This is a genomic window from uncultured Brevundimonas sp. (genome assembly GCF_963977465.1).
In the GTDB taxonomy this organism is placed as follows: domain Bacteria; phylum Pseudomonadota; class Alphaproteobacteria; order Caulobacterales; family Caulobacteraceae; genus Brevundimonas.
Genome location: NZ_CAXBOQ010000004.1, coordinates 223,582 through 280,222, shown reverse-complemented (window position 1 = coordinate 280,222; position 56,641 = coordinate 223,582). Strand labels below are relative to the sequence as shown.

The window sequence follows — 56,641 nt, the reverse complement described above, 5'->3', positions numbered from 1 at the left end:
TGCGACCGTCACGCGGCTTGACCCTTTAATGTGTGATCATCATTGTGCGCCGCGATGCTCCGGGGCAAGGCTGCGGCTGGATTTCAGGCGCGATTCTCCCCGTATCCGCCCGCTTTGAAGAGTTCTCCCTTGGACGCAGTCACCGCCGCCGCTCCCCGCTCGAAGGGTGACGTTGAGCTTCTGGTTCGACTGGCGGCCCCCGACATGGCCGCGGTTGACGCCCTGATCATCGAACGGATGCAGAGCCAGGTGCCGGTCATTCCGCTGCTGGCCGACCATCTGGTGGCGGCCGGGGGCAAGCGGCTGCGGCCGATGCTGACCGTGGCGGCGGCGCGGGCGGCCGGGGCGGTCGACGATATCGCAGCCCCGCGCAAGCTGGCGGCGGCGGTCGAGTTCATTCACACGGCCACCCTGTTGCACGACGATGTCGTCGACGCCTCGGACATGCGGCGCGGCAAGGTGGCGGCGCATCTGATCTGGGGCGCGCCGTCCAGCGTGCTGGTCGGGGACTTCCTGTTCGCCCGGGCCTTCGAGCTGATGGTCGAGACCGGGCAGATGCGGGCGCTCGGCATATTGGCAAAGGCGTCGAGCGTGATCTCAGAGGGCGAGGTGCTGCAGCTGACGCGGGCGCACGACCTGAACCTGGACCACGACACCTATCTGCAGATCATCTCGGCCAAGACCGCCGAACTGTTCGCTGCCGCCGCCGAGGCCGGGGCGGTCGGTTGCGGGGCCGGGGAGGCCGAGATCGCGGCGCTGCGGGCCTATGGGCTGAACCTGGGCCTGGCCTTCCAGCTGGCCGATGACGCGCTGGACTATGGCGGTACGTCGGAAGCGCTGGGCAAGAACGCGGGTGACGATTTCCGCGAGGGCAAGGTGACGTTGCCGCTGCTGCTGGCGGCGGCGCGGACCAAGGGCACCGAGGACGCGTTCTGGGACCGGACCATAAATAAGGGCGAGCGGACCGAGGCCGATTTTGCCCGGGCGCAGGCGCTGGTGGTCGGCTCGGGCGCGATCGGGGCGACGCTGGACCTGGCCGGGGACTATGCCGATCTGGCCCGGTCGGCGCTGGACGTGCTGCCGGCCAGTGACTGGCGCGAGGCGCTGGAGCAGCTGGCCGATTTCGCGGTGTCGCGGGCGGCGTGAAGCCGGGCGGTCAGCAGGGGATGGCCTCGATCTGACCTTCCGCGGCGAAATCCAGTAGTGGCCGGTCACGGGTCATCAGTCTGCATCCGATGGCGCGCGCTGTCGCGGCGATGATCCGGTCCGCCGGGTCGCGCAACGGTGGGCCGGGCAGCTGGGACGACGCGATCAGGATGTCCGGGCTCAATGAAGCGAGGTCGACGCCGAGGTCCAGGACCCGTTCAAACCATTTCAGGGGCGGCAGGCTGAGGGCAAGGCGTCCTTTGGACACCAGAAGGCCGATCTCCCAGGCGGTGATTGGCGAAACGAGGACCTGTGTTCCGATCGCCTGTGCTTCCTGAAGTGCCGCCTCCGCCTCCGGCCTGAATTTCGAGCCTGCCTGGAGCCAGATGACCGCACAGGTATCCAGCAGGATCGGTCTGGCGGTCACCGATCGGCATCCCAGATCTCGCCGGTCGGGGCCGTGATGTCCACGCCCTCGGGAATGGTCACCGTCCCGCCGAGCTCTGCGCGAATACGATCCAGAAAGCCGAGGCTGCGCGCGGGGCGCGGCTCGGCATTGGCGGCCGCCGGGGCGGTATCGGACTTGCGGAACACCAGCCGGCGGGAGCCCATGTCGACGCGCTCGGTCACATAGCCGGCGGCCAGCCAGGCCTTGGTCATCACATTGTTGGACGCGTTGTTGCTCCACCAGGCGCGGAGTCCGCTCGCCTTCTCCGGCAGGGGGAAGCCGAGAACGCGCTCGATCTCGCGGAAGCTCATCGAGACCTCCTCGCCGCGCTGCGCGGCAAGAAACTGGGTCAGGGGTTCATATTTGGACATGCCCGTCTCCTTGAAGGCGGGGCAATTAAAAACACACTGTGTGTGTTTCGTCCAGTGTGTGTGTTTATCTCAGGCTGGCGCAGAACCGCTGGATGCGGCGGCAGCCTTCTTCCAGCACCGCTTCGCTGGTGGCGTAGCTGATGCGGAAATAGGGCGACAGGCCGAAGGCCGAGCCCTGGACCACGGCCACGCCCTCGCCGTTCAGCAGTTCGGTGGTGAAGGTGTCGTCGCTGTCGATGACCACGCCGCCCTCGGTGGTCTTGCCGATCAGGCCTTCGATTGAGGGATAGACGTAGAAGGCCCCCTCGGGCGTGGGGCAGCGGATGCCGGTGGCCTGGTTCAGCATGGACACCACGAGATCGCGACGCTTTTCGAAGGCGCGGCCGCGTTCGGCGATGAAGTCCTGCGGTCCGTTGAGGGCCTCGACGGCGGCCCACTGGCTGATCGAGGAGGGGTTGGAGGTGGTCTGGCCGGCGACCTTGCGCATCAGGTCGATCAGGGCCTTGGGCCCACCGGCATAGCCGATGCGCCAGCCGGTCATGGCATAGGCCTTGGACACGCCGTTGACGGTCAGGGTGCGCTCGTAGAGGTCCGGCGCGACCTGGGCGAAGGTGGTGTATTCGAAATCGCCGTAGATCAGGTGTTCGTACATGTCGTCGGTCATCACCCAGACCTGGGGGTGACGGCGCAGGGCCTCGGCCAGGGCTTCCAGCTCGGCCCGGGTATAGGCGGCCCCGGTCGGGTTGGAGGGGGAGTTGAGGATCAGCCATCTGGTCTTCGGCGTGATGGCCGCTTCCAGCACGGCGGGCCGCAGCTTGAAGCCGTCGGCCTCGGCCCCGACGATCTCGACCGGCTCGCCCCCGGCCAGCAAGACCATGTCGGGATAGCTGACCCAGTAGGGGGCGGGGACGATGACCTCGTCACCGGCTGACAGGGTGGCCATCAGGGCGTTGAACAGCACGGCCTTGCCGCCCGGGGCCACGTGGATCTGGGCCGGGCTGTAGGTCAGGTCGTTTTCACGGGCGAATTTGGCCACGATGGCGGCCTTCAGCTCGGGCAGGCCGTCGACGTCGGTGTATTTGGTCTCGCCGCGCTGGATGGCGGCGATGGCGGCGGCCTTGACGTTGTCGGGGGTGTCGAAGTCCGGCTCACCGGCGCCGAGGCCGATCACGTCGCGGCCTTCGCGCTTGAGCTCGCGGGCCCGGGCGGTGACGGCAAGCGTGGCCGAGGGCTTGACGCGGGACAGGGCGGTGGACTGCAGGCTGGACATGGAGACTCCCGGGGGGACAGCGGCGCAATCCTTACGCAGATGCGAAAGGCGGATCAAATGCCGATGCCGCATCGCGGGCCGGTATTAGTCTGGCGGGCGTGACAGACCGTCGTCGTCGAGGGCATCGCGCAGGGCGGACAGGCGGGAACGGCTGACGGGCAGGGGCGGCCCTTCCAGCATCTGCACCCGCCAGCGGTCGCCGTCACGGTCGAGACGCCGGACCTGGGCGAGGTTGACGATCACCGAGCGATGAATCCGCTGGAAGCCGGGTGGCAGCTGGTCCGCGAGCCGCTCAAGCCGGGCCGTGTGCAGCAGTTGACGGCCCCCGACCAGCCGCAGTTCGACATAGTCGCCGGCCCCGACCACGGCGAGGATGTCGGGGATCGGCACCAGCTCCACGCCGCGCGCTGAGGCCACGGTCAGGCGGTTTGGCCGGTCGGCGGCGCGGGTCAGGGCAGCCTCGCGTCCGCGATCCTCACGGCTGAGGCGGACCACCTCGACCATCAGCAACGGCAGGACGAGGCTGGCCGCGAGCAGGAAATAGGACAGGTCGACCAGCCAATCCGGGAAGGCCAGGGCGAGCGTCATGAAGAGCGCGAGCCAGGCCAGGATCGGGCGCGCTCCGGGCTGACGTTGCCAGACTCCCATGCCAGCCGCGATGATCGCCAGGATGACCCCCGAAAGCAGAGCCCAGCCGGTCTTGCCGTCAAAACCGGGCAGCACGGTCGTCGCCGCGGCCGCGATCACGGCCAGGGCGATCATCGGGCGGCGCGCCCCCGGCATGAACCGGCCGGCGACGAAGCTCACCAGCAGGACGGCAAAGGCAGCGGCCAGCAACCAGATCGCGCCCAGTCGCCAGACATGCAGCGGATAGGCATAGCCGAACAGGGGGCGCAGGCTCTCCGCCACCGCCTGCAGGGCGGCGACCGCAGCGATGGCGGCGAGGATAAGGCTCGAGACGGTCCGGCGCATCGCGTGGATGACGCCGAAGCCGAAGGCCGCGGCCAACAGGGCCCCGGCCGCGACGAGCGTGATCGCCAGCAGCGGGGTGCGGGCGGGCAGGGGGTAGGGGGCGACGACCACGCCCCCCATCGGCTGATCCAGCCGCAGGCCGCCGTGGAAGGACGACAGATGCACGACGAGCGCGTTCTCGCCCGCGCGCCACGCGGTTTCCCCGATCGGCAGGGCGGCCTCATAGCGGCCGGGGACCTCAGCCTGCGCCGTTGCGGCGGGGCGACCGTTTGCGCCGAGGCTGCGGCCGTTCAGCCAGGCTTCGGACGAGGCGATGCCGATGACATGCAGCGCGCGCGGGCGATTGTCGTCCGGCGCGGGCACGGTGGTCCGGAGCCACAGGTCGCGCCCCTGCGGATCGATCACGCCTGTCAGTGGACGGCAGTCACTGAGGATTGGACCATCCGGCCCTGCCGTGCCGCGACAGGTCTGCCACGCGGGTTCGGCGGCCCGGGCGAGGGAGGCCAGGCCCATCAGCAGGCCGACGATGATCAGGATGCGCCACATACTGTCACCCTAGGGCACCGTTGACCGGGACGCGCGGCTGTTCACCGAGCGCGGGGTGCCGTTGACCGAAACAGGGCGGACAGGCGGCGTCAGCCCGGGTCGGATGAGCCGCATGACATACGCATCCCTCAGCCGCCGCGCCCTTCTGGCCGCCACCGGTCTCGCCATCCCGTCGTTCGCCCTCGCCCAGGCGCAGGCCGGACCCATCCGCTTCAAGGGCTGGCGCGATCAGGAGACCGACGCCGAGCAGGGCTTCTTCGAGGTGCCCGAGGACCGTCGTGATCCGGGTTCGCGGCGCATTCGTCTGAGCTATGTGCGGTTCCCGTCGACGGCGGCCCGGCCCGGTCCGCCGATCGTCTATCTGGCCGGTGGGCCGGGCGGGACGGCGACCGGGACGGCGACGGGTCCGCGCTTTCCGATCTTTGAGGCCCTGCGTGCGGTCGCCGATGTGATCGCCTTCGACCAGCGCGGCACCGGCCTGTCCAACCACATCCCGCCGCGTCCGGCCTCGACCGCGCCGCTGCCGGTGCTGACGCGGGCGGGGATCACGGCCCGTGTCCGCGACGAATTCCAGAAGGCCTGGGTCGACTGGACCGCGGCGGGTGTGGCCATGCGCGGCTACAACGCCGCCGAAAGCGCCGACGATATCGACGACCTGCGCCGCCATCTGGGCGTGGAGACGATCGACCTGTGGGGGATCAGCTATGGATCCCATCTGGCGCTGTCGGTGCTGAAGCGGCACGGCGACCGGGTCGGCCGGGTGGCGCTGGCCAGTCTGGAGGGACAGGACCAGACGGTGAAACGGCCGGCGCGACTGGACGCCTATCTGGATCGGGTCGATGGTCTGCTGGACGCCGATCCGGCGGCGCGCGCGGCCGTGCCCAACCTGCCGGCGTTGATGCGGCGGGTCCACGCCCGGCTCGAAGCGGAGCCCGCGCCCCTGACCCTGCCGGTGCAGGGGCAGTCGCTGGATCTGCAGATCGGCGGTTTCGCCATCCAGATGCTGGCGGGCGGACTGATCGCCAATCCGCCGACCCTGGCCATGTTGCCGGGTCTTTATCTCGCCCTCGAGGCCGGGCAGGTGGCAATGCTCGCGCCGTTCCTCGCCCGGATGGGTGGTGTGATCGAGATTTCGGGCATGCCCGAGGCGATGGATCTGGCGTCGGGCATATCGCCCGCGCGGCTGAGACTGGTCGAGCAGGAAGCGCAGACGGCCGTGCTCGGCGATGCGCTCAACTTCCCCATGCCGCATCTGCTGGGTGCGGTACCGGATGTGGACCTCGGCGAGGCGTTTCGAGCGCCGATGTCGATCGACACGCCCGCCCTGCTGGTCCAGGGCACGCTCGACGGGCGCACGCCGCTGGAAGAACAGGCCGAGGTGGCGGATCAGTTCCGGCACAAATCCACGGTGGTGGTCGAGAATGCCGGCCACAATGTCTTTGAGGCGCATCCGGAGGTGCAGGATCTGCTGGTCCGGTTCTTCCGGGGCGAGGCGGTGGCGGATACCCGGCTCAGCCTGCCGCCGCCGGTGTTTCGCGTGGCGTGATCGGGGCAGGGTGGGCAGAGCCTCGTTGGCGCGATTCGTCGGGATGCGGTCCACGCTCGCCCAAACCGGTGCCGGGTGTTAATCCGAATCCATGTCCCGCGTCCTCGACTTCATCCTCAACATGGAAGGCCGTCGTTGGCGGGCGTTGCTGGCGACTGTGGCGCTGTTCGCGGCGGTGGCGGCGCTGTTTGCCTTCGGCAAGTCGCAGCTCGGACTGGCGGCGGAGGACCGGCTGGAGCTGTGGCTGAACGGGTTCAGCGACAGTCCGTGGGGCCTGCCGGCGACGGTGGTGGTGTTCGTGGTCGCCGCCTTTGTCGGGGTGCCGCAATTCCTGCTGATCGCGGCCTGCGTGGTGGCGTTCGGACCGTGGTCGGGATTCGCCTACAGCTGGATCGCGACGGTGGTCTCGGCGGCGGTGACCTATTGGCTGGGACGCGGTCCGACGGCGCGGGCGGTCGAGCGGTTCGGCGGACGCACGGCCGGGCGGATGAAGCGGTTCGTCGGCCAGAACGCCTTCTATGCCAGCTTCATGATCCGCAATGTACCGTCGGCCCCGTTCATCGTCGTCAATATGGCGTTCGGCGCAGCCCGGGCGTCATTCGGCGGCTTTCTGGCGGGGTGCGCCCTGGGGGTTCTGCCCAAGACGGCGCTGGTGGCGTTCTTTGGCGGGTCGTTCATGAGCGCGGTCAGCGGCGACGGCATCTGGACCACGGCGATTCTGGCCGGTGTGGCGGTGGTGTGGCTGGCGATAATGCTGGGTGTGCGCGAACTGGTGAAGCGTCGGCAGGATCGAACCGCCCAATAGGAACCAGTTTTGTTACGGATAGCGGGGACCCCTATGTGCGTTGTTCCATCGAACCCGACCGGAGGCCGCCATGCTGAAACTGTATTATTCGCCCGGGGCCTGCGCCCTGGCCTCGCACGTCGCGCTGGAGGAATCCGGTGCGACCTATGAGGTGGTCCGGATCGACCTGAGCAAGGGCGAGCAGAAGACGCCGGAATATCTGGCGATCAATCCGGCCGGTGTGACCCCGGCGCTGGAGACCGAGCGCGGGGTGATCACCCAGAACGCTGCTATCCTGGCCTTCATCGCCCAGACGCGCCCGCAGCAGAACCTGGCCCCGGTCGGCGACCCGTACCGGATGGCGCGCTTCAATGCGTTCAACGGCTGGCTGGGATCGTCTCTGCACCCGGCCCTGGGCAGGCTGCTGTTCAGCCGTCCCGCGCTGGAGGGCGACGCCCGGGCCGAGGCGGTCAAGGTCGTGCTGACCCGGTTGCAGCTGGTCGAGGACGGCCTGCTGGAAGGCACCTGGGTGATGGGCGATGCCTATACGCTGTCCGACGGCTATCTGATGGTGTTCGAACGCTGGGCGCGTCTGAACGATCTGCTGGATCCGACCCGGTTTCCCCGGCTGAACAGCCATCTTGACCGGACCCAGGAACGGGCCGCCGTTCAGCGGGTGCTGGCGGCCGAGGGTTTGGAGGCCGTCTGAGCCGCGAAGATGCCGGTTTCGTCATCGCCTGCCCAGTGAGTCATTGTCATCGGGGCTTGTAATCCCCCCGTCATGCGGGCAAACGAGCCCCTAGTCGGCTCGGCGAAGACAGTCAAAAACGTTGTGCGTATGGGGATGCGTGCGGCGGGGCGTCGTTGTAGCGGACTGACACGACGATCGCCCTTCAGGCCTGAACCAAACGGTATCCCGCGCCCATGTTCTCACCATTTTTCGGCATGATGTCGAACGACATCGCCATCGACCTCGGCACCGCCAACACCCTTATCTACATGAAAGGCAAGGGAATTGTGCTGAATGAGCCGTCCGTCGTGGCGCTCAGAAACGTCGGTGGCCGCAAGATCGTTCATGCCGTCGGCATCGAGGCCAAGCAGATGCTGGGCCGCACGCCCGGCCACATGGAAGCTATCCGTCCGATGCGCGACGGGGTCATCGCCGACTTCGAAGTCGCCGAGGAAATGATCAAGCATTTCATCCGCAAGGTGCATAACCGCAAGGGTTTCGTGAACCCCAAGGTCATCGTCTGCGTGCCGTCGGGCGCGACCGCCGTCGAGCGCCGCGCCATCAATGATTCCTGCCTCAACGCCTCGGCCCGCCGCGTCGGCCTGATCGACGAGCCAATGGCCGCGGCCATTGGGGCCGGCCTGCCGATCCACGAGCCGACCGGTTCGATGGTCGTCGACATCGGCGGCGGCACCACCGAGGTGGCCGTGCTGTCGCTGTCGGGCATCGTCTATTCGCGTTCGGTGCGGGTCGGGGGCGACAAGATGGACGAGGCGATCATCTCGTACATGCGCCGCAACCATAACCTGCTGATCGGCGAGACCACCGCCGAGCGGATCAAGAAGGACATCGGCACCGCCCGGATCCCGGCCGACGGCGAAGGCCTGTCGATCGAGGTCAAGGGCCGCGACCTGATGCAGGGCGTGCCGCGCGAGGTTCGCATCAGCGAGCGCCAGGCCGCCGAGGCCCTGGCCGAGCCGGTCACCCAGATCATCGAGGCCGTGAAGGTGGCGCTGGAAGCCACCCCGCCGGAACTGGCCGCCGACATCGCCGACAAGGGCATCATGCTGACCGGTGGCGGCGCGCTGCTGCGCGGTCTGGACGCCGAGATCCGCGACCACACCGGCCTGCCGGTATCGGTGGCCGACGATCCCCTGTCCTGCGTGGCCATCGGCTGCGGCCGGGTGCTGGAGCATCCGCGCTGGATGAAGGGCGTCCTCGATTCGGCGCTCTGATCGGGCGCTCTGATCAGGGCGGTCTCACGGTCGTCTCAAATCGCTGTCATCGCGAACGTCACGCCGGTTCCCATCCGGTCGGTATTTTGCGATAGCCTGTGTGGATCAACGGGACTGTCCCGCTGATTCTTGCTCTTTGCTGGAAGGCGCGCCGTGGCGTTTCGCGACGGACCGTTTGAAAATCTCAAGGTGCCGCTGGTCTGGACCGCGGCAGTCGTTGTCGTGGCCGGAATCGTAGCGTCGATCCTGCTGCTGTTGAACGACCATCGGGCGACGGACGGCCAGGCCGGATACGGGGCCGTGCGCTCGACCGCTGACGCCGTGGCCGGACCGGTCGGCGGGGTGTTCGCCGCCCCGGTGCGCTGGGCCGGGGCCGCCAGCGACTATGTCGGCGGCTATTTCTTCGCCGTGTCGGAAAACCGCAAACTCAAGGAACAGCTGGCCGATTTCCAGCAGCAGCGCGACCAGGTGATCGCGCTGAAGAACGTCAATGCGCGCTATGAGGCGATGCTGGGCGTTCGCACCGAACCGCCGGTACCGATGGCCACGGCCCGGTCAATCTCGGAGTCGCGCGGACCGTTCAACCGGGCCCGACTGCTCGACGTCGGCACCAGCAAGGGCGTCCGGGTCGGCAATCCGGTCATCAACGAACATGGGCTGGTCGGCCGGATCATCGGCACCTCGGCCGGGGTCAGCCGGATGCTGCACCTGACCGACGTGGCCAGCCAGACGCCGGTGCTGATCGCCCGCAGCGACGCCCGCGCGATTCTGAAGGGCGACGGCAGCGGCAATCCGCGACTGGAGTTCGTCCGCGGCGTCGGCTCGATCGAGGTCGGTGACCGGGTGCTGAGCTCGGGTGACGGCGGGGGATTCCCGCGCGGCCTGCCGGTCGGGGTGGCGGCCAAGGGCATCGACGGGTCGTGGCGGGTCAAGCTGTTCAGCGACCGGGGCGCGATCGACTATGTCCGGGTGATGCTGTTTCAGGACTTCGGCCAGCTGCTGGAGTCCGATGATCTGAACGCCCCGCCGTTGGCCGGGCTGGGCGCGGCCCCACCGCCGTCCGCCGCCCAGGCCGCTGCCATCAGCGATGCAGCCGCCCGCCGGGCCGCGATCTCGGCGGAAGCGACGGCGCGTAACCGGGGGGGCGCTCCGGCGCGTCCGACGCCGACGCCCGCCGCGACCACGCCGACGCCGGCGGCCGCGGCATCGCGACCGACCACGACCGCCGCCACGACACCGGCGCGGCAGCCGACAACAACGCCGGCTTCGTCTTCGACTCCGGCACAGGCGCGTCCGCGGCCGCCGGGACCGCGCCCCTATCAGCCGGTGACGCAGCCACCGGCGACACCACCGGCGCCGTCACCGGCCCCATCCCCCGAACCGGGAGCGGACGGGTGAGACGGGCGATGGCGGTCCGGGTCGTCGGCCCCCTGCAATGGATCGTGTATCCGACCCTGATCACGATCGCGGCCACGATCGTTCTGGCCACACCGGCGAAATTGTTCGGCTTGACCCTGCCCGAGCCAATCCTGCCGATGGTGCTGGCCTTTTCCTGGCCGCTGATCCGGCCGTCGGTCATGGGGCCGGTGGTTTTGCTGGGGCTGGGCCTGGCGCTCGATATCTTCTGGAGCGGGCCGCTGGGCATGTGGGGGCTGGCGTTGTCGGCGGTTTATGGCGTGGTCCTGATGTCGCGCAGCTTCCTGCTGGGTCAGGAGACGAGGGTTCTGTTCGTCTGGTATGCGGCCTGCACCCTGCTGGCCTTCATCCTGGCCTATGTCGTCGTCACCGTGGGCGCGCCGACCGCACCCAGCCTGCTGGCGACGATCGCCCAGATCGTGCCGACGCTGTTGGTGTTCCCGCTGGCGCACATCATGATCGAGCGGTTTGACGACGGCGATGTGCGGTTCCGATGAGCCACGAACCGTCCATCTTCTTTTCGGATGTCAACGAGCGTCAGGGCTCCTTCCTGCGGCGCACCTTCGTGCTGGGCGGCATGACCACCCTCGGGGTCGTGGCCCTGACCGGACGTCTGGCCCAGCTGCAGGTCGTGCAGGCGCAGCAATATGCGACCCTGGCCTCGAACAACCAGTTCAACTTCCGGCTGGTACCGCCGCCGCGCGGCCGCATCCTCGATCGCAACGGCGTGGTCATCGCCGGCAACCGGCCGAGCTTCCGGGTGCTGGTGGTCCGCGACGAGACCAAGGACCTGGACCAGACCCTGGACCTGCTGGGCCAGCTGCTGCCGGACACGGTCGACCGCCGACGGGCGATCATTCGCGACGTCAATGCCGCGCCGCGGTTCTCGCCGGTGCCGGTCAAGAGCGACCTGAGCTGGGAAGAGTTCGCCCGGGTCAATCTGTACGCCAACGAGCTGCCCGGCGTGATGGCCGACATGAACGAGGCCCGCTATTATCCGTTCGGCGGATCATTCGCCCATGTGGTCGGCTATGTGGCCAAGGTCTCGGAGCGGGACATCAAGGCTATCCGCGACCGCGGTGAGGACCCGCCGCAGCTGCTCTACAATCCGGGATTCCGCATCGGGCGCCAGGGCGTCGAGAAGGCGCTGGACACGGATCTGCGCGGCGAGGCCGGGGGCACGCGGGTCGAGGTGGACGCGCGCGGGCGGGTCGTGGGCGAGGATGTGGGCGGATCGCTGCCGGCGACGCCGGGCAAGGATGTCGTCCTGACCCTGGATGCCGACGTTCAGAACCGGGCGCTGGAAGTGTACGGCGAGGAGTCCGGCGGCTGTGTGGTGATGGATGTCCGCAACGGCGACATCCTGTGCATGGTGTCCGCCCCGTCGTTCGACGCCAATCTGTTCGTCAGCGGAGTGCCGGGCAATATCTACAACGCGCTGCGGGATTACGAGCGCAAGCCGCTGCTGGACAAGGCCATCTACGGCACCTTCCCACCCGGCTCGACCTTCAAGATGACGACGGCTCTGGCCATACTGGACGCCGGGGTCGATCCGTTGGAACGGGTCGTCTGCACCGGCGGCTATCGCTACGGCAACCGCACCTTCCGCTGCTGGAAGCGCGGCGGGCATGGCGCGATGGACATGCACAACGCCATCAAGAACTCGTGCGACACCTATTTCTACCACATGTGCAACCGGGCCGGCATCGACCGGATCGCCCGGGTGGCCGAGGATCTGGGCTTCGGCAATACCTATGAGATCGGCATCGCCGGCCAGTCCAGCGGCACGGTGCCGTCGAAGCAGTGGAAGGCCGACTATGCCCGCCGCACCGGGGCCACCCATCCCGATGCCGGCACATGGTATCCGGGTGAGACCCTGTCGGTGGCGATCGGTCAGGGAGCATTGTCGGTCAGCGCCCTGCAACTGGCGGTGATGACGGCGCGCATTGCCAACGGGCGCAAGGCGATCCAGCCGCGATTGGTCCGGTCCGTCGGCGATGCGGACCGCCCGTCCGGGGCCGCGGCCCCGAATCTGCCGTTCAGCCAGGCGCATCTGAATATCGTCCGCGGCGGCATGGCGGCGGTGGCCAATGATGTGACCGGCACCGCCTATCGGGCGTCCCAGCTGGGGCTCGGCGACATCCAGATGGCCGGCAAGACGGGCACGGCCCAGTCGCGCGACTATGGCTCGGGCTCACGCGGACCGCGCGACGCAGTCTGGACCCGGCGCGACCACGCCCTGTTCGTGGCCTTCGCCCCGCATGATGCGCCGCGCTACGCCATTGCGCTGATTATCCAGCACGCGCCGGCGGGCGGGTCCGCCGACGCCGCGCCGCGAGCCCGGGAGATCATGAAGACCGTGCTGTTGAAGGACCCGGACATGCGCGCCCGGATCGAGCGCCCGGCACCGCCCGAGGCCGTCACCGGCGAGGCCGACGAGGGCGATCCGGGGGCCCTGGCGGGCGGCGAGGTGACCGGTGAGGCCGCGGCCGCGGTGCTGACCCCCAGCCCGTCGGCCCCGGCCCCACGGACAGCGACCTCCGGACCTCGTCCCTATCTGTCGGAGCCGCGATGACCTCCTCGGCCCTGACCCGTCCCGGTGAACGCGACCGACTGTCGGTCAAGCTGACCCAGCTCGACTGGCGCTTCATCAGCCTGCTGATCGTGGTTTCCGGTATCGGGGCCGCGATGCTGTTCTCGGTGGCCAAGGGGTCCTGGGATCCCTGGGCGGCCAAGCACCTGATCCGCTTCGGCGTGATGCTGGCGGTGATGCTGGTCCTGTCGATGATCCACCTGAAATGGTGGTTCCGGGCGGCCTATCCGATCTATTTCGTGGCGCTGATCATGCTCGTGGGAGTCGAACTGTTCGGCTACACGGCGATGGGCGCGACGCGCTGGCTTGATCTCGGCATTACCCGGGTCCAGCCGTCCGAGATCATGAAGATCGGTCTCGTGCTGGCCCTGGCGCGCTGGTACCACGGGGCTTCGGCCCGGGACGCCAAATACTCGTGGAAACTGATCTTCCCGGTCGGGATGATCGCCGCGCCCTTCCTGCTGGTGGCGCACCAGCCGGATCTGGGCAGCGCCATGCTGATCGGCCTGACCGGCGCGGCCATCATGTTCATGGCCGGGCTGAGCTGGCGGATCATCGTTACAGCCGGCACTGCCGCGGTGGCGGCGGCGGTGCCGTTCGTGATGTTTGTCATGCACGACTATCAGCGCAACAGGGTGCTGACCTTCCTGAACCCCGAGGGCGATCCGTCCGGCAACGGCTATCATATCATCCAGTCCAAGATCGCCCTGGGATCGGGCGGCCTGCTGGGCAAGGGCTACGGGTTGGGCAGCCAGAGCCAGCTGGAATTCCTGCCGGAGAAGCACACCGACTTCATCTTTGCCGCCGTGTCGGAAGAGTTCGGCTTCGTCGGCTCGTTCACGGTGCTGGCCTGTTATGTCGCCATCATTGTCATCGCGCTGCGGATTTCGTCGCTGTCGCACAGCCATTTCGGCCGGCTGGGCGCAGCGGGCGTGACGGCGACCTTTGCCCTGTATGTGCTGATCAACGGGGCCATGGTCATGGGTCTGGCCCCGGTCGTCGGCGTGCCCATGCCGCTGCTCAGCTATGGCGGCACGGTGATGGCCACGGTGATGATCGGTTTCGGCCTGGTGATGGCCACCCGGGTGCACCGCTATGCCGAACTGCCCAAGGGCCACGGATTGATCTGATCCGGCGGCTTCCGGCGGGCCGGGGCAGGCGATAGGCTGGGACCATGAGCAGTCCGATTCCCAAGGCCGATCCGGCCATGTTCGCCCCCTGTCCGCAGCCCGTCAGCGCCATGGCCCCCGAGGGGGCCGCGGCGATGGCCAAGGGCGTCAAGATGCGCGAGAATCCGGCCGAATGGGCTTTCGTGCGCCTGTCGAAACTGATCGAGGATTTCGAAAAGGGTATCGACAAGGACGAGGAGGTCGGCGCGCGACTGGTCGGCCTGCCGGGTGACGGGACCATGCAGATCGAGGATCTGGGTTTCTGGGGCCCGGACCTGATCCTGTTTCTTGGCAAGAACGCTCACGGCAAGACGGTGCGTCTGGTGCAGCACTACACCCAGATCAACGTCCTGCTGAACGCGGTGAAGAAGCCGGAGGAACGTGAGGCGCGGCGGATCGGCTTCCAGCTGAGCGAGCTGGTCGAGAAGACCAATCCCAAGGACTAAAGCCTTGTTCTAGAGCGTCGTGGCCCAGTCGGTTCCGCGGATCAGGCTGTCGATGATGCCGGGCTCGGTCGAGGCGTGGCCGGCGTCGGCGACGATGTCCAGCCGGGCCTCGGGCCAGGCCCGGTGCAGGGCCCAGGCCCCGGAGATCGGGGTGACGACGTCGAACCGGCCCTGGGCGATCCAGGTGGGGATGTGGCGGATACGGCCGACGTTCTTGATCAGCCAGTCTTCCTCCGGGAAGAAGCCGCCGTTGACGAAATACCAGCATTCGATGCGGGCGAAGGCGACGGCGAAGGCCGGGTCGGCGAATCTGTCGGGGCGACTGGACGGGCCCTGGACGCTGACGGTTTCGCCTTCCCAGCTGGACCAGGCGATGGCGCAGCGCTCGCGTTCAACCCGGTCGTCGCCGGTCAGCCGCTTGTAGTAGGCGGCCATCAGGTCGTGGCGTTCGTCTTCGGGGATCGGGGCCAGGAAGCGTTCCCAGGCGTCGGGGAAGATCATCGAGGCCCCGTCCTGGTAGAACCAGTGCAGCTCCTTGCGGGTCAGCAGGAAGATGCCGCGCAGGATCAGGCTGATGGCCCGTTCCGGATGGGTGATGGCGTAGGCGAGTGACAGGGTTGAGCCCCAGGAACCGCCGAACACGACCCAGCGGTCGATGCCGCAGCGTTCGCGCAGTCGCTCGATGTCAGCGATCAGGGTCCAGGTGGTGTTGTCTTCCAGCGAGGCATTTGGGCGGCTCTGACCGCAACCGCGCTGGTCGAACATGACGATGCGGTATTTGGCCGGATCGAAATAGCGCCGCATGCCCGGATTGACCGAGCCGCCCGAGCCGCCGTGCAGGACCAGTACCGGCAGACCCTGGGGGTTGCCGCTTTCCTCGTAATAGATTTCGTGGGGGCCCTCGGTCGACATCCAGCCGGAGGCGAAGGGTTCGATCTCTGGATAGAGCTCGCGGCGGGGTGTTTCGGGCGCAGTAAAAGCCATACGGGACTAAAACTCTCAGCTTGACGGGTCAGGCGTCGGTAGTTTGTGTGCGGAAACCGGCGATTGCCAGCAAAATCCAACCTAAAATCATAAACATTCCACCAACGGGAGCGACCGCGCCCATGATCGACAGACCGCCGAGGGCGATCAGCGACAGGGCCGTGGCGAAGACCAGGCCCCCGGTCGCGGCCAGCCAGCCGGCGGCGCGGACCAGCCGGTCGCGGGCCGGCCAGACGGCACAGACCAGAGCCAGAACGGCATGGGCCAGCTGGTAATGGGCACCGGTGGCCAGCAGGGTCTTGACCGCAGGTCCGGCACCGTGGGCGGCGAAGGCCCCGGTCATCACCGCCATCGCGCCGTTCAGGGCCGCGAACACCACCAGATTTCGGGATCGGATCATGGACGAAATGCCTAGCCCATGAGAGCGGCCGAGTCTGCTATCGGTCCGCCATGACCGCCGCCCACCGCATGGCCCTTCAGTATGTGTTGCTCTTCGGTGCCACCGGGGTGAGCCTGCCCTATGCCGGGCTGTGGTTCCGGGCCCAAGGGCTGTCGGGTGCCGAGATTGGGGGCCTGCTGGCGGTGCCGATGCTGGCGCGGGTGCTGACCGGCCCGCTGATCGCGGTGTGGGCCGATGGTTTCGCGACCCGGCGCGCACCGATCGCCATTCTCGGCCTGACCGCAGCGCTGGGCTATGGCGCGGCGGGGCTGGTCGACGGCTACTGGGCCTGGCTGGTGGCCTGGTTCGTCGGAGCCAGCGCGGCGGCGGGGATCATCCCGCTGACCGATGTGCTGAGCCTGAGGCTGGCGCGGCACGGCGGGTTCGCCTTTTCAGTGCCGCGCGGTTTCGGGTCGGCGGCCTTTGTCGTCGCCAATGTGGTGATGGGGGCCCTGCTGGTGCGGGCCAGCGTCGATCTGGTGATCATCTGGATGGTGGTTGCGGCTGTGCTGATCGCCGGGGTCGCGGCCTTCGTCCTGCCGCCAGAGCCGGTCGACGAGGCGGGCCCCATCCTCGGGGTCGAGCGGTTCCGCGGCATGGGACGGCTGGTGGTCAACCCGGCCTTCATGACCGCCATCTTCGCCATCGGCGCGGTCCAGGCGGCGCATGCCTTCTACTACGGATTTTCGGCCATCCTGTGGAAGGCGCAGGGGCTGGCCGAGAGCCTGACCGGGCTGTTGTGGGCCTTTTCGGTGGTGGTCGAGATCGGCTTCATGTGGTGGATCGAGCCGTGGCGGCGGCGGCGCGGGGTCGGGCCGTGGCTGATGCTGGTCATCGGGGCCGGGGCGGCGGCGGTGCGCTGGACCGCCATGGCCATGGCCCCGCCGCTGTGGCTGCTGTGGCCGCTGCAGGCCCTGCACGCGCTGAGTTTCGCCGCCACCTATCTGGCCGGGGTCGAGATCGTCGAACGGCTGAGCCCGACGGGCAGCCACACGGCGGCCCAGACCCTGAGTTCGGTGCTGTCGGCGGGGATATTGATCGGCCTGGCCACGGCGCTGGCGGGGCCGCTGTACGACGCCTTCGGCGCGGGCGGTTATCTGGCGATGACGGGGCTGGCCCTGACCGGGGCGGTCGCGTCGCTGTGGGTGCGACGGTCGCTGGCGAAGACGCCTTGAACCCTAGACGCTGTGCGAGCGGGGCAGGGGCGACAGGTGGCTGGCGATGGCTTCGGCGGCAGCCTTGACGGCACGCTGGACCGCGGCGTCCGACGCCGCGGCGGGTGCCCGCAACAGGCCGATGGCCGGGCTGTCGATACCGTCGGGCAGGCCGGAGAGGATGCGAAACAGCAGATAGCTGCCGGCGTCGGCTTCGGACTCGGACGAGGCCGCCGCCGCCAGACCGGCATCATTCAGGGCCTGGACGATTTCGGCGACCGGGGCCGTGGCCCGGGCCACGCCCGGGCCGGTGTCATCGAGGCGGCGGGTGCCGTCGAGGACGCGGTTTTCGGCCCGCATCTGCACGTGGAAGGACTCGCCGTTGCTGGTGCGACCGACCAGCAGCAGGGCCCGGCAGCCGTGCTGCTCGAGTTGGTCCTGGAGGGTCGTGGCGAGGGTGTCGGGGTCATCGGCGGCGACGGGGACGGTCCGTGCCCCGGGCGGATTCCACGCAATGCCGGACAGGTCCTCGACCGGGTCCCAGCCGGTTTCGGCGGCGTCATAGGCGCAGATCACGATCGCGGGTCGGCGATCGGGCGCGGCGTCGGCCTGGATATCGAGCATGGACCCTGCTTGCGCGTGACATTTACATGACGGCTGGATGACGGTGTCCTTAACCTCCGGCTCGCGTCAAGCGCCGATTGGCCGCCACCCGTGACGGCGGTGAGGTTCCCGGATCAGCCGAGGTCGCCGATGGCGGCGTCCAGCAGCATGAAGGCGCGTCCCCCGTCCGACGTCAGCAGGGCCAGAACCGCGGCCCCGTCGCCGGTCCGGGCGCGCAGGCGCTGGCCGAAGCCGTGCACGAACTGTTCGGCATCATCACGCAGCTCGGAATCGCTGAGCACCCGGCGCGAGACGCTGCGCACGGCGGCGGGGGCGACCCGGCGCACGATCTGGCGGGCCCGGTCGGGATCCCGGTCGGCGATGGCCTGTCCGGACTCCTCGACGCGGGAGCGGGGCAGCAGGGCATTGGGATCGACGCCCATGCGGCGGATCGCGGCGATGATCCGTTCGGTCAGGATGTCGAGCTGGGCTTCGGTCTGATCGGTGCCCTTGGCTTCGGGCATGATCGGCGTGTCCAGATCCAGCGGGGATTCATCCGCGTCACTGTTCTCCAGATCGCTCCAGTCGAGGCGGTCGTCGGTCGGGGTCGGCGGCGGAGTCTTGCCGGCGGGCTCGAGCTTGAGCCGGCCGCGCAGGCCGAAACCACGGCCTTCCTCGGCACGGGGCGGCCGGGCGCGGGGCGAGTCGCCGGATTTCGGCTCTTCGGCGGGCTCGGGCTCGCGGCGGCGGGGCGCGGGCGTGTCGCCGGACACGACCCCCATCAGCCGCACGGCCTCGGTCAGCATTTCGTAGTTGCGGCGCACCCGCTCCTGGAAGCCGGCGTCGAGGGCCTCGGTGTCCTCGGCGGCCTTGCGCGAGGCGGCCGACAGGGCGGCCAGACCTTCCTCGACGGAGGTGCGAACGGCATCGATCCTTTGCTGGGCCTGGGCGGGCAGATCGCTGGCACGGTTGTCCAGTTCGCCGATGGCGTCCTCCATGCGGGAGAAGGTCGTGTTCATCCGCTCCACGGTGGCCTCGAGGCGTTCCAGCGCCCGTTCGCCCGCCTCGTCGACGAGACCGGCGGTCTCCCCGACCAGACGACGCGCGCCTTCGATGCGGGCGTCAGCGGCCTGATCGGCCTTCTGGGCGGCGTCGAACAGGGCCTCACCCAGTCGGTCGGCGCGCACCTGGGCCTGATCCGCAGCCCCGGACGCGGCGAGCCGCGAGTCCTCGGCCGTGGCCTGCAGGGCAGCCAGGGCCCGGCGGGTTTCCTCGACCAGGTTGTCACGCGCCTCGGCGGCCATGGCCTCGAAGCGATCCAGCGCGACCTTGGTGGCGTTGTCGAAGCCGTCGGCCTCACGCTGGGACATGTCGACGAGGGCGCGGAATTGATCGGTGGCCGCGTCAACCAGCTCCTTGAGGGCGTCGGTCGAACTGGTCGAGGTCTGACCCAGGTCGGCGGCGGCGGCCCGGGCGGCCGACAGCTGCTCGATCAACTGGGCCCGCTGGCTCTCGACCTGGGCGGAGAAATCCTCCTGATCGGTGCGCAGGGCATAGGCAGCGGTGACCAGGGCGGCGCGCTGCTGGCCGAGACCGGCCTCGACCGACTGGATCTGTTCGGACACGCCGGTGCCGGCGTTCTCCAGCCGCAGGGTCTGGCGGGCCAGATCGTCTGCGGCGATGCGGGCGGCGTCCTGGGCTTCACCGGCGGCGGCGGCCAGGTCCGCGGCGCGGGCGGCGAGGGCGGCCTCGGCCTCGCGCAACTGGGTCTGGGCCAGGTCGGAGGCATCGATGACCATGCGCGACTGGCGTTCCACCGCATCGAGGACACTGGCGGCCTGGGTGTCGAGCTGCAGGCCAAGGGTCTGCATGCCCTCACGCTCGCGGCCCAGCTGTTCGGCGAGGCGGCGGGCGGTGCGCCCGGCGGTCTCGGCAGCCTCGTTCAGGCGGGTGGTTTCCTCGGCCAGGGCCTCACGCAGCAGGGTCATTTCGGAGCGTGCACGCTCGGTGGCCAGAGAGGCCTGATCGATGTCCTGACGCAGGGTGGTGAGAACCTCCCCGGCCTGTTGGGCGGCCAGCGCGGTCGGGGCGACCAGGGCCTGGGCCAGCTCGCGGGCGCGGCGGGTTTCCCCGGCGATGGTGGTTCCCTGACGGACGGCGTGGGCCAGCATGATGGCCAGGCCGGTCGGGGCGAGGGCGATCAGGGCATAGATGGCCAGCCGCAGGGGCTCCAGTTCCACCACGCCCGAGCCGACCTCATAGGCCAGCATCGAGGCGACGCCGCCGATCCACAGGACCGATCCGGCCCCGGCGATCACATAGGCCGACCGGCTGGCCGGGGCGGGCAGGTCGGAAGCCAACACCGACGACGCGGAGGCCGAAGGCATGGACGGCGGGTCCCAGGCGACGGGGGGCGCGTCGGCGGATTCGGCGAATTCGGGGGTAACGGCCGGCGCGGCCCCGGACTCGGCGGCGGGCGGCGGCGGTTCAGCGGCACGTTCTGCGCTCAGACGTCTTTCCTCGGCCAGTCGCCGACGGCGACGCTCGGACATTGGACGCTGCGGCTGGGCATTCGAGTCGACCGTGGGTTCGGCGTCGGCCTTTGAGTCCAGTGCCGTTTTACCGGCGGTCGCCCGTGGCTCGTCGGGCGACGGAAGCTCAAGGTCGGTCAGGTTCAACGGCGTACGTTTCGGAGGCTTCATGGAGCGTCGATCTCGATCCCGGGGACGTCATCGCGGCCGAGGCGCGCGCGCGTCGACAACCCTAGCGACTTAGCGGAGGGGAGCAAAGGCGGCCGGGGTGATTCCCCATGACGGGTCGTCGATCGCTCAACAATCGCGATCGGCTGCTGCGGCGGGTGCGATTACGGTTGCGGGGGTGTTGTCACAGTCCACGACGCGGTGGATTTCGCGGTCCGCCTGGCGGGGCGAGTGCATGTTGACGCCAAACTGGGACAGGGCCGCGGCCGCCAGCAAGGCGATAAAACTGGCAATCATCTGGATCAGCGCCTGCATCGCCGATCTCCCCCGGTTCCAAAACGACGGTGTTTCTATGCGCCAAAACCGACGATCGGGCAAATACCGGTCTTCGGCAGGGATGCGCCTTGTTGACCAGGTCGCCATCTCCGTGGAACGGATGGCCGGTTCAAACGTCCTGGATGCGGCGCGTATCAGGACGTCATGCGAATCGGTCAGGCTGACGCCATGCACAATGAGACCGACAACCATGATCAGAGCCTGCTGCATCCGGGACAGGATTGCTGGCGGGTCGAAACGGCGGGCCGATTCTCCGTTCTGATGGAGAACGAGGCCTATTTCGATGCGTTGAAGTCGTCGCTGGACAAGGCCAGGCGCTCGATCGTCATCCTGGGCTGGCAATTCGACCCGCGGACACGGCTGGATCCGGAATCCCAGTATGGTGACCGACAGGCCGAGATCGGCCACCAGCTGCGGATGCTGGTCAAGTCGCGGCCGGATCTGGACGTGCGGCTGCTGATCTGGAAATCGCCCCTGCTGATCGCCGCTTCACAGGGATTCTATCCGCATCTGGCCCAACGATGGTTCCGCAAGCGGATGGTGGAGTTTCGCCTGGATTCACCTGGCCCGATCGGTGCCTGCCACCACCAGAAGGTGGTGATCATCGACGACGCTATCGCCTTCTGCGGCGGCGGCGACATCTCGACGGATCGTTGGGATTCGTCGGAACACCTCGACGGCGATCCCCGACGTTGCCAGCCCTCGGGCCTGATCTCGGACCCGCGTCACGAGATCATGTGCGTGATGGACGGGGCCGCGGCCCTGGCCCTGGGCGACCTGGCCCGCGAGCGCTGGTTTCGGGCGACCTGGGAACGGACGGTTCCCGATACCGTGTCCGACGACCCCTGGCCCGACGGTGTCGAGCCTGATCTGATCGATACCCCGGTGGCGATCGCCCGCACCGAGCCCAAATGGCGCGGGCGCGGTGAGGTCCGCGAGAACGAGACCCTGTATCTGGAGATGATCCGCAAGGCTCGGCGGCTGATCTATATGGAGAACCAGTATTTCACCTCGCCGGTGATCGCCGCGGCGCTGGCCGAACGGCTGGCTGAGGCGGACGGCCCCGAGGTGGTGCTGATCTCGACGGCCGGGAGTCCGAGCTGGTTCGACCAGATGACGATGGATACGGCCCGGTCAGAAGTGCTGTTCCGGCTGGAAAGCGCTGACTCCAACGGACGGTTCTCGGCCTTTGCCCCGGTGACCGAGGAGGGGGGCCGGATCATCATCCACGCCAAGATCGCGGTGATCGACGATCAGGTGATCCGGATCGGTTCGACCAATCTAAACAACCGGTCACTGGGACTGGATACGGAGTGCGACGTGGCGGCGGAACCGGGGACCGAGGCCGGGCGCGCGACGATCGCCCGCATCCGTCATCACAGCATCGGCCATTTTATCGGGGTGACGGCGGAGGAGTTCGCCGCAGCCGAGGCGGTGATGGGTTCGACGGGCGCGGCGATCCTGCATTTCGATACCGGGCGCATGCAGCCTTTGGGGGCCGCGCCACCGTCGGCCGTAGAACGGTTCATCGCCGAGTGGCAGCTGGGCGATCCCTCGTCGTCGGATGATGCCTGGCGTCCGTGGCGACGGCGAAATCCGTCCCAGCGCAGCGCGCCGGGGCGGCTGAGCGACCTCAGGGAACGTGACGGCGAGTCGCTTCCGGATTGACGTCGAAATCCATGATCAGGGGCAGGTGATCCGAGGCCATCCGCGCCAGCGGTGAGAACGGGGCCGACATCGACCGGACGATAATATCGGAGCTGACGAAGCAGTGGTCGATGCGGATCGCCGGAAAGCTGGACGGGAAGGTCTTGATCGAGGGCTTCAGGCCGAGGGTGCGCTGGGCGTCGGGCAGGCGGTGCGCCAGCAGCTGATAGGGCCGGGTCATGGAGGTGGCGTTGAAGTCGCCGGTCAGGATGGTCGGCCCGGCACAGTCCGGATGGGCGAGCCAGTCGGGGCCCGCCAGGGCCTCGGCCTGCAGGCGCTGTTCGCGCGGGACCAGACCCAGGTGGGTGTTGAGGATGTTGACGGGCACGCCGTCGATGTCGATGACCGACCACAGGGCCCCGCGCGGCTCCAGCCCCGGAATGCCGCGGACCGTCGGCAGGCTGGCGGACCGGATCAGGCGTTCGGGGTGGCGGGTCAGGATGGCGTCGCCGTACAGTTCGGCCTCGACTTGCATGGCCGGGTGAAAATGGAAGGACATGGACAGGCCCTGGGCAATGGCACTGGCCTGGTCGATGAAGCCGGTCCGGGCGCGGCCGACGTCCAGTTCCTGCAGGCAGACGATGTCCGGATCATGCTCGGCGATGACGCCGACGATGCGTTCAATGTCGAGCCGGCGATCCACCCCGACACAGCGGTGGACATTGTAGGTCAGAAGGCGAGGCATGGCGTCCTTGGCGAGTGGCGGGGCCCGTCCTGCAGTGGGCGGAGCGCCGCGACGGCGTAGCGGGTGGTCAGATCACGACCAGGCGGTCGGCGATCTCATTAGGGTTCTTTGCGCCGGGCGGGAACTGTTCGGCCAGAACCTTGCCGCACAGGGCGACGGCCTGTTCGAAGCCCTCGACCGGCCGGTCCGAGCGCAGGCCGCGGACCAGCACCTCGACGGCCCCGGCCCAGACATCACGGTCGACGCGGGTGTGAATGCCCTCGTCGGCGATGACCTCGACCTGATGGTCCGACAAGGCGGCGAAAATCAGCACGCCGGTGCGGCCCTCGGTCATGTGCAGGCCATGGGCGAGGAACTGGCTCAGGGCGACGCGACGGACGCGAGCGCGGCGGATGGCGCGGGGTGTCACCGCGCGGCGCACAAGCGGGATCGAGGTGAACATGAAGACGGCCAGGAAGACGGCCGCCTGAACGATCGCATAGGCCGACAGGGTGCGGCCGACCGTCACCTCACGCGCGGCCAGGTGGACGACTTCCCAGCTGTTGCCGAAACCGGGCAACCAGGCGGCGCTGAAACCGAGCGGGACCAGAGCCAGGGGCAGGATCAGGGCGGCGGCCGCGGCCCAGCCCAGCGAGATGTCGCGATAGGACGAGACCCGCCCCGCCAGCACGCAGAAAATCTCGCCCGAGGTCCGGGTCTCGGCCTCGGCGATGGCGAGGCCGATGCGGGCGTGATCCTCGGCTGTGAGTTTCATCACCATCCTCCCGAAGCCCCGCCGCCACCGAAACTGCCGCCGCCGCCGCTGAATCCCCCACCACCGCCGCCGAAACCGCCGCCGCGTCCACCGCGGGAGGCGTTCTTCAGGGCCTCGGCCGCGCCCCAGATCAGGATCGGGGTCAGGCCGTCGCCACCGCGCCGACGCCGCCCCCCGGCCGATGCCGCGCCGATCAGGCTGAACAACAGAAACAGGAAGACGATACCGATGACCACGATGGCCCTGAACGGCAGTTCGGTCTGCGGAGACGCAGCCTCGGCGGCCAGGGCCTGGGCCTCGACCGGATCGAGTCGCAACTGGGTGTCGATGGCGGCGACGCCCTGGGTGATTCCGGCCTCATAGCCGCCGGTGCGGAAGGACGGCAGGATCTGGTTCTGGATGATCAGGGCTGACAGGGCGTCGGTCAGGACGGATTCAAGGCCGTAGCCGACCTCGATCCGGACCTTGCGTTCCTCGGGCGCGACGATCAGCAGGGCACCGTTGTTGCTGTCTTTCTGGCCGATGCCCCAAGCGCGTCCCAGCTGGTAGCCGTAGTCCTCGATCTCGTGACCCTCGAGACTGGCGACGGTGACCACCACCACCTGATCGCCGGTGTCCCGCTCAAGCGCGGCGAGGGTTTCGGTCAGTTCAGCCTCACGGGCCGGGCTGAGCAGTCGGGCCTGGTCGACGACGCGGCCGGACAGGGCCGGGAAGGTTAGCGGCGCGGCGGCGGAGGCGGGAACGGCGGCGATCAGCCAGACCAGCACCACGGCGATGAGGGCGGGAATGGACCACCCGCCCGAACGATCAGCCAGCGACTGGCGGGTCGGGCTCACGGAGCGACGGTCGCCGGTGGCGTCGCGCCGGGTGCGACCGGCGGAGCGGTGCCGCCCGGCGCGGACGGTGAGAGGCCGTCAAAACTGACCGTCGGTGCCGTCTGGGCCTGGGGGGTGGCGCTGAACAGCTGCATCGGCTCGGCGTCGGACTGAAGGGTCTTGGCCCAGATCACGGTCGGGAAGGTCCGCAGTGACGTATTGTAGGACTGGACCGCCCCATTGTAGTCGCGCCGGGCGACGGCGATGCGGTTCTCGGTGCCTTCCAGCTGGGACTGAAGGGCGAGGAAATTCTGGTTGGCCTGAAGCTGCGGATAGTTCTCGACGACCATCAGCAGGCGCGACAGGGCCTGGGACAGTTCGCCCTGGGCCGCCTGGTAGCGCTGGAAGGCGGCGGGGTCGTTCAGGGTCTCGGGAGTCACGGTCACGCCGGTGGCCCGGGCCCGGGCCTCGGTGACCTGGGTCAGGGTCGTGCGCTCCTGAATGGCCGCGCCCTGAACCGTCGACACCAGATTGGGGATCAGGTCGGCGCGACGCTGATACTGCGACTGGACATCGGCCCAGCGTGCGTTGGCGGCTTCCTGTTTGGTTGGAATGGTATTGTAGCCGCACCCGGCCATGGTCGGCAGGATGATGACGGCCGCGGCGATGGCGGATGCGCGCGGGGTGAGCCGGATCATGGACTTCTCCTGGACGGACAGTCTGGGGTGCGATGAGCGCCGACTATCCGCCCAAGAGGTCAGGGCTTCAAGCGTCGAGTGGTTCCGGCGTTACGCCAGCAGCGCGACAGGCGGCCGTATAGGTGTTGGCCAGCAGGCAGGCGATGGTCATCGGTCCGACGCCACCGGGCACGGGCGTGATCTGTCCCGCGACCGCGGCCGCCTCGTCGAAGGCGACGTCACCGACCAGCCGGGTCTTGCCCTCGGCCGCCTTGGCCGGATCACGCGACGGCAGGCGGTTGATGCCGACGTCGATGACTGTCGCGCCGGGGCGAATCCAGTCGCCGCGGATCATTTCCGGACGACCGACGGCGGCGACCAGGATGTCGGCGGTGCGGCACAGGGCCGGCAGGTCGCGGGTGCGGGAATGGGCGATGGTGACCGTGCAGCTCTCGGCCAGCAGCAGCTGGGCCATCGGCTTGCCGACGATGTTGGAGCGACCGACGATCACGGCATTGAGGCCGGACAGGTCGCCGAGCGCATTTTTCAGCAGCATCACGCAGCCCAGCGGTGTGCACGGCACCAGGCCGGGCAGGCCGATGGCGAGACGACCAGCGTTGACGACATGGAAGCCGTCCACGTCCTTGTCCGGATCGATGGCTGCCAGCACCGCTGCGGTGTCGATATGGGCGGGCAGGGGCAGCTGCACGAGGATGCCGTGCAGTCCGGCGTCGGCGTTCAGTGTCGCGACCAGGGCCAGCAGCTCGGCCTCGGTGGTGGAGTCCGGCAGGCGGTGGGTGTCGGAGCGCATCCCGGCCGCTAGGGTGCGTTCGCCCTTGTTGCGGACATAGACCTGGCTGGCGGGGTCCTCGCCGACGATGACGACCGCCAGGCCTGGCTTTACGCCCTTGTCGGCGATGAGACGCGACGTGGCGGCGGCGACGCGATCGACCAGGCCGGCGGCGAAGGCCTTGCCGTCGATCCGGGTCCCGCGGGCGGACTGGGCCGTCATGCGGCGCTCCTGTTGCCATGAATCGGTGAAGAGTGACGCGATTTACAGTCCCCCCGGTTCGGCGTCTATGATCGCGGCACAAACAAAGGGGGCTCAAATGCGTCGTTCAATCTCAATTGCCACGGTCAGTGCCCTGGCCCTCATGGTCGCCGCAGGGCCGACCCTGGCCCAGGAGGTGATCCGCATCGGGGCCTCGGTCTCCGGGACGCTGGATGATTCGGACGCCACCGGCCCGGACGGCGAATACCGCTATGACGACTACCGGATTACGGCGCGGGCCGGTCAGCGGCTGGAAGCCACGATGCAGTCGGAGGCGTTCGACACCTATCTGGCGGTATATGACGCCGACGCCGGTGCGGACGCGCAGGAGCTGTACGGCGATGACGACAGTTTCGGTCAGGACACCGACTCGCGTCTGCGGTTCACCGCCCCCCGGGACGGGGACTATCTGTTGCGGGCGCGGACGCTGTTCGGACTTGAGGGGGGTGACTATTCGCTGACGCTCAGTGAGCGGCCTGCGGCAGCGCGGGCCCCGCGACCGACCGCGATCCGCGTCGGCCAGAGCCGGACCGGCGAGCTGACGTCCGGCGATCCCGAGACGGACGACGGCCACACCTATGACGCCTACAGCTTCCGGGTCCGGACCGGAGACCGGGTCGGCATTCGCCTGTCCTCCGGTGCCTTCGATCCGGTGCTTCTGGTCGGTCAGATGGACGGCAGCACCTTTACCGAACTGGCCCAGAACGATGACGGGCCCGGCGGCGATGCCCTGGACTCCTATCTGGTGTTCACCGCGCCCGGGAACGACACCTATGTCGCGCGCGTCACCTCGTGGAATATGAACGGGGCCGGAGCCTATACGCTGAGCCTTGCGGATGTGCCGGCCGTCGCCCCGGGCGAACCCCTGGCCATCGGCGCAAGCCTTGACGGGGCACTGGACGAGACCGACGGCAGGAATGACGCCGGCCTGACCGTCGACGGCTATCGCTTCATGGGGCGGAGCGGACAACGGATCGAGGCGACGATGCGCTCGACCGCGTTCGACGCCTTTCTGGAACTGTACAGTATCGATGCGTCCAGCGGGGCGCTGACCAGTCTGAGCTCGAACGACGACGGGGGTGAGGGCACGGACTCGCGGCTGACCTATACCCTGCCGGCAGACGGTGAATACCGGCTGGAGGCGCGCGGCTATTCCGGCGACTCCGTCGGAGCCTACGCCCTGTCGCTGAATGAGATCGAACCGGAGCCCGCCCCCGAGCCGCTGGCGTTCGGGGCGACCGTCGAGGGCGCGATCGACGACGAGGATCCGCGCGATGCCGATGGCCGCGGCTATGATTCCTACAGCTTCGGCGGCAGCGCGGGGCAGAGGGTACAGCTCATTATGCGCTCGGGTGATTTCGACACCTATCTGGAGATCGGTGCGGCGGAGGGTGAGTTTTCGGCCACGGCCGACGACGATGACGGCCTCGGCCAGGGCACGGATTCGCGTCTGAATTTCACCCTGCCCGAAAGCGGTGACTATGTGGTGCGGGCGCGGCCTTACGCGGCGGACAGCAAGGGCCTGTATTCGATCGAATTGATCGACCGGGGACCGGAGCCGGTGGCCGGCAGTATTCTGATCGGGGCCACGGCGCGCGGGACCCTGACCGACAACGACGCCACCGCGGAGGACGGCAGCTATTTCGACGCCTATGCCGTGCATGTGAAGGAAGGCGACAAGCTGGTGATCACCATGGTCTCCAACGCATTCGACGCCTATCTGGTGCTGGGCCAGGATCAGGATGGCGGAAGCTTCGAAGGCCTTACGTCCGATGACGACGGTCTGTCCGACACCCACGCCAAGCTGGAATGGACCGCACCCGCCGCAGGGACCTATGTGATCCGGGCCGGAAGCTATGGCCAGGGTCAGACCGGGGACTATGCGATGACCGTCGACCGCCAGCCCGAGCACCGCTGAGGGCGGCGGCCCCGATAACCCCCGGCGGAGTACCGGATTGACCAAGGCGACCCCTGACCGGAAGGACCAGCACCTCGACGTTGTCCTGTCGGGCGGGGGGCGTCACCGCAACGATGCCGGGTTCGACGCTGTACGCTTCGTACATGAGTCCCTGCCGGATCTGGATCACGGCAAGATCGATCTGGGGGCGGACCTGCTGGGGCGGCGACTGCAGGCCCCGTTGCTGATCAGCGCCATGACCGGCGGACCGTCGCGGGCCGAGGCCATCAACGTCCGGCTGGCCGAGGCAGCGCAGCATCTGGGTATCGCCCTGGCCGTGGGATCGCAGCGGGCGGCGCTGGAGAGCGGCCGAACGGCGGGTCTGGACATGGGGTTGCGGCAACGGGCCCCGGACACGCCGATCCTGGCCAATATCGGCGCGGCCCAGTTGACCCGGGGCTTTGGCGTCGACGAGGCGCGGCGAGCCCTCGACATGATCGGGGCTGACGCCCTGATCGTGCATCTGAATCCCTTGCAGGAAGCCTGTCAGCCCGAGGGCGATCGCGACTGGTGGGGCGTGGGGGCGGCGCTGGGGGCGCTGATCCGCAAGCTGGATGCGCCGGTGCTGGTCAAGGAAACCGGGGCAGGCCTGTCGGCGGCCACCGCGCGGCGGCTGGTCGAGATGGGCGTCGCCGGGCTGGATGTCGCCGGAGCGGGCGGGTCCAACTGGGGCCTGATCGAGGGCGAGCGGGCGCAGAAACCGGCCGACAAGGCCCACGCCGCCGCCTTCGCCGACTGGGGCAATCCGACGGCGGCGGCCATTGCCGCGGTGCGGGCGGCCTGTCCGAAGACTTTGCTGATCGGCTCGGGCGGGGTGCGCGACGGCGTCGATGTGGCCCGGGCCATCCGGCTGGGCGCGGACATCGTCGGTCAGGCCGCCGGGGTGCTGGCCGCCGCCACCGTCTCGACCGAGGCGGTGGTCGATCATTTCCAGATCGTCATCCGGCAGTTGCGCACGGTGTGTTTCTGCACCGGCTCGTCCAGTCTGGCGGTGCTGCGGCGCGCGCCGTTGCAGGGATGAAGTGACCTATTCTGACGGCAGCAGACCCACCGCGAAGTCGCGGTAGCGGCCGGCGCGGACGCCGTCGGTGGCGCGGGCGATGTCGGGGGCGAAATAGTGGTCCGAGCCATAGGCGGCGGCGGCTTCGCGCACGATGGCGAACACTTTTTCCAGATCGGGGGAGCTGGTCAGGGGGCGGTGGAATTCGATGCCCTGGGCGGCGGCCAGAAGTTCGATACCGACCACGGCGGCGCTGTTCTCGGCCATGTCGAGCAGGCGACGCGCGCCATGGGTGGCCATGGAGACGTGGTCCTCCTGATTGGCGCTGGTCGGCACGGTGTCGACGCTGCACGGATGGGCGACCATCCGGTTCTCGGCCACCAGGGCGGCGGCGGTGACCTGGGCGATCATGAAGCCGGAGTTGAGGCCGCTCTCCTTCACCAGGAAGGCGGGCAGGGCGCTCATGTTCGGATCGACGAGGATGGAGGTACGGCGCTCGGACATATTGCCGATCTCGCACAGGGCCATGGCGATCTGGTCGGCGGCGAAGGCCACCGGCTCGGCGTGGAAATTGCCGCCGGAGATGACGTCGCCCTCCTCGATGAAGACCAGCGGATTGTCGGTCACCGCATTGGCTTCGCGCGTCAGGGTGGCGGCGGCATTGTTGAGCAGGTCGAGGATGGCCCCCATGACCTGGGGCTGGCAGCGCAGGGAATAGGGGTCCTGGACCTTGGCGCAGTCGTGGCGATGGCTGTCGCGGATGGCGCTGCCGGCCATCAGGGCGCGCAGGCGTTCGGCCACGGCGATCTGGCCGGGCTGGCCGCGCAGGGCGTGGATGCGGGCGTCGAACGGGGCGTCGGAGCCTTTCAGCGCATCGACCGACAGGGCTCCGGCGGCGACCGCGGCCGCATAGACAGCCTCGGTGGCGAACAGGCCGGCCAGGGCCAGGGCGGTCGAACACTGGGTGCCGTTCAGCAGGGCCAGACCCTCCTTGGGGCCGAGCGTCAGTGGCTTGAGACCGGCGCGGGCAAGGGCGGTGGTCGCATCCAGGGTCTGGCCCTTGTGGCGGGCCTCGCCGACGCCGATCAGGACGCAGCTCATATGGGCCAGAGGGGCGAGGTCGCCGGAGGCCCCGACCGAACCCTTGGCCGGGATGCAGGGCAGGACATCGGCATTGACCATGGCGATCAGGGTTTCGAGCGTGGCGCGCCGGATGCCCGAGGCCCCGCGCGACAGGGAGGCGATCTTCAGCACCATCATCAGGCGCACCACGGCATCGTCCAGATCCCGGCCCACGCCGCAGGCATGGCTGAGCACCAGATTGCGCTGCAGGGTCTCCAGATCTTCCGGCGCGATCGAGGTGTTGGCCAGCAGGCCGAAGCCGGTGTTGATGCCGTAGACGGTGCGCCCCTCGGCGACGATGGCGGCGACCGTGGCGGCCCCCTTGTCGACATTGGTCCAGGCCGCCGGGGTGAGTTCGACGGTGCAGGGGCCGTCGAGCACGGCGCGCAGTTGGGCGAGGGTGAGGGGCGTCGTGCCGAGGGTGAGTTTGGTCATGCGAGGTGTTCCGTAATCATCGACCCCTCTCCCAGCGGGAGAGGGCTTGAGCGCGCGAGAGCGCAGCGATCGCTCTTGGCGCGAAAGGGTGAGGGGTTTCGGTGCGAGGTGGTCGGGCACCGTAAGCCCTCACCCGACCGCGCAAGAACGACGGCTGCGCCGCCGCGCGCGGTCTCCCTCTCCCGCCGGGAGAGGGTCACAGAATACCCGGCAGGTTCAACCCGTTCTCGCGGGCCGCGTCTTTGGCGATGTCATAGCCGGCATCCGCGTGGCGCATGACGCCGGTGGCCGGGTCGTTCCAGAGGACGCGTTCCAGACGCTTCGCCGCCTCGGGTGTGCCGTCGGCGACGATGACCACGCCCGAGTGCTGGGAATAGCCCATGCCGACGCCGCCGCCGTGATGCAGCGACACCCAGCTGGCCCCCGAGGCGGTGTTGAGCAGGGCGTTCAGCAGGGGCCAGTCGGACACGGCGTCCGAGCCGTCAATCATTGATTCCGTCTCGCGGTTGGGACTGGCGACCGAGCCGGAGTCGAGATGGTCGCGGCCGATGACGATCGGGGCGCTGAGCTCGCCCGAGGCGACCATGTCGTTGAACATCAGGCCGGCGCGGTGGCGGTCGCCGAGACCGATCCAGCAGATGCGGGCGGGCAGGCCCTGGAAGGCGATGCGTTCGGCGGCCATGTCCATCCAGCGGTGCAGGCCGGCGTTGTCGGGGAACAGCGTCTTCATCGCCGCATCGGTCCTGGCGATATCAGCCGGGTCGCCGGACAGGGCGGCCCAGCGGAACGGGCCGATGCCGCGGCAGAACAGCGGGCGGATATAGGCGGGGACGAAGCCGGGGAAGTCGAAGGCGTTGGCGACGCCGGCGTCGAAGGCGACCTGTCGGATGTTGTTGCCATAGTCGGTGACGGGGATGCCGGCCGACTGGAAATCGAGCATGGCCTGGACGTGCACCGCGCAGGACTGGCTGGCCGCGAACTCGACGGCGGCGGGGTCGGAGACGCGCTTGTCCTCCCATTCCGCCACGGTCCAGCCCTGGGGCAGATAGCCGTTGACCAGGTCGTGGGCGCTGGTCTGGTCGGTGACCAGATCGGGGCGAACGCCGCGCCGGACAAGTTCTGGCAGAACATCCGCCGCATTGCCCAACAGGCCGACCGATATGGCTTTTCCGTCCGTTTTCGCCTTGTCGAGCAGGGCCAGGGCCTCGTCGAGGGTTTCGGCCATCACGTCGAGGTAGCGGGTCTTGAGACGCATCTCGATGCGGCTGCGCTGGCATTCGACCGCGAGGCAGGAGGCCCCGGCCATGGTCGCGGCCAGCGGCTGGGCCCCGCCCATGCCGCCGAGGCCGGCGGTCAGGATCCAGCGGCCCGACCAGTCGCCGCCATAGTGCTGGCGACCGGCCTCCATGAAGGTCTCATAGGTGCCCTGCACGATGCCCTGGGTGCCGATGTAGATCCACGATCCGGCCGTCATCTGGCCGTACATCATCAGCCCCTTGCGATCGAGCTCGTTGAAATGCTCCCAGGTCGCCCATTTGGGCACCAGGTTGGAATTGGCGATCAGCACGCGCGGGGCGTCGACGTGGGTGCGGAACACGCCGACGGGTTTGCCGGACTGGACCAGCAGGGTCTGGTCGGGTTCGAGCTCGCGCAGTTCGTGGACGATACGGTCGAAGCTGGGCCAGTCGCGCGCGGCCTTGCCGATACCGCCATAGACCACCAGATCCTCGGGCCGTTCGGCCACCTCGGGATCGAGATTGTTCATCAGCATACGCAGGGCCGCCTCGGCCGCCCAGGTCTTCGCCGTCATCTCGGGGCCATGCGGCGCACGAATGACGCGGGTGTTGGGGGTGGTTTGAATCGTCATGGCGGCTTCATAGCCCCTTCTCCCGCAGGGGGACAACGAGGCGGACACGGGGCATCGTCCGCGCCCGATGGACGGCGGCAATGGAAGGGCGGGCGGAGCGCCGGGCCTTCGCCCGCCTCGCATTGCATCCCTCTCCCGGCGGGAGAGGGCTTGAGCCTCCGGGAGCGCAGCGATCGGTCAGGCGACCCGAAGGGCGGCGCGAAGCGTCAAAGGGTGAGGGGTTACGGTGCGACGCGGGTGGCACCGTACGCCCACTCCCCAACCCCTCTCCCCGAGAGAGGGGCTTGAAGCCGGTGCCGCCTTTCTCGACCCGCAAGGGGAGAAGGGCTTAGATGGGCGCATGACCGAATCCGAAGCCCTGTCCTGGCCCTCTGTTGCCGATCTTGTCGGCCATCATCCCTATGCCGACGTCGCCCTGATCGGGGCCGGGCTGAACGAGCGGTCGCTGACGCCGGGGCGGTGTGATCTCGGGCCAAAGGCGTTCCGGGCCGTGCTGCCGCGTTTCTCGACCTATGATGTGGAGACGGGCGAGACGCTGGACCTGCGCGTCCACGATGCGGGCGATGTGCCGCTGAAGGCGGTCTCGCCGGCGGAGGCGTTCGAGCCGGTGCGTGAGGCGGTGGCGATTCAGGAGTCGCGGGCGCTGACCATTCTTATCGGCGGCAACAACGCCATCACCCGACCGGGGGTGCACGGACTGGGGCTGGCGCGCGCGGGCCTGCTGACGCTGGATGCTCATTTCGACCTGAGGGACACGGATCAGGGGCTGACCAACGGCAATCCGGTGCAGGCGCTGCTGGAAGACGGCCTCGACGGTGCGCGCATCAGCCAGATCGGTCTGGCTCCGTTCGCCAATACCAAGCGGGCGCACGAAAAGGCCAGGGCGGCGGGGATTTCGGTGCGGACCGCGCGGGAGTGCCGGGAGCAGGGCACGGCGACCGTGGTGGCCGAGGAGCTGGCGCGGCTGGCGGCTCTGGTCGAGGTCATCTTCGTCGATTTCGACATCGATGTGATCGATCGCAGCCAGTGGCCGACCTCGCCAGGGGCGCGGCCGGGCGGGATCAGTGTGCACGACTTCTTTGACGCCACCCGGGTGATCGGGGCCCATCCGAAGGTGAAGGCCGTGGACCTGACCGAATATGATCCGTCGCTGGAGATCGGCGATCTGGGCTCGCTGACAGCGGGACGCTGGCTGTGCGAACTGCTGGCCGGGTTCGCGTCGCGATGAGGCCGTGGTTGATTCTGGCTGCGGTAGCGGGGGTCGCTGTTTTCGGTTCCCCGGCCAAGGCGTGTGAAGAGTCCGAGCGGACGCCTGAAATAGCCCTTGAGTACCAGCGCCTCATCGCCTCGAAAGCGGTCAGCATTTATCTGGCGCGCGCTGTGCCTCACCCTCGCCGATTCGGCATGAGTACCTACCACCGCGTCGTGGTCATTGAGGGCCAGACACCACCCCGTTCGCTGACGGCCCTGCCGTATGACTGCAAGTTGCCGGATGAGGGCCTGACCATCGTGTTCGCCGAACGGATAAGGCCCAGCCAGGCTCCATTCGAGCCCTGGCTCTGGTGGGATTGGGTGGTTTCGACCGTTTATCCGTCCGAGGTCGTTGATCCCGATCTGGCTGCACGCCTTCGCCGAACGGCCGACCAACTCGGATCGAGGACGCGTCCGTGACCGGCTCGACGCGACTTCTGATCGACTGCCGGATCGCCACCATGGTCGCGGGTGGCGAACCCTATGGGGCGATCGACGACGGGGCGATCCTGATCCGCGACGGGCGCATCGCCTGGGTCGGGGCGCGGGCCGACCTGCCGGACCATGAGGCCGTTGAGACCGACCGGCTGGGCGGGATGTGGGTCACGCCGGGGCTGATCGACTGTCACACGCATCTGGTGTTCGGCGGTGACCGGTCGGGCGAGTTCGAGCAGCGGCTGGGCGGGGCGACCTATGAGGCGATCGCCCGGGCCGGGGGCGGGATCGTCTCCAGCGTCACGGCCACCCGGGCGGCCAGCGAGGAGCAACTGTTCGCCTCGGCCATGAGCCGGCTGGACGGGCTGACGTCGACCGGGGTGACGACGGTGGAGATCAAGTCCGGCTATGGGCTGGACCACGAGAGCGAGCTGAAGATGTTGCGCGTCGCCCGGCGCATCGGGGCCGAGACCCATGTGCGGGTGCGGACCAGTTATCTGGGCCTGCATGCGGTGCCGCCGGAGTGGAAGGCGGATCGCGGGGCCTATGTGGATAAGGCGGTGGACGAGATCCTGCCTGCCGCCCATGCCGCGGGGCTGGTGGACATGGTCGACGCCTATTGCGAGCCGATCGCCTTTTCGGTCGAGGAGGTGGCGCGGCTGTTCGACAAGGCGCGGGACCTGGGCCTGCCGGTCAAGCTGCACGCGGACCAGCTGTCGGACGGCGGCGGAGCGGCGCTGGCGGCGCGCTACGGGGCCTTGTCGGCCGATCATATCGAACACACGACCGAGGCCGGGGTCCGGGCCATGGCCGAGGCCGGGGTGGTCGCCGTGCTGCTGCCGGGAGCCTATCTGATGCTGCGCGAGACCACGCCGCCGCCGGTCCAGCTGTTGCGGGATCACGGGGTGGCCATGGCGGTGGCGACGGACTGCAATCCGGGCACCTCGCCGCTGGCCTCGATGACGGCGGCGCTGAACCTGGCCTGTGTCCAGTTCCGCCTGACGCCCGAGGAGGCGCTGGCGGGGGCGACGCGGGTCGCGGCGAAAGCGCTGGGGCTTGAGGCCGAGATCGGCACGATCGAGACTGGCAAGGTCGCGGATCTGGCAGTGTGGGATATCACCCGTCCGGCCGAGCTCTGCTACTGGCTGGGCAAGCCGCTGTTGTTCGCGCGCTATGTCGACGGCTGGCCGGAGCAACCATGACCACCACAACCACCGACGTCGTCATTCTGGGCGGCGGCCATAACGGGCTGGTCTGCGCCTTCTATCTGGCCAGGGCCGGACTGAAGGTGACGGTGCTGGAGCGGCGTCATGTCGTCGGCGGGGCGGCGGTGACCGAGGAATTCCACCCGGGTTTCCGCAACTCGACCGCCAGCTACACGGTCAGCCTGCTGAACCCGAAGGTCATCGCCGACATGGACCTGGCCGGGCATGGGCTGAGGGTGGTCGAGCGGCGGATGTCGAACTTCCTGCCGCTGGACGACGGTCGCTATTTCACGGCCGGGGAGGGGCGGACGAAGTCGGAGATTGCCCGCTTCTCGGTCCGAGATTCCGAGCGACTGGAGGCCTATGAGACGCGGCTGGAGACGGTCGCGGCGATCCTGCGCGATCTGGTGCTGCAGGCCCCGCCCAATGTGGTCGAGGGCGGCTGGCTGGCGGCCCTGCCGGAGATGCTGAAGGCCGGGTCGATCGGGCGACGGATGGCGGGTCTGGACGTGACCGGACAGCGCGACCTGCTGGACCTGTTCACCAAATCGGCCGGGGACTGGCTGGACGGCTGGTTCGAGAGCGATCCGATCAAGGCCCTGTTCGGCTTCGACAGCATCGTCGGCAACTATGCCAGCCCGTACACGCCCGGTTCGGCCTATGTGCTGCTGCACCATGTGTTCGGCGAGGTGAACGGCCGCAAGGGCGTCTGGGGCCACGCGATCGGCGGCATGGGGGCGATCACCCAGGCCATGGCCAAGGCCTGCGCCGGGGTTGGGGTCGACATCCGGCTGGATGCGCCGGTGGCGGCGGTGCTGACGGAAAAGGACCGGGCCGTCGGCGCGGTGACCGAGGCGGGCGACATCGTGCGGGGCCGGGCGGTGGTGTCGAACCTGCATCCGCGGCTGCTGTTCGACCGGTTGGTCGATCCGGCGGTGGTGCCCGCCGATTTTCAGGAGCGTATCGGCAACTATGCGTCCGGCTCCGGCACCTTCCGCATGAATGTGGCCCTGTCCGAGCTGCCGACGTTCACGGCCCTGCCCGAGGCGGGGGATCACCATACGGCCGGGATCATCATGGCCCCGTCGCTGGCCTATATGGACCGGGCCCATGCCGAGGCGCGGCTCAACGGCTGGTCATCGAAGCCGATCGTCGAGATGCTGATCCCGTCGACGCTGGACGACAGTCTGGCGCCGGCCGGGCAGCATGTGGCCAGCCTGTTCTGCCAGCACGTCGACCCGACCCTGGCGGATGAGCATCGGGACACGGTCGCCGACCTGATGATCGAGACGGTCGACAGGTATGCGCCGGGGTTCAAGGCCTCGGTGGTGGGGCGTCTGGCGCTGGGGCCACGCGATCTGGAACGGCGCTTCGGTCTGGTTGGTGGTGACATCTTCCACGGCAAGCTGGGGCTGGACCAGCTGTTCAGCGCCCGACCGGTGCTGGGCCATGCCGATCACCGGATGCCGGTGCCGGGCCTGTATCTGTGTGGCTCAGGGGCGCATCCCGGCGGCGGAGTCACCGGCGCGCCGGGTCACAATGCGGCCCGGGCGGTGCTGAAGGACGTCGGACGGCGCTGACACGGCATCCCAGAAGGGTGTCAGACTGCGCTGACACCCATGGCCTTCATCAGGGCGTCGCGGATGGCCGCTTCGGTGAAGGGCTTCTGGATGGTCGACTGACCGCGCCATTCGTCGGGCAGGCCACCCTCGCCGTATCCGGTCGAGAAGATGAAGGGCACGCCCCGTGCCTTGAGGAGGTCGGCGACGGGAAAGACCTGCTGACCCGCGACATTGACGTCCAGCAGGGCGGCGTCGAGGGTCGACTCGTCTCCGGCCATGGCGAGACCTTCCTCGATGGTCGAGGCCGGCCCCACGGGTACGCAGCCCATGTCCTCGAGTATGGTCTCGAGCAGCATGGCGACGAGGGATTCATCCTCGACGATCAGCACACGGCGGCCGTTCAGTCCTGGGTTCAAGTCGGGTCTCCACGGTCCAGCGGGATCGAGATCGTCGCCTCAAACCCTTCCGAGGGGTAGCGCAGTTCGATGGACCCCGCCAGATCATGATGGACGCTGCGTTCGATCAGTCGGCTGCCGAAGCCGCGGCGTGACGGCGGCTCGACCTCGGGTCCGTTGAGTTCGCGCCAGGTCAGATTCAGCGTTCGCGTGTTCGTGCCGGTGACAGTCCAGTCGATCAGGACCCGACCCTCGATTACGGAAAGGGCCCCGAATTTTGCGGCGTTGGTCGCCAGCTCGTGGAAGATCATGCCGAGGGACAGGGCGGTCGCGGGTGTCAGGGCCAGGGCGGGCCCGTTGAACAGAACCCGCTGCGGGCCGTAGGCTTCGGTCTCGTGTTCGAGGATGGCCCGGAGTTCGGCCCCCTCCCAGTGGCTGCGGGTCAGCAGGTCGTGGGTATGGGACAGGGCCATCAGCCGCGCCTGGAAGGTTTCGGCAAAGGAGGCCGGATCGACGTGAGTGCGGGCCGTCTGCATGGCGATAGACTGGACCGTGGCGAGGGTGTTCTTCACCCGGTGGTTCAGTTCGTCGATCATCAGGCGTTGGCGATCGACGGCCAGAACGGTGTCTGTCACCTCATGGCCCTGGCCGAAGATGCCGACGATCTGACCCGTCTCGTCGCGGATCGGCTGGAAGATGAAGTCGACATAGACGGTTTCCAGCGGTCCATCGGTTTGACGTTGCAGCTGGACCGGCGATCCCCGGCCTTCGATAGCCTCGCCGGTCGTCCAGACCCGGTCGAGGAGATCGATCAAGCGCTGTTCGCGGACCTCGGGGATGGCCTCGACGACGGATTTACCGACCAGGTCGCTGCGTCCGACCAGGCGGGCGTAGGCGGCATTGTGCATCTGGAACACATGGTCGGGCCCCGACAGGATGGCGATGAAGCCGGGGGCCTGCATGAAGATGTCATACAGGCGGTTACGTTCGCTCTGGAGCCGGCGATTGTCTTCCTGCACATGTTCGGCACGGGTCAGAATGTCGCCGCCGATCATGATGTTCAGAGCGCTTTCTGTCTGGTGCCCCGCGGCCTTGCGGCGCAGGACTTCCAGCTCGGTGATATCGTTGGTGTGCTGGAGGATGTAGGCGGTTCGACCGTCGGCATCGCGGATCGGCGTGTGGGTGGCCGTCCAGTAGCGCTCCTCCATGATGGTTTTGCCTGAGGCCTGCACCGTGGGGATGGCGTAGCGGATGACGGCCAGATGGTCCGGCTGGCCGGTTTCGAGGACCCGTTCAAAGGAGGCGCGTAGCTGGCGGCTGTTCTCCCGGCCCGCTTCGGTGGGGCCGGCGTCGAAGATGTCGAACAGGTTCTGACCGATCAGGGCCGCGCGGGTGCTGCCGGTCACCTGCAGATAGGCCTCATTCATCGCGGCAAAGCGGAAATCGGGCGTGATCAGCATGTAGGGATTGGGGGACGCGTCGAACGCCGACGCCAGATCGACAGCCAGTTCGCCGGAAATAAGCAGTTCTTTCAATGCAATACCCCGGCCAAAGAGCTTTTGTAACGCGCAAGCCCGGCAATGGTTCGCCGGGGCACTCAATATTTCACTGACAATCCCGATGTCTGGGTCATACAGACGAATTCGGCTAGGGTTTGCCATGCTCTTCGCCAGCCTGGTCGCCGCGGTCTCACTGTCAATGGCTTCATCCGAACCCTCGCCTGCTGCCGTAAACCCCGTCGTGCGGATCGCCCAGGGAGCGCTGGCCGGGCGTACTGAGGCGGGGATTACGGCTTTCAAGGGGATTCCCTACGCGGCACCGCCGGTCGGGCCGCTGCGGTGGCGGGCCCCCCAGCCGGCTGCGGGCTGGCCGGGAACGCGGGATGCCGCGACCGTGGGACCGATCTGCATCCAGCCACCGTCCGGGGGTGATCCCGGGGTCGGCCCGCTGCCGATGAACGAGGACTGCCTGACCCTGAACGTCTGGGCTGCTGAGGATCGTGAAGGGCCGCTGCCGGTCATGGTCTGGATTCATGGCGGCGGGCTGAACAACGGGTCCGGGACGGCGGCCCTGTATGACGGGGCGGCTCTGGCGCGGCGCGGCGTGGTGGTGGTGACGATCAACTACCGGCTGGGGCGGTTGGGCTTTTTCGGCCATCCGGCCCTGAACGCCGAGGCGGGTGGCGAGGCTCTGGTCGGCAACTACGGGTTGGCGGATATCGTGGCCAGTCTGGCGTGGGTGCGGGACAATATCGCGGCCTTCGGCGGCGACCCCGGCAATGTCACCGTCTTCGGCGAGTCGGCCGGCGGTGCGGCGGTGCTGCGGTTGATGATCGCCGAACCGGCGCGGGGCCTGTTCCACCGGGCGGTGGTGCAGTCAGGCTTGGGGCGTGAGCAGGGGACCCTGACGGTCCGGGATCAGCCGGGGCGGCCGTCGCTGGAAGCGCGGGGTGCGGCCTTCGCGGCGTCGCTGGGACTGGCCGATGCGACCGTTGAGCAGCTGCGCGCGGTCCCGGCAGAGGCCTTTCTGACGCCCGCGCCCAGCTTCTACGGCGGGGATCTGCTGATTATCGACGGGGACGCCGGCGGCGGGTTGATCGACGCGGATGTGGAGCCGGCCTTTGCGGCCGGGCTGCAGGCACCGGTGCCGCTGATCATCGGCAGCAACAGCGCCGAGTTCTGGTGGATGAAGCCGTCCGATCTCAGCCCGTATGGCGAGATCGACGACGCGCTGACGCCGGATGAGCGGGCCGACTTCCTGACCGCCTATGGTGGGGAGGACGGCTACAACGCGCATGTGGTCAGCGATCTGGCCTTCAACGAACCGGCGCGGCAACTGGCGCGACTGCACGCCCGGGCGGGGTATCCGACCTTTCTCTATCGCTTTGATGTGGTGTCGGCGGCCATGCCGGAACCGCATGGCGGGGCGACCCACGCGTCCGAACGGCCCTATGTGTTCGACAATCTGTCCGCCTCGTCCTGGGCGGTAGAGGACCGGGACCAGCGAGCGGCGACGGCGATGGCGGACTACTGGACGACGTTTGCCAAGGCGGGCGATCCCAACGGGTCCGGCCGACCGGTCTGGCCGGAGTTCGGGGACTCGCCGGATCAGCTGCTGGAGTTCACCAACGACGGGCCGCAGGCGAAGCCGGTCCCGTTCGCCGCAAGGCTGGATCTGATCTCGGCCTATTACGACCGGATGAACCGGCCCTAGGCGGCCAGACGGAACGGCTCGACCAGCGGCGCGGGCTCGGCTGAAGCGGCGCGGAACTCGTCCCACAGGGCATCTTCATCGGAATAGCGGGCGCTGGCGGCGGCATCGATGACGTCGACGACCTGTTCTTCCAGCCGGTCCCAGATGACGGCGAGGTCGGAACAGCCTTCGGCCTCGCAGGGCACGATCAGGTAGCGGTTGGCGGAAACGGCGGCGTGGGGGGCGAAGGCGCGGGCCATGGGGAACTCCTGAAGCGGGGTGGCTTGCTGATGATCCTACTTTGCGACAGTGTTGCGCCAGAAACGGACGTATTGGATCGAGCGACCCGATGAGACACGACAAGGCGGCGATGGTCATCGAGCTGGCGCGGCACATGGCCGCCAGTGCCGAGGGGCTGACCCTGGATGAGATGGCGGCGGCGAGCCGGGTCGGACGGCGTACAGCCGAACGGATGCGCGACGCCGTGCTGATGCTGTTTCCGGCGGCGGAGGAGGTGTCCGATCCGCCGACCAAGCGCTGGCGTATCCGCGGCGGGCTGTCGGCGTTCGAACAGGCCCCGACGACGACGGAACTGGTTGAGCTGACCAAGGCGGCCCAGGGCCTGCGCACGGCGGGCGAGCCGGGACGGGCGGCGGCGCTGGAGGGGCTGGAGCGCAAGCTGAAGTCGGCGATGCGTTCGACCACGCTGAACCGGCTGGCCCCGGACCTTGAGGCCCTGATCCGGGCCGAGACCATCGCCGTTCAGGCGGGACCGCGCCCGTCGGCCGACGAGGCCGTGCTGGCCGAAATCCGCGGGGCGGTGCTGGCCGGGCGGCCGCTGGGCTTCACCTATTCCCGGCCCGGAGCCGAGGCGCGACGACGCAGTGTCGCTCCGTGTGGCGTGATGTTCGGGCGGGCCAACTATCTGGTCGGAGCCGACCGCGAGACCGCCCGCATCCAGACCTTCCGGCTGGACCGGATGAGCGCGGTCGAGGCGCTGGACGGGATCGCGGCTCCGCCCGCCGATTTCGACCTGCAGGCCTTCGCCAGCCAGTCGTTCGGCATCTATCAGGACGAGATCGAGGATGTGGTGCTGCGGGTGACGCCGGAAGGGGCAGACGAGGCCCGGGCCTGGCGCTGGCACCCGACCCAGACGTTGGAGGACGAGGCCGACGGGTCGGTGATCGTGCGCTTCCGCGCCAGCGGCATGCGCGAATTGGCCTGGCATCTGTTCAGCTGGGGAGATCGGGTGGCGATTGTCGCGCCACAGCGGCTGAAGGCGGTAATGGCCGGGGAACTGGCGGCGGCCGGGCGCGCTCTGGAGCGGGCGACGCATGAGAAATCCGTAAGCTGACGCGCCGCGCTCCGGGTTCTAGGAACGACTCCATGATCAGACCATCCCTCGCGGGCGCGCTGCTCGCCGTCCTTCTGCTGTCCTGGCCGGGTGTTTCGGTGGCCCAGGCCGATCCCGAAGCCGCCCCGCCGGTTGCGGTCGCCGTGACCCGCGACGGGGATCGCTGGACCGCCGACTTCACCTTTGCGCAGGCAGCGCCGGTCTGGGCATTTTTCCAGTCGGCCTTGCTGCGCGAGAGCCGCCAGCCGTGGCGACCGTCGTGGTGGTCGGTCGAGACGCCCGGCGTCGTGATTGAGCGTCAGGGTGACTACGATGTGCTGCGCACGACGGACGGAAGTCCGGTGCCCGAGCGCGTGCGCATCGTCATGCGCCCGCAGGCCGGTGATCTGGAGGCGGAGTACGATCCGGCGCTGATGTTCTCGGACGGGACCGTGGCCCTGTATTCGGGGCAGTTCGACCTGATGCCGCTGGACTCGGTTGAGGCGGCGCGGGACCTGCCGTCGGACCTGAACGGGATCGAGGTCGCCGGGGAGCCGTCGCTGGTCACCTGGCGGGACCTGTCAGGGCCGCTGCTGTACAAGGGCGAGCGGATGGATACGGCGACGGCGAGCAGCGCCCGCACCTATGTGCTGTTCGGGGATGCGCGCATTCTCCAGGGGAAGGGCGTGACGACCGTGATCGATCCCGGCCTGCCGCGCTGGCTGGGCAAGGAGCTCGGCGGGTTCACGCCGCAGGTGATGGGTTATTACGCTGAGCGGATGGGCCCCAGCCGGGGCGGGGAGCCGACCCTGATGGTCAGCTGGACCGGCCCCACGAAACAACTGTCCAGCATGGGCGGCAGTGTTCTGCCCGGACTGATTTCCATGAGTTTCGAGGGCGAGGGTGTACTCAATCCGGATCGCGAGGCCCTGGACCGGGCCCGCTGGTTCATCGGCCATGAGGCGGCGCATTTCTGGCTCGGGTCCGACGGTCTGCGCTATGCCTTCAGCCGGGAAGCCTGGATCACCGAGGGCGGGGCCGATCTGATGGCCGTGCGGGCCATAGCGGCGATCGACCCGACCAATGACGCGCGCGCCGAACTGCAGCGCGAGGTCGACGATTGTGTGTCGATCGCGACGGATCTGCCGGTCGCCGAGGCCGGCGAGCGCGGCGAACACCGGGGCTACTATGCCTGTGGCGCGGTGTGGGCGCTGGCGATGGAATCCGCCCGGCACCGGAGGGACGGCGGCGACTTCTTTGACATGCTGACCGACTTCCAGATCGAGAGTGCCGAAGACGGCGTGCTGTCACGGGCGGAGTGGCTGGCGGCCCTGACCCGGGTGGCCGGCGATCCCGCTCCGGCCGAGGCGATCGCCCGCATGCTGGATGACGGCGTGGCCGAACCCGCGGTGGTGCTGGCCGGGATTTTTGCGCGCACCGGGGTCGCCCACCGGCTGGAGGACGGCCTCCTGACCCTGCTTTGAGGTTCAGGCCTCGCCGAACGGATAGGGGCTGACCGACTTCGACCAGTCGTCGACCGTCAGCGGCCGATCGACCGGCGGGGCGGCGCGTTCGGCGCAGGGATGGCGGTGGCACAGGCGGCAGGCCGGGCCGATCGGCGTGACCTCGGGCGACGCCAGATCCAGACCACGCGCATAGGTCAGGCGGTGGGCGTGTTTCAACTCACAGCCGAGGCCGATGGCCAGGTCCTGGCCTTCGCCGAAGCCGTCGTGGCCCTGACGGTCGACGGTGCGGGCCAGGGTGAACCAGCGGGTGCCGTCGGGGGTCTCGATGATCTGGGTGACGATGCGGCCCGGCGTGCGGAAGGCGCTGTGCAGTCGCCAGCGCGGACACGCCCCGCCGAAGCGCGAAAAGGGGAAGGCTCCCGACGCATAGCGTTTCGAGATATTGCCCGCCTGGTCGACCCGCATCAGGAAGACCGGCACGCCGCGGGCGGCGGGGCGCGACAGGGTGGTCAGCCGGTGGGCCGCCTGTTCGAAACTGACGCCGAACCGGGCCTGTAGCCGGGCCAGGTCATAGCCGGTTTCTTCCGCCGTGCGCTGGAAGGCGGCGTAGGGCATCAGTATGGCGGCGGCGAGGGTGTTGGTCAGGGCGACCTTGAGCAGGTTGCGCGTGGCCGCGTTCGGGGCATTGGCAGCCTCGGTCGCGGCGGTCAGTTCGGCGTCATGCTCGACCAGGGCCAGCTGGTAGGCGATGGCGAAGGCGCGCGAGGCGGGACCCAGGGTCTCGGAGATCAGCAGCCGCCGACGGTGAGGATCGAAGCGCCGGGTCCATTCCACCATGACCTCGGCCGGCATGATGCGGACCGGCAGGTTGTGGCGCTCGATCAGGCGGGCACGGGCGCGCACCTCGAAACCCTCGCCGCGGATGGCGGGATCGTCGGGGAACAGGGCGTTGTGCAGGGCCTCGCCGAGGGTATCGAGCTCGGGGAAATGATTGTTGCGGGCCTGGATATGGTCGCGCACCCAGTCGGCGGGCGACTCCGCGCCGATGACGCCGCCCTGTCCGGCTTCGGCCTGTTCGCGGGTGCGGCGGTCGGCGAAGGCCCGGTACAGGCGGACCAGGGCGTCAGCAGCCCCCGGGGCGTCGTCGACCAGCTGCAGGATCTCATGGCGGGGCACCGCCAGGCCGCCGAACACCGGATCGGCAAGGATTTCGGCCAGTTCTGCCTCGCCGGCCGGCCCGGCCTGCTGGGCCAGCGCCCGCAGGTCGACGTCATAGGTGTCGGCCAACCGCAGCAGCAGCTGGGCCGAGACCGGACGCTGGTTGCGTTCTATGTGGTTGAGATAGCTGGGAGAAACCCCGAGGTCGGCGGCCATCGCCGTCTGGGTCAGGGCCATGTCGCGGCGCAGTCGCTTGAGGCGACCGCCGAGAAACAGCTTGCGATCCGTGGTCCCGGTCATTGTGACATCATGTCATTATATGACTGAATATCAAGTGTCATATTGTGACATAATGACTGGAAATGACGGGTCCATCTTGTATCAAAAATGACTGGAGCGCGTAGTTTACGGGAACAGGCGGTGCCCCGGCCGCCACGCAAATCCAGGACCCCGTATCATGACCACCTTCGCCGACCTCGTCCCGTCCCCGGCCGGCCGTTTCGACGGCATCGAGCGCCCCTATTCGGTTGAGGACGTGCTGAAGCTGCGCGGTTCGGTCACCGTGGCCCAGACCCTGGCCGAGCGCGGGGCCAACCGGTTGTGGGAGCTGCTGCACAGCGAGCCCTATATCAATGCGCTGGGCGCGGTGACCGGCAACCAGGCCATGCAGATGGTCCGCGCCGGGCTGAAGGCCATCTATCTGTCGGGCTGGCAGGTCGCGGCCGACGCCAACACCGCCGGAGCCATGTATCCGGACCAGTCGCTGTATCCGGCCAATGCCGCGCCGGAACTGTGCCGCCGCATCAACCGCACCCTGCAACGCGCCGACCAGATCGAGCACGGTGAGGGCGGGGCCAAGCGTGACTGGTTCGCGCCGATCGTCGCCGATGCCGAGGCCGGTTTCGGCGGACCGCTGAACAGCTTCGAGATCATGAAGGCCTTCATCGAGGCGGGGGCCGCCGGCGTCCATTTCGAGGACCAGCTGGCCTCGGAGAAGAAGTGCGGCCATCTGGGCGGCAAGGTGCTGATCCCGACCCAGGCGCATGAGCGTAACCTGGTCGCCGCCCGTCTGGCCGCCGACGTCATGGGGGTGCCGACGATCACCGTGGCCCGCACCGACGCCGAGAGCGCCCAGCTGATCACCTCGGACGTCGACGAGCGCGATCGTCCCTTCATCGACCGGGACAACCGCACGCCGGAAGGCTTTTTCCGCCTGAAGGAGGGCACGGGGCTGGATCACTGCATCGCGCGCGGCCTGTCCTACGCCAAGATCGCCGACCTGCTGTGGTGGGAGACATCGCACCCCGATCTGGACGATGCGAAGAAGTTCGCCGAGGCGGTCCAGAAGGAGCATCCGGGCAAGCTGATGGCCTACAACTGCTCGCCGTCTTTCAACTGGAAGGCCAAGCTGGACGAGGCGACCATCGCCAAATTCCAGCGTGAGCTGGGGGCCATGGGTTACAAGTTCCAGTTCGTGACCCTGGCCGGCTTCCACAGTCTGAACAACGGCATGTTCGAACTGGCCAGCGGCTACCGCGATCGCGGCATGTCGGCCTATTCCGAGCTGCAGCAGCGCGAGTTCGACAATGAGGCCGCCGGCTACACCGCCACCCGCCACCAGCGCGAGGTCGGCACCGGCTATTTCGACCAGGTCGCGACCGTGATTTCCAACGGGCAGTCGTCGACGACTGCCATGAAGGAATCGACCGAAACTGCCCAGTTCATCGCCGCCGAATAAAGAGGAGATTGACCATGGAACCCCTGGAACGCCCCAAGGCCATCATTGATTTCTGCCTGGCCCCGCTGGAGCTCGATCCGCAGTCCGAGGCCGCCCGCGAGGTGCGTCGCCGACTGGAGCATGTGATCAAGACCTTCCAGACCAAGGCCGCCAAACCGATCGCTGTCGACTTCTCGTCCATGCCCTCGCAGGTCATCAACGAAGCGGCCCACGGCTACGAATAAGGGCCGTCGTCGTCCTAGTTCAGGCGATGGCGGCGTTCGCCGCGGCGGCTTCGGCTGCCGCGGCGGCCGGCAGTTCAAACACCACCGAGAGCAGTTGGGCGGCATTGAACGGCTTGGCCAGGTGCAGATCGGCACCGGCGTCCTCGGCGGCAGTGACATGCTCGGCCAGGGCATTGGCCGTCAGCATGACGACCGGCGTGCGCGGTAGCCCCATCGTGGCCTCGTGCAGACGAATTTCCCGCGTAGCGGCGAGTCCGTCCATCACCGGCATCTGCATATCCATCAGCACCAGATCGAATTCGCCGGCACGATAGGCTTCCAGGGCCTCGGCTCCGTCCTCGACCATCGTCAGTTCGACGGCCGCCTGGGCGAGGATCAGTTCGACGACCTTGCGGTTGGTGGCATGATCGTCCGCGACCAGCACCCGAAGGGCGGGGGCGTTCGGGTCGGCGGTGATCACGGACACATCCTCGAGGGGCGCGGCCGGGCTTGCGGCGAGGCGCAGGGGGATGGTCAGGATGAAGGCAGACCCGCCGCCGGGTTCGCTCTCGCAATCCAGATTGCCGTCCATCAGGCTGGCCAGCTGGTGCGAGATGGCCAGACCCAGGCCGGTCCCGCCGAAACGCCGGGTGATCGCGCCGTCGGCCTGTTCGAACCGTTTGAACAGGCGTTCACGGGTCTCACAGTCGAAGCCGATCCCGGTATCCTCGACGGTGAAACGCAGGGTTTCGCCGTCACCGCTGTCCGGTCCGCGGGCCACCGTCAGATTGACGAAGCCGGTCGCGGTGAATTTGACGGCGTTGGAGACCAGGTTGGTCAGGACCTGCTTCAGCCGAACGACGTCCCCGGATATCCAGAGTTCAACGTCAGGGCTGACCTCGACATAGAACTGAAGCCCCTTGTCCCGGGCCGTCGCCGCATAGAGCTGGGCGGCCTCCCGCACAGCGGCGGCGAGATCGAAGGCGTCGTCAGACAGGCTCAGCCGGCCGGACTCGACGCGGGCCAGGTCGAGAATGTCGCTGAGCAGGGCCTGGAGAGTCCTGCCGGAGGAGTGGATCAGGTCCAGCATTTCACGCTGGTTCGTGGTCAGCTCCGTCGCGGCCAGGGCCTGGGCAATGCCGATCACGCCATTCAGCGGCGTGCGGATCTCATGACTCATATTGGCGAGAAACTGACTCTTGGCCCCATTGGCCGCTTCGGCCGCGTCTCGGGCCTCGGCCAGGTTCTCTGCGGCCCGCTTCAGATCGGTAATGTCGGTGGTGACCGTGACACTGCCGCCGGCGGAACTCTGGCGGTCGGCAACCCGCAACCAGCGGTCGCCGGCGATCTTCTGCTCCATGGTGGTCGATAGCTGACGGCGCGCGGCCAGACGCTCGGCGATCCAGTCGTCCTCGCGACCCTTCGCGTCGGTATAGAGACCCTCGTCGAGGCCGATCTGAAGAATCTGCCGGAAGGTCTGGCCAGCCTGGAGCGTGGTTTTCAGCTCGGGATTGATCTCGGCATAGCGGCTGTTCCAGAGCACGAGACGGTCTTCAGCATCGAAAAAGGCCAGGCCATCGGGCATGGCTTCGATCGCTTCGCGGATGTGGGACAGGGCGCTGGAGCGTGCGGCCCAGAGTGTCGTGCTGGCGATCCCCGCGACGACGAGGATGATCGCCACGATAGCCACCACAATCCCGGTCATGACGCCCGCCGATACTCCGACCGGGGCCAGGGCGCTGGCCGGGGACGGCACATAGGTGACCGCGCTTTCGGCGAGAAAATGGAGTCCGAGGACGATCGTCACACAGGCGACCGTCGTCGCGGCGTGGCTCTTGAGGCCGGGCCCTCGAAACAGACATTCTGTCGCTATAGCCAGTCCGAAACCGGCAGCGACGTAGACCAGCGTCGGGACGAGGGCGAATTTCAGGCTGCCGGGCAGGTCGACGGCGGCCAGGCCCGTGAAATGAATGATCACCACCCCGACATAGGCGAGACTGGCCGCCCCGAGGCGTCGGGGCCAGCCCTGCCCGCCCAGTACGATCATGGTCGCGGCAATGATGGCACCGGTACCGCCGATGAAGGACGCCAGTGTCAGCGGAATATCGTAGCGGATGCTGGAGGCCCAGTGTTCACCCTGCAGGCTGGCGAAATGGGTGGCGAAGATGGCCAGCCCGCCGATAAAGGCTCCGAGAATACCGGTCGTGCGGCGTCGCTGTCCGGTCTGGGTTCCTGCGGTCGCGATCAGGTGAAAGGTGGTGCCGAGGCCGAGAACGCAGATCAGCACCGCCGGCGCGATCCAGCGCCAGTCATGGTGGGAGACAAGTTGCTCGATCATGGCCGCCAGATTCTTTCCCCTTCGGCGGACAGTTTGGCAGAGAGACGTGAATAAAGGATGGAACTCCCGCCCTGATGGCATGGATTCATCGTCATCAGTTCCGTGCAAGAATGGCGTTCGATATCGATTCCGAGCACCGGATCGGCAGACTGCGAGACCGAATGCCCTACGAAATGTCACCCTCTCCTGTTGTGCCGCCCATCGCTGCCCGATGGCCGACGGTCGTAGCCAGTGCGGGCTTGCCGATCCTCATCCTGCTGGGCCTGGCCTTCGTGCAGCCTTCGCTCGCCGGTTGGCTGGTCGGGGCGGCGCTGCTGGTCGCGGTCGCGGTCGGCTGGGTCAATCGACCGGGGCCGCAGACGCGCCTTGATGTGGTGGCCGCCGAGGTGGAGCGGGACGGAGGCGGCACGACCGAAGCCCGGCTGCTGGACGCCCTGTTTGAAGCCCTCAGTGATCCTGTCCTCGTCATCGCCGGTGGAGAAGCGGACGACATTGCCGGACGGCGGATCGTGCTGGCGAACGCGGAGGCCCGCGAGCTGCTGAGGATTCAGCGCGAGGGGGCACTGCTGGTCTCGGTACTGCGCGACCCGACGGTGCTGGAAGCGGTGGACGAAGCCCTGTTCGGCAACGTGACCCGTGCCTCCGACTATCTCTCACGGGAGCGGCACTGGCGGGCCCTGATCCGCCCTCTGCCGTCCGGTGAGGGCGAACGACTGGCGCTGCTGGTCCTGCACGACGATACCGATGTCCGGCGTATGGAGATGATGCGCGTCGACTTCCTGGCCAATGCCAGTCACGAGCTGCGCACGCCGCTGGCGTCCCTGTCGGGCTTCATTGAGACCCTGAAGGGACACGCCCGCGACGACGAGAAGGCGCGGGACCGGTTTCTAGACATCATGGCCATCCAGGCCGACCGGATGAGCCGGCTGGTGGCCGACCTGCTGTCGCTGAGCCGGATCGAGCTGAACGAGCACATACCGCCGTCAGGGCTGGTCGACCTGTCCCGGGTCTGCAGTGATGTGGTCGATGCGGTGAGTGTGCTGTCGGAAAATCAGCACGTGAATGTCCAGCTGATCGGGTCCGGTCAGCGGCAAGCCGCGCCGGTCCAGGGAACGCCCGATGAGATCCTGCAGGTGGTCCAGAACCTGGTCGACAACGCGATCAAATACTCGCCGGCGGGGGCCGTCGTCGAAATCACCATTCACCCGAACGTCAGTCTGGATGAGGTTGCAATGCCCTGGTCCGGCGGCAGCCGGGGCGACGGGGCCACGCGCCTGCCGCTGCTGACGCCGGACCGGGTTCCGGAGATGCGCTATGCCGCCGTCAGTGTGCGCGACCATGGCGCCGGGCTGGCGCGGGAGCACCTGCCCCGACTGACCGAACGCTTCTATCGCGTCGAGGGCCAGAAGAGCGGCGAAAAGGCCGGCACCGGTCTGGGGCTGGCCATCGTCAAACATATCGTCAACCGGCACCGGGGCGGGCTGACGGTCGAGAGCGCGCCGGGGCAGGGGGCAATGTTCACGGCCTATTTCCCGATGGCCGCCGGGGCCTGACGACGTAACAGAAGTGTCACGGAGCCGTCGTAATCCGCCAACCAATCACGGGCATTGATCCCCGGGTCTGATCCGGGTGCCGGGTTGGACGTGATTCTTCGCTTCCCCGGATGTCGATGAGCTGGCTGTTTCTACCTCTGTTGATCGTGTTCGTGGCGTCGGCGTTTGTCGGCGCACGGGCGCTTGCGCGTCGACGCGGCGAGCAGGCCCGGGCCGAGGGACAGTCCCCGCATTCGCGTCCGGGTCAGCACGGACTGTACGCGCTGATCTGGACGGCGGTACCGGCGCTGGTGGTCCTGATCGCAGCCTCCATGTTTTCCGGCGAGATCGAGCACCGGCTGCTGACCGCCGGCGCGCCGGAGAGCGTTTCCCAGCTTGAACCCTTCCGCCGCGAGGCCTTCTTTGCGGACGCCCGCCGGGTCGGGGCCGGACAGCCTGCCGCCCAGATCTGGGCGGCACCGCTGGCCGGACAGCTGCCGCCGGAAGGTCGTCGTGCCGCGAGCATCCATCAGACCCTGAGCGTCGGCGGCATGGTGGGGGCCCTGCTGGCGAGCATGCTGGGCGGCCTGTTCGTCTTCAGCCAGATCCGGCCCGGTATGCGGGCGCGCAACCGGGTCGAGGGCTGGATCGTCGGCCTGCTGTTCGTCTGTTCCGCAGTGGCCGTCCTGACGACCATCGGGATTATTGCCTCGTTGCTGTATGATTCCGTTCGCTTTTTCTCCAGCGTGCCGGTGCTGGACTTTCTGTTCGGGACCAAATGGAGCCCGCAGACGGCCATCCGCGCGGACCAGGTCGGCTCGACCGGGGCCTTCGGGGCGCTGCCGCTGTTCGCGGGTACCTTCCTGATCATGGCCATCGCCATGCTGGTGGCCGCGCCGGTCGGCCTGTTCTCGGCCATCTATCTCTCGGAATATGCGAGCCCGACGGCGCGCGCGCTGATCAAGCCGGCGCTGGAGATCCTGGCCGGGGTACCGACGGTGGTCTACGGCTTCTTCGCCGCCCTGACCGTGGGACCGGCCTTCCGGGCCTTCTTCAACGGAATGGGGGCCCAGATGGTCGGCGGGCCGCTGGACGGGATCGGCCACTACCTGATGCTGGTGCAGAACCAGATGGCGCTCGTCGCGGGCGCGGTCATGGGGATCATGCTGATTCCGTTCGTCTCGTCCCTGTCCGACGACATCATCAATGCGGTGCCCCAGAGCCTGCGCGACGGATCCTATGCGATGGGGGCCACGAAATCCGAGACGGTCAAGCGGGTCCTGCTGCCCGCCGCCCTGCCGGGCGTGGCCGGGGCCATGCTGCTGGCCATGTCGCGGGCCATCGGCGAAACCATGATCGTGACCATGGCCGCGGGCCTGGCCGCCAAGCTGACGATCAATCCGCTGGACACGGTCACCACCGTCACCGTCCAGATCGTGACGTTGTTGACCGGCGATCAGGAGTTCAACAGCCCCAAGACCCTGGCCGCCTTCGGCCTGGGCCTGACCCTTTTCCTGGTGACCCTGGCGCTGAATATCGTGGCCCAGCGCATCGTCCAGACGTACCGGCAGCAGTATGACTGAACCGACCCCCGGGATCACTGAGGCAGCGAGCGTGGACCGTCTCCGGGCGGGCCTGAAGCGCCGCCATGCCCGGGAAAACCGGTTCCGGACCTACGGTTTGCTGGCGATCGCCATTTCGATCGGCTTTCTGTTGCTGCTGCTCGGCCGGATCATCGAGCAGGGCCATACGGCCTTCTACGCCCACACGGTGACGGTGCCGGTCTATATGGACCCCGCCCGCATCGACCGCTCCTATCCGGCGGGGACCAATTTCGAAAAGCTGGTGGCCGAGCAGGTTCTGGTGCGCTTTGGCGTCGAGGACGATGCCGCCGAGACCCGCGCGACCGCCATGCGCGGCCTGTTTTCGTCCGAACTGAAATACCGGATCGCCGAGCGGCTGCAGCGCCAGCCGGGTCTGATCGGTGAGACCCTGCCGATCGCCGCCCCGATGTCGGACGAGGCCGATCTCTATTTCAAGGGCCAGATTTCCCGCGCGACGCCGGCAGTGCAGCGCCGGTTGAGCAATCAGCAACTCGACTGGCTCGACCGGATGAATGCCGAGGGGTCGGTCTCGGCCCATTTCAACACAGCCCTGTTCACCAACGGGGACTCGACCGAGCCGGAACTGGCCGGGGTCGCCGGGGCGGTGGTGGGCTCGGCGCTGATGCTGCTGGTGACGGCCTTGATCGCCATTCCCCTGGGCGTGGGGGCAGCGGTGTATCTCGAGGAATTCTCGCCGCGGAACCGGCTGACGGACATGATCGAGGTCAACATCAACAATCTCGCGGCCGTGCCGTCGATCGTCTATGGCCTGCTGGGTCTGTCCCTGTTCATCAACTGGATGCACCTGCCGCGATCATCGCCGCTTGTGGGGGGACTGGTGCTGGCCCTGATGGCGCTGCCGACCATCATCATCGCCACCCGTTCGTCGCTGAAGGCGGTACCGCCTTCGATCCGCGAAGCCGCCCTGGCCATGGGCGCAAGCCGGACCCAGACGGTGTTCCAGCACACGCTGCCGCTGGCCATGCCGGGGGTGATGACCGGGTCGATCATCTCGATGGCCCACGCCCTGGGCGAGACCGCGCCGCTGCTGCTGATCGGCATGGTCAGCTTCGTGCCGGGGATTCCGACCGGGATCGACCAGCCGACCGGGGCTCTTCCGTCCCTCATCTACATCTGGGAGAATGCTTCGGAGCGGGCATTCCATGAGCGGACGGCCGCCGCCATCCTTGTGCTCCTCGCCTTCATGATCGTCATGAACGCCGCCGCTATCGTGCTGCGCCGGCGGTTCGAACGCCGGTGGTAAGCCTATGAAGACCAATTTCTTTCGTGCTGCAGACGGCGGTGAGAGCGGGGGCGACGACGCCGCTGCGACCGTTGACACCCGGTCGGTGGCGTCGCGCGCCATCAACGTGCCCCAGCCGCGCGCGAACGGTGACGATCCGGTCGGGCCGACCAAGATCGCCGCCGGCGACGTGTCGGTTTTCTACGGCGACAAACAGGCGCTGTTCGACGTCAGTCTGGATATTCCGGACAAGACGGTGACGGCGCTGATCGGGCCGTCGGGTTGCGGCAAGTCGACCTTCCTGCGGACGATGAACCGCATGAACGATACGATCCCGGGCGCCCGGGTGACCGGCCGGATCGAGATCGACGGCGAGGACATCAATGCCAAATCGGTCGATCCGGTGCTGCTGCGGGCGCGCGTCGGCATGGTGTTCCAGAAGCCGAACCCCTTCCCCAAGACCATCTACGAGAACGTCGCCTATGGGCCGCGCATTCATGGCCTGACCAGCACCAAGGCGGAGCTGGATGAGGTGGTCCGGGTGTCCCTGCGGCGCGCGGGATTGTGGGAAGAGGTCGCCGACCGACTGCATTCGCCGGGCACCGGCCTGTCGGGTGGCCAGCAGCAGCGGCTGGTGATCGCCCGGGCCATCGCGGTGAACCCCGAGGTGATCCTGATGGACGAGCCTTGTTCGGCGCTGGATCCGATCGCCACCGCCAAGATCGAGGAACTGATCGACGACCTGCGCGAGCAGTATTGCATCGTCATCGTCACCCATTCGATGGCCCAGGCCGCCCGGGTCAGCCAGCGCACGGCCTTCTTCCATATGGGCAAGCTGATCGAGACCGGATCGACCGAGGACATCTTCACCAACCCGCACGAGCGGCGCACGCTCGACTACATCACCGGCCGTTACGGTTAGGATCGGCAGCGTTATGAAACAGCACACCGTCAAGGCCTATGGGGACGAGCTGAACCAGCTCACGGCCGAGGTCGCCCGCATGGGCGGTCTGGCCGAGGCCCAGGTGGCCGACGCCGTCGACTCGGTCGCCCGCCGCGATGTCGCCCTGGCCAAGGCCGTGGTCGAGCGGGACGCCCGGCTCGACGCCATGCATCGCGACATCGAGAAGAAGGCCATCCGCCTGATCGCCCTGCGCCAGCCGGTGGCCAGCGATTTGCGCAAGACCCTGTCGGCGATGAAGCTGGCGGTGGATCTGGAGCGTACCGGCGATCTGGGTCGCAACATCGCCAAACGCGCGCTGGTGCTGGCCGAGGGCGAGCCGATGCAGCCGCTGACGCGGTCGATCGAACGGATGGGCAAGCTGGTCTCGACCCGGCTACGCGATGTGCTGGACGCTTATACGGCCGGTGAGGTCGACCGGGCGCTGGCCGTGTGGAGCACGGATGACGAGGTCGACGAGCACTACAATGCCCTGTTCCGGGAACTGCTGACCTATATGATGGGGGACCCGCGCACGATCGGGGCCTGTACCCACCTGCTGTTCATCGCCAAGAACCTCGAGCGGATCGGTGACCACGCAACCAATATCGCCGAGTCGATCCACTATGAGATCACCGGCGAGGAGATCGTCGGCGACCGGCCGCGCTGGACGCCGACGCCCGACGACGCCGCGGCCCCGATTACCGACCCCGACGCCCAGTAGCCGAACGATCCGAAACCGGAGCGCAGCCCATGCAGCCCTACATCCTGGTGATGGAAGACGAGGACGCCCTAGCGACCCTGCTTCAGTACAATCTGGAAAAGGAGGGCTATCACGTCGTCATCGCTTCGGATGGCGACGAAGGCATGCTGCAGATCGACGAACGGCTGCCGGACCTGGTGCTGCTGGACTGGATGCTGCCGGGCCTGTCGGGCATCGAGGTCTGCCGACGTATCCGCGGCAAGGCCGAGACCCGCAACATGCCGATCATCATGCTGACGGCGCGCGGTGAGGAGAGCGACCGGATCCGCGGGCTCGACACCGGGGCCGATGACTATCTGACCAAGCCGTTTTCGATGGTCGAGCTGATCGCCCGCATCCGCGCCGTGCTGCGCCGCATCCGGCCGGGCCTGGCCGACGACCGCATCAACCACGGCGACATCGTCATCGACCGCGTCGCCCATCGGGTGCGCCGGGCCGGCAACGAGATCCATCTGGGCCCGACAGAGTTCCGCCTGCTGGACCATCTGATGCAGCATCCGGGCCGGGTGTTCAGCCGCGAGCAGTTGCTGGACGCGGTCTGGGGCTCGGACGTCTATGTCGAGGCGCGGACGGTGGATGTGCACGTCGGTCGCCTGCGCAAGGCGTTGAACGTCGAGGGCACGGTCAATCCTATCCGCACGGTCAGGTCGGCGGGGTATTCGCTGGATCTGGGGGGCTGAGCTAGCCGCAAACGTCCTTCCCCCATTTCGGGGGAAGGTGGGCCGCGCAGCGGCTCGGATGGGGGCTCCATCCGCAACCTCAGTTCTCCAGTTTATCGCCCCGGCAGCAGCCCCCATCCGTCAGGCTCCGCCTGCCACCTTCCCCCGAAATGGGGGAAGGAAGAGGCGGTGATGACCGCCAACGCTTCACAGCGGCGCTCAAGCCGTTAGGGTTCGGTCTCGCTGTTGAGGAGCTGTTTCATGCGCCGCCGTACCTTTCTGTCGACCCTGCCTGCCGGGGCCATTCTGGCCGGGGCCGGCGTTGCCAATGCCGCAACGGTGCAGACCACAGCCGCGCGACCCGTCGTTCACAACGCCCCATCCGCCGACTTCTATGCCGGGGTCGGTCCCGGTAATCGCAACAGCGGGGTGCAGTTCGTCAGTCGCTCGACCGTCTGGGGCGCTCATGGCGCAGCCGCCACGGCCCATCCGCGGGCGACCCTGATCGGCATCGACACCCTGAGGCGCGGTGGTTCGGCCATCGATGCGGCCATCGCCATCAATGCGGCGCTGGGCTTTCTGGAGCCGACCGCCAACGGCATCGGCGGCGACGCCTTCTGCCTGATGTGGGATCCGGCCCAGAAGAAGGTTGTCGGCCTGAATGGTT

General features: G+C 68.0%; 52 protein-coding genes (2 of these 52 running past the window's edge). 30 read left to right on the top strand and 22 right to left on the bottom strand.

Annotation, left to right across the window (positions count from 1 at the left end; all coding sequences use genetic code 11):
• Positions 1–12 carry the 5' end (the start) of a methyltransferase gene (locus tag AAC067_RS10475; protein WP_339932237.1) on the bottom strand. It extends 753 nt beyond the left edge of the window, so 12 of the gene's 765 nt are visible here — the first part of the coding sequence; its start codon is at positions 10–12; its stop codon lies off the left edge, out of view.
• Between the two features lie 117 nt (positions 13–129).
• Between AAC067_RS10475 and AAC067_RS10470 the strand changes: the two genes are divergently transcribed.
• Positions 130–1,146, top strand: coding sequence for a polyprenyl synthetase family protein (locus AAC067_RS10470; RefSeq protein ID WP_339932235.1), 1,017 nt, complete (start codon positions 130–132; stop codon positions 1,144–1,146).
• Positions 1,147–1,156: 10 nt separating this feature from the next.
• On the opposite strand, the gene AAC067_RS10465 is transcribed toward AAC067_RS10470, so the two are convergent.
• The 4 genes from AAC067_RS10465 to AAC067_RS10450 form a co-directional block, all read right to left on the bottom strand.
• Positions 1,157–1,573 carry a type II toxin-antitoxin system VapC family toxin gene (locus AAC067_RS10465; protein ID WP_339932233.1) on the bottom strand — a complete coding sequence of 139 codons (417 nt, stop codon included), beginning with the start codon at positions 1,571–1,573 and terminating at the stop codon, positions 1,157–1,159.
• Positions 1,570–1,965, bottom strand: coding sequence for a hypothetical protein (locus tag AAC067_RS10460; RefSeq protein ID WP_339932231.1), 396 nt, complete (start codon positions 1,963–1,965; stop codon positions 1,570–1,572). Before AAC067_RS10460 ends, AAC067_RS10465 begins: the two co-directional genes overlap by 4 nt.
• 64 nt (positions 1,966–2,029) lie before the next feature.
• Positions 2,030–3,235 carry a pyridoxal phosphate-dependent aminotransferase gene (locus AAC067_RS10455; RefSeq protein ID WP_339932229.1) on the bottom strand — a complete coding sequence of 402 codons (1,206 nt, stop codon included), beginning with the start codon at positions 3,233–3,235 and terminating at the stop codon, positions 2,030–2,032.
• A gap of 84 nt (positions 3,236–3,319) precedes the next feature.
• On the bottom strand, positions 3,320–4,753 hold the full coding sequence (locus AAC067_RS10450) for a LytTR family transcriptional regulator DNA-binding domain-containing protein (RefSeq protein ID WP_339932227.1): 1,434 nt from the start codon (positions 4,751–4,753) through the stop codon (positions 3,320–3,322).
• A 112-nt stretch (positions 4,754–4,865) separates the two neighbouring features.
• On the opposite strand from AAC067_RS10450, the gene AAC067_RS10445 reads away from it, so the two are divergent.
• The 9 genes from AAC067_RS10445 (at position 4,866) to AAC067_RS10405 (ending at position 14,672) form a co-directional block, all read left to right on the top strand.
• Positions 4,866–6,299: an alpha/beta fold hydrolase gene (locus AAC067_RS10445; protein WP_339932225.1), complete on the top strand. Its 1,434-nt coding sequence runs from the start codon at positions 4,866–4,868 to the stop codon at positions 6,297–6,299.
• Between the two features lie 91 nt (positions 6,300–6,390).
• Complete coding sequence (locus tag AAC067_RS10440) at positions 6,391–7,104, top strand: VTT domain-containing protein (protein WP_339932223.1); 714 nt, start codon at positions 6,391–6,393, stop codon at positions 7,102–7,104.
• A gap of 70 nt (positions 7,105–7,174) precedes the next feature.
• The gene (locus AAC067_RS10435) at positions 7,175–7,792 is read left to right on the top strand and encodes a glutathione S-transferase N-terminal domain-containing protein (protein ID WP_339932221.1); all 618 of its coding nucleotides are present in this window, start codon (positions 7,175–7,177) and stop codon (positions 7,790–7,792) included.
• A 215-nt stretch (positions 7,793–8,007) separates the two neighbouring features.
• Positions 8,008–9,048 carry a rod shape-determining protein gene (locus tag AAC067_RS10430; protein ID WP_300447036.1) on the top strand — a complete coding sequence of 347 codons (1,041 nt, stop codon included), beginning with the start codon at positions 8,008–8,010 and terminating at the stop codon, positions 9,046–9,048.
• 153 nt (positions 9,049–9,201) lie between these two features.
• Complete coding sequence (gene mreC / locus AAC067_RS10425; RefSeq protein ID WP_339932219.1) at positions 9,202–10,446, top strand: rod shape-determining protein MreC; 1,245 nt, start codon at positions 9,202–9,204, stop codon at positions 10,444–10,446.
• A gap of 8 nt (positions 10,447–10,454) precedes the next feature.
• Complete coding sequence (locus AAC067_RS10420; protein ID WP_339932217.1) at positions 10,455–10,961, top strand: hypothetical protein; 507 nt, start codon at positions 10,455–10,457, stop codon at positions 10,959–10,961.
• A complete protein-coding gene (mrdA, locus tag AAC067_RS10415; protein WP_339932215.1) occupies positions 10,958–13,039 on the top strand; it encodes a penicillin-binding protein 2 in 2,082 nt (693 codons plus the stop codon). Before AAC067_RS10420 ends, mrdA begins: the two co-directional genes overlap by 4 nt.
• A complete protein-coding gene (rodA, locus tag AAC067_RS10410; protein WP_339932214.1) occupies positions 13,036–14,187 on the top strand; it encodes a rod shape-determining protein RodA in 1,152 nt (383 codons plus the stop codon). Before mrdA ends, rodA begins: the two co-directional genes overlap by 4 nt.
• Positions 14,188–14,231: 44 nt before the next feature.
• Positions 14,232–14,672 carry a DUF6173 family protein gene (locus AAC067_RS10405; protein WP_339932212.1) on the top strand — a complete coding sequence of 147 codons (441 nt, stop codon included), beginning with the start codon at positions 14,232–14,234 and terminating at the stop codon, positions 14,670–14,672.
• 9 nt (positions 14,673–14,681) lie between these two features.
• On the opposite strand, the gene pip is transcribed toward AAC067_RS10405, so the two are convergent.
• Complete coding sequence (gene pip, locus AAC067_RS10400; RefSeq protein ID WP_339932210.1) at positions 14,682–15,656, bottom strand: prolyl aminopeptidase; 975 nt, start codon at positions 15,654–15,656, stop codon at positions 14,682–14,684.
• Positions 15,657–15,684: 28 nt separating this feature from the next.
• Positions 15,685–16,056 (bottom strand): DUF423 domain-containing protein, encoded by a 372-nt coding sequence (locus AAC067_RS10395; protein WP_339932208.1) that lies wholly within the window; start codon positions 16,054–16,056, stop codon positions 15,685–15,687.
• Between the two features lie 50 nt (positions 16,057–16,106).
• Here AAC067_RS10395 and AAC067_RS10390 point away from each other — a divergent pair, with 50 nt between their 5' ends.
• The gene (locus AAC067_RS10390; protein ID WP_339932206.1) at positions 16,107–17,270 is read left to right on the top strand and encodes an MFS transporter; all 1,164 of its coding nucleotides are present in this window, start codon (positions 16,107–16,109) and stop codon (positions 17,268–17,270) included.
• A 3-nt stretch (positions 17,271–17,273) separates the two neighbouring features.
• On the opposite strand, the gene AAC067_RS10385 is transcribed toward AAC067_RS10390, so the two are convergent.
• From AAC067_RS10385 to AAC067_RS10375, 3 genes are all read right to left on the bottom strand, one after another.
• Positions 17,274–17,873: a hypothetical protein gene (locus AAC067_RS10385; RefSeq protein WP_339932204.1), complete on the bottom strand. Its 600-nt coding sequence runs from the start codon at positions 17,871–17,873 to the stop codon at positions 17,274–17,276.
• Positions 17,874–17,986: 113 nt separating this feature from the next.
• Positions 17,987–20,554, bottom strand: coding sequence for a tipN (locus tag AAC067_RS10380; RefSeq protein ID WP_339932202.1), 2,568 nt, complete (start codon positions 20,552–20,554; stop codon positions 17,987–17,989).
• Positions 20,555–20,680: 126 nt separating this feature from the next.
• Complete coding sequence (locus AAC067_RS10375; protein ID WP_339932201.1) at positions 20,681–20,866, bottom strand: hypothetical protein; 186 nt, start codon at positions 20,864–20,866, stop codon at positions 20,681–20,683.
• A gap of 165 nt (positions 20,867–21,031) precedes the next feature.
• Between AAC067_RS10375 and AAC067_RS10370 the strand changes: the two genes are divergently transcribed.
• Positions 21,032–22,555: a phospholipase D-like domain-containing protein gene (locus AAC067_RS10370; RefSeq protein WP_339932199.1), complete on the top strand. Its 1,524-nt coding sequence runs from the start codon at positions 21,032–21,034 to the stop codon at positions 22,553–22,555.
• On the opposite strand, the gene AAC067_RS10365 is transcribed toward AAC067_RS10370, so the two are convergent.
• The 5 genes from AAC067_RS10365 to AAC067_RS10345 form a co-directional block, all read right to left on the bottom strand.
• Positions 22,521–23,279: an endonuclease/exonuclease/phosphatase family protein gene (locus AAC067_RS10365; RefSeq protein ID WP_339932197.1), complete on the bottom strand. Its 759-nt coding sequence runs from the start codon at positions 23,277–23,279 to the stop codon at positions 22,521–22,523. The two genes, AAC067_RS10370 and AAC067_RS10365, sit on opposite strands and share 35 nt — an antisense overlap.
• A 67-nt stretch (positions 23,280–23,346) precedes the next feature.
• Positions 23,347–24,033 (bottom strand): TPM domain-containing protein, encoded by a 687-nt coding sequence (locus AAC067_RS10360; RefSeq protein ID WP_339932195.1) that lies wholly within the window; start codon positions 24,031–24,033, stop codon positions 23,347–23,349.
• Positions 24,033–24,869: a TPM domain-containing protein gene (locus AAC067_RS10355; RefSeq protein ID WP_339932193.1), complete on the bottom strand. Its 837-nt coding sequence runs from the start codon at positions 24,867–24,869 to the stop codon at positions 24,033–24,035. The genes AAC067_RS10360 and AAC067_RS10355 overlap by 1 nt, the downstream gene beginning before the upstream one ends.
• A complete protein-coding gene (locus AAC067_RS10350; RefSeq protein WP_339932191.1) occupies positions 24,866–25,546 on the bottom strand; it encodes a LemA family protein in 681 nt (226 codons plus the stop codon). Before AAC067_RS10350 ends, AAC067_RS10355 begins: the two co-directional genes overlap by 4 nt.
• 67 nt (positions 25,547–25,613) lie before the next feature.
• Entirely contained in the window at positions 25,614–26,537 is a 924-nt protein-coding gene (locus AAC067_RS10345; protein ID WP_339932189.1) for a bifunctional methylenetetrahydrofolate dehydrogenase/methenyltetrahydrofolate cyclohydrolase, read from the bottom strand.
• 97 nt (positions 26,538–26,634) lie between these two features.
• On the opposite strand from AAC067_RS10345, the gene AAC067_RS10340 reads away from it, so the two are divergent.
• Complete coding sequence (locus AAC067_RS10340) at positions 26,635–28,494, top strand: PPC domain-containing protein (protein ID WP_339932187.1); 1,860 nt, start codon at positions 26,635–26,637, stop codon at positions 28,492–28,494.
• Positions 28,495–28,531: 37 nt separating this feature from the next.
• Positions 28,532–29,554 carry a type 2 isopentenyl-diphosphate Delta-isomerase gene (gene fni / locus AAC067_RS10335; protein WP_339932185.1) on the top strand — a complete coding sequence of 341 codons (1,023 nt, stop codon included), beginning with the start codon at positions 28,532–28,534 and terminating at the stop codon, positions 29,552–29,554.
• Positions 29,555–29,560: 6 nt separating this feature from the next.
• Here fni and hutH read toward each other — a convergent pair whose 3' ends face one another.
• On the bottom strand, positions 29,561–31,090 hold the full coding sequence (gene hutH / locus AAC067_RS10330) for a histidine ammonia-lyase (protein ID WP_339932183.1): 1,530 nt from the start codon (positions 31,088–31,090) through the stop codon (positions 29,561–29,563).
• Positions 31,091–31,286: 196 nt separating this feature from the next.
• Positions 31,287–32,957, bottom strand: a complete 1,671-nt coding sequence (gene hutU / locus AAC067_RS10325) for a urocanate hydratase (protein ID WP_339932181.1) — start codon at positions 32,955–32,957, stop codon at positions 31,287–31,289.
• A gap of 340 nt (positions 32,958–33,297) precedes the next feature.
• Here hutU and AAC067_RS10320 point away from each other — a divergent pair, with 340 nt between their 5' ends.
• The 4 genes from AAC067_RS10320 (at position 33,298) to AAC067_RS10305 (ending at position 37,428) form a co-directional block, all read left to right on the top strand.
• Positions 33,298–34,185 (top strand): agmatinase family protein, encoded by an 888-nt coding sequence (locus AAC067_RS10320; protein WP_339932179.1) that lies wholly within the window; start codon positions 33,298–33,300, stop codon positions 34,183–34,185.
• Positions 34,186–34,361: 176 nt separating this feature from the next.
• Positions 34,362–34,628: a hypothetical protein gene (locus tag AAC067_RS10315; RefSeq protein ID WP_339932177.1), complete on the top strand. Its 267-nt coding sequence runs from the start codon at positions 34,362–34,364 to the stop codon at positions 34,626–34,628.
• 41 nt (positions 34,629–34,669) lie between these two features.
• A complete protein-coding gene (gene hutI / locus AAC067_RS10310) occupies positions 34,670–35,845 on the top strand; it encodes an imidazolonepropionase (protein WP_339932471.1) in 1,176 nt (391 codons plus the stop codon).
• Positions 35,842–37,428 carry an NAD(P)/FAD-dependent oxidoreductase gene (locus tag AAC067_RS10305; protein WP_339932175.1) on the top strand — a complete coding sequence of 529 codons (1,587 nt, stop codon included), beginning with the start codon at positions 35,842–35,844 and terminating at the stop codon, positions 37,426–37,428. Before hutI ends, AAC067_RS10305 begins: the two co-directional genes overlap by 4 nt.
• Positions 37,429–37,448: 20 nt before the next feature.
• Here the strand turns inward: AAC067_RS10305 and AAC067_RS10300 are convergent, their stop codons facing one another.
• Positions 37,449–37,826: a response regulator gene (locus tag AAC067_RS10300; protein ID WP_339932173.1), complete on the bottom strand. Its 378-nt coding sequence runs from the start codon at positions 37,824–37,826 to the stop codon at positions 37,449–37,451.
• Complete coding sequence (locus tag AAC067_RS10295; protein ID WP_339932171.1) at positions 37,823–39,340, bottom strand: HWE histidine kinase domain-containing protein; 1,518 nt, start codon at positions 39,338–39,340, stop codon at positions 37,823–37,825. Before AAC067_RS10295 ends, AAC067_RS10300 begins: the two co-directional genes overlap by 4 nt.
• Positions 39,341–39,464: 124 nt before the next feature.
• Here AAC067_RS10295 and AAC067_RS10290 point away from each other — a divergent pair, with 124 nt between their 5' ends.
• On the top strand, positions 39,465–41,018 hold the full coding sequence (locus AAC067_RS10290; RefSeq protein WP_339932169.1) for a carboxylesterase family protein: 1,554 nt from the start codon (positions 39,465–39,467) through the stop codon (positions 41,016–41,018).
• Here the strand turns inward: AAC067_RS10290 and AAC067_RS10285 are convergent.
• Positions 41,015–41,257: a hypothetical protein gene (locus tag AAC067_RS10285; RefSeq protein ID WP_339932167.1), complete on the bottom strand. Its 243-nt coding sequence runs from the start codon at positions 41,255–41,257 to the stop codon at positions 41,015–41,017. The two genes, AAC067_RS10290 and AAC067_RS10285, sit on opposite strands and share 4 nt — an antisense overlap.
• An 89-nt stretch (positions 41,258–41,346) precedes the next feature.
• Between AAC067_RS10285 and AAC067_RS10280 the strand changes: the two genes are divergently transcribed.
• Positions 41,347–42,351: a WYL domain-containing protein gene (locus tag AAC067_RS10280; protein WP_339932165.1), complete on the top strand. Its 1,005-nt coding sequence runs from the start codon at positions 41,347–41,349 to the stop codon at positions 42,349–42,351.
• A 32-nt stretch (positions 42,352–42,383) separates the two neighbouring features.
• Positions 42,384–43,814, top strand: a complete 1,431-nt coding sequence (locus tag AAC067_RS10275) for a hypothetical protein (RefSeq protein ID WP_339932163.1) — start codon at positions 42,384–42,386, stop codon at positions 43,812–43,814.
• 3 nt (positions 43,815–43,817) lie between these two features.
• Here AAC067_RS10275 and AAC067_RS10270 read toward each other — a convergent pair whose 3' ends face one another.
• On the bottom strand, positions 43,818–45,254 hold the full coding sequence (locus AAC067_RS10270; RefSeq protein WP_339932161.1) for a short-chain fatty acyl-CoA regulator family protein: 1,437 nt from the start codon (positions 45,252–45,254) through the stop codon (positions 43,818–43,820).
• Between the two features lie 157 nt (positions 45,255–45,411).
• On the opposite strand from AAC067_RS10270, the gene aceA reads away from it, so the two are divergent.
• Both aceA and AAC067_RS10260 read left to right on the top strand, forming a co-directional pair.
• Positions 45,412–46,692: an isocitrate lyase gene (gene aceA, locus AAC067_RS10265; protein WP_339932159.1), complete on the top strand. Its 1,281-nt coding sequence runs from the start codon at positions 45,412–45,414 to the stop codon at positions 46,690–46,692.
• Positions 46,693–46,706: 14 nt separating this feature from the next.
• A complete protein-coding gene (locus AAC067_RS10260) occupies positions 46,707–46,916 on the top strand; it encodes a hypothetical protein (RefSeq protein ID WP_339870780.1) in 210 nt (69 codons plus the stop codon).
• Between the two features lie 19 nt (positions 46,917–46,935).
• On the opposite strand, the gene AAC067_RS10255 is transcribed toward AAC067_RS10260, so the two are convergent.
• Positions 46,936–49,233 (bottom strand): ATP-binding protein, encoded by a 2,298-nt coding sequence (locus AAC067_RS10255; protein WP_339932157.1) that lies wholly within the window; start codon positions 49,231–49,233, stop codon positions 46,936–46,938.
• 239 nt (positions 49,234–49,472) lie between these two features.
• Between AAC067_RS10255 and AAC067_RS10250 the strand changes: the two genes are divergently transcribed.
• The 7 genes from AAC067_RS10250 to AAC067_RS10220 form a co-directional block, all read left to right on the top strand.
• Positions 49,473–50,786, top strand: a complete 1,314-nt coding sequence (locus AAC067_RS10250) for an ATP-binding protein (protein ID WP_339932155.1) — start codon at positions 49,473–49,475, stop codon at positions 50,784–50,786.
• A 116-nt stretch (positions 50,787–50,902) separates the two neighbouring features.
• Positions 50,903–52,348 (top strand): phosphate ABC transporter permease subunit PstC, encoded by a 1,446-nt coding sequence (pstC, locus tag AAC067_RS10245; RefSeq protein WP_339932153.1) that lies wholly within the window; start codon positions 50,903–50,905, stop codon positions 52,346–52,348.
• Positions 52,341–53,633: a phosphate ABC transporter permease PstA gene (gene pstA / locus AAC067_RS10240; protein WP_339932151.1), complete on the top strand. Its 1,293-nt coding sequence runs from the start codon at positions 52,341–52,343 to the stop codon at positions 53,631–53,633. The genes pstC and pstA overlap by 8 nt, the downstream gene beginning before the upstream one ends.
• 4 nt (positions 53,634–53,637) lie before the next feature.
• The gene (gene pstB / locus AAC067_RS10235; protein ID WP_339932149.1) at positions 53,638–54,534 is read left to right on the top strand and encodes a phosphate ABC transporter ATP-binding protein PstB; all 897 of its coding nucleotides are present in this window, start codon (positions 53,638–53,640) and stop codon (positions 54,532–54,534) included.
• Positions 54,535–54,547: 13 nt separating this feature from the next.
• The gene (phoU, locus tag AAC067_RS10230; RefSeq protein ID WP_339932147.1) at positions 54,548–55,276 is read left to right on the top strand and encodes a phosphate signaling complex protein PhoU; all 729 of its coding nucleotides are present in this window, start codon (positions 54,548–54,550) and stop codon (positions 55,274–55,276) included.
• A gap of 29 nt (positions 55,277–55,305) precedes the next feature.
• Positions 55,306–55,995, top strand: coding sequence for a phosphate regulon transcriptional regulator PhoB (gene phoB, locus AAC067_RS10225; protein WP_339932145.1), 690 nt, complete (start codon positions 55,306–55,308; stop codon positions 55,993–55,995).
• Between the two features lie 240 nt (positions 55,996–56,235).
• Positions 56,236–56,641 carry the beginning of a gamma-glutamyltransferase family protein gene (locus AAC067_RS10220; protein WP_339932143.1) on the top strand. The gene runs 1,430 nt beyond the window's last position, so 406 of the gene's 1,836 nt are visible here — the first part of the coding sequence; it begins with the start codon at positions 56,236–56,238; its stop codon lies off the right edge, out of view.

Excerpts from the sequence above, each read along its gene's own strand:
- AAC067_RS10460 (WP_339932231.1), bottom strand. The coding sequence starts at position 1,965 with ATGTCCAAATATGAACCCCTGACCCAGTTTCTTGCCGCGCAGCGCGGC.
- AAC067_RS10455 (WP_339932229.1), bottom strand. The coding sequence starts at position 3,235 with ATGTCCAGCCTGCAGTCCACCGCCCTGTCCCGCGTCAAGCCCTCGGCC.
- AAC067_RS10450 (WP_339932227.1), bottom strand. The coding sequence starts at position 4,753 with ATGTGGCGCATCCTGATCATCGTCGGCCTGCTGATGGGCCTGGCCTCC.
- AAC067_RS10445 (WP_339932225.1), top strand. The coding sequence starts at position 4,866 with ATGACATACGCATCCCTCAGCCGCCGCGCCCTTCTGGCCGCCACCGGT.
- AAC067_RS10440 (WP_339932223.1), top strand. The coding sequence starts at position 6,391 with ATGTCCCGCGTCCTCGACTTCATCCTCAACATGGAAGGCCGTCGTTGG.
- AAC067_RS10435 (WP_339932221.1), top strand. The coding sequence starts at position 7,175 with ATGCTGAAACTGTATTATTCGCCCGGGGCCTGCGCCCTGGCCTCGCAC.
- AAC067_RS10430 (WP_300447036.1), top strand. The coding sequence starts at position 8,008 with ATGTTCTCACCATTTTTCGGCATGATGTCGAACGACATCGCCATCGAC.
- AAC067_RS10420 (WP_339932217.1), top strand. The coding sequence starts at position 10,455 with ATGGCGGTCCGGGTCGTCGGCCCCCTGCAATGGATCGTGTATCCGACC.
- mrdA (WP_339932215.1), top strand. The coding sequence starts at position 10,958 with ATGAGCCACGAACCGTCCATCTTCTTTTCGGATGTCAACGAGCGTCAG.
- rodA (WP_339932214.1), top strand. The coding sequence starts at position 13,036 with ATGACCTCCTCGGCCCTGACCCGTCCCGGTGAACGCGACCGACTGTCG.
- AAC067_RS10405 (WP_339932212.1), top strand. The coding sequence starts at position 14,232 with ATGAGCAGTCCGATTCCCAAGGCCGATCCGGCCATGTTCGCCCCCTGT.
- pip (WP_339932210.1), bottom strand. The coding sequence starts at position 15,656 with ATGGCTTTTACTGCGCCCGAAACACCCCGCCGCGAGCTCTATCCAGAG.
- AAC067_RS10395 (WP_339932208.1), bottom strand. The coding sequence starts at position 16,056 with ATGATCCGATCCCGAAATCTGGTGGTGTTCGCGGCCCTGAACGGCGCG.
- AAC067_RS10390 (WP_339932206.1), top strand. The coding sequence starts at position 16,107 with ATGACCGCCGCCCACCGCATGGCCCTTCAGTATGTGTTGCTCTTCGGT.
- AAC067_RS10385 (WP_339932204.1), bottom strand. The coding sequence starts at position 17,873 with ATGCTCGATATCCAGGCCGACGCCGCGCCCGATCGCCGACCCGCGATC.
- AAC067_RS10380 (WP_339932202.1), bottom strand. The coding sequence starts at position 20,554 with ATGAAGCCTCCGAAACGTACGCCGTTGAACCTGACCGACCTTGAGCTT.
- AAC067_RS10375 (WP_339932201.1), bottom strand. The coding sequence starts at position 20,866 with ATGCAGGCGCTGATCCAGATGATTGCCAGTTTTATCGCCTTGCTGGCG.
- AAC067_RS10370 (WP_339932199.1), top strand. The coding sequence starts at position 21,032 with ATGCGAATCGGTCAGGCTGACGCCATGCACAATGAGACCGACAACCAT.
- AAC067_RS10365 (WP_339932197.1), bottom strand. The coding sequence starts at position 23,279 with ATGCCTCGCCTTCTGACCTACAATGTCCACCGCTGTGTCGGGGTGGAT.
- AAC067_RS10360 (WP_339932195.1), bottom strand. The coding sequence starts at position 24,033 with ATGAAACTCACAGCCGAGGATCACGCCCGCATCGGCCTCGCCATCGCC.
- AAC067_RS10350 (WP_339932191.1), bottom strand. The coding sequence starts at position 25,546 with ATGATCCGGCTCACCCCGCGCGCATCCGCCATCGCCGCGGCCGTCATC.
- AAC067_RS10345 (WP_339932189.1), bottom strand. The coding sequence starts at position 26,537 with ATGACGGCCCAGTCCGCCCGCGGGACCCGGATCGACGGCAAGGCCTTC.
- AAC067_RS10340 (WP_339932187.1), top strand. The coding sequence starts at position 26,635 with ATGCGTCGTTCAATCTCAATTGCCACGGTCAGTGCCCTGGCCCTCATG.
- hutH (WP_339932183.1), bottom strand. The coding sequence starts at position 31,090 with ATGACCAAACTCACCCTCGGCACGACGCCCCTCACCCTCGCCCAACTG.
- hutU (WP_339932181.1), bottom strand. The coding sequence starts at position 32,957 with ATGACGATTCAAACCACCCCCAACACCCGCGTCATTCGTGCGCCGCAT.
- AAC067_RS10320 (WP_339932179.1), top strand. The coding sequence starts at position 33,298 with ATGACCGAATCCGAAGCCCTGTCCTGGCCCTCTGTTGCCGATCTTGTC.
- AAC067_RS10315 (WP_339932177.1), top strand. The coding sequence starts at position 34,362 with ATGAGTACCTACCACCGCGTCGTGGTCATTGAGGGCCAGACACCACCC.
- hutI (WP_339932471.1), top strand. The coding sequence starts at position 34,670 with ATGGTCGCGGGTGGCGAACCCTATGGGGCGATCGACGACGGGGCGATC.
- AAC067_RS10305 (WP_339932175.1), top strand. The coding sequence starts at position 35,842 with ATGACCACCACAACCACCGACGTCGTCATTCTGGGCGGCGGCCATAAC.
- AAC067_RS10290 (WP_339932169.1), top strand. The coding sequence starts at position 39,465 with ATGCTCTTCGCCAGCCTGGTCGCCGCGGTCTCACTGTCAATGGCTTCA.
- AAC067_RS10285 (WP_339932167.1), bottom strand. The coding sequence starts at position 41,257 with ATGGCCCGCGCCTTCGCCCCCCACGCCGCCGTTTCCGCCAACCGCTAC.
- AAC067_RS10280 (WP_339932165.1), top strand. The coding sequence starts at position 41,347 with ATGAGACACGACAAGGCGGCGATGGTCATCGAGCTGGCGCGGCACATG.
- AAC067_RS10275 (WP_339932163.1), top strand. The coding sequence starts at position 42,384 with ATGATCAGACCATCCCTCGCGGGCGCGCTGCTCGCCGTCCTTCTGCTG.
- AAC067_RS10270 (WP_339932161.1), bottom strand. The coding sequence starts at position 45,254 with ATGACCGGGACCACGGATCGCAAGCTGTTTCTCGGCGGTCGCCTCAAG.
- aceA (WP_339932159.1), top strand. The coding sequence starts at position 45,412 with ATGACCACCTTCGCCGACCTCGTCCCGTCCCCGGCCGGCCGTTTCGAC.
- AAC067_RS10260 (WP_339870780.1), top strand. The coding sequence starts at position 46,707 with ATGGAACCCCTGGAACGCCCCAAGGCCATCATTGATTTCTGCCTGGCC.
- AAC067_RS10255 (WP_339932157.1), bottom strand. The coding sequence starts at position 49,233 with ATGATCGAGCAACTTGTCTCCCACCATGACTGGCGCTGGATCGCGCCG.
- pstC (WP_339932153.1), top strand. The coding sequence starts at position 50,903 with ATGAGCTGGCTGTTTCTACCTCTGTTGATCGTGTTCGTGGCGTCGGCG.
- pstA (WP_339932151.1), top strand. The coding sequence starts at position 52,341 with ATGACTGAACCGACCCCCGGGATCACTGAGGCAGCGAGCGTGGACCGT.
- pstB (WP_339932149.1), top strand. The coding sequence starts at position 53,638 with ATGAAGACCAATTTCTTTCGTGCTGCAGACGGCGGTGAGAGCGGGGGC.
- phoU (WP_339932147.1), top strand. The coding sequence starts at position 54,548 with ATGAAACAGCACACCGTCAAGGCCTATGGGGACGAGCTGAACCAGCTC.
- phoB (WP_339932145.1), top strand. The coding sequence starts at position 55,306 with ATGCAGCCCTACATCCTGGTGATGGAAGACGAGGACGCCCTAGCGACC.